Genomic DNA, 57,671 nt, shown 5'->3' with positions numbered 1-57,671 from the left:
GTCATCAAAGTGTGAGGGGCGACGTTCTTTTGGCGTAGCGTAATTCTGATAAATTGATTGGACGCTGCCAAGCGGCCGAGCAATTTATTAAATTAGGCATAGCCATTTGTCGCCCCGAACACGTTTCAGCACCGCAAAAAATAGAACCAGGTATGATTTTAAAACAGAATCAGTTCTGACTCCATTGCGGGCTCTTTGGTTGTGGAACGCTGCCGGCATCGATTTGAACCAATTAAAGACCAAATTGTTTCAAATACGAGCTTTTGTCTAATTGCTAAAGCAATAAGACAAATTTGGCGGCTGACAACCACGCCCTCCATTCCGTCTGGAGTTGAGGTGGTGCACTTTATCTTTATTTGTACTCAAGGCAAGTATAACAGGATAGCTCAAATCGCTTTGAATAGCAGTAACATCTGAATAGTCCATCAAATAAGCTGGCCTGACATTTCTCTGGTTTCATCCAGAAAACTTGTCAAGCACACATATTAGTCTATAGCAATTTTTTCCAAATTAGTGGTACTGAATTCTGTTAGTTTACTCAGGTGGTTGCTGGGCGATTGGCGGCTAACTTTACCGGCACTGCCTTGATATCAATTAAATCTAAAGTGGACTAAACTAACTCAAAACGCAGTGAAGGCCGCCGGGTTGTCAGCCGCCAGATTCTTCTTGCCGCTTTAGCGGTTAGAAGAAGACCTGGATTGGAGACTTTCGTTAGAAAGGCTTCAATCAGTGTCGGCAGCGTTCCACAACCCGCCGGCCGTAACGGAGTTATCCGCTATTCCGCCTAAAACCAATTTGAATCAACTGCCCAGCACCCACCACACCAATTGGGGAAGTCTTGGCCTCTATTCAAACTAAACCCAATAAAAAAGTAGGCCATCAAACTGACCTACTTAAAATGCTATTGGAATTTTTCTTTAAAACGACTGAAGAAACCGCCATTTTGTGGATCGATTTTTTCACCACTAGCTTCAACGAAGTCCTTCAAAGCATTCTTTTGCTTATCACTTAAATGCTTAGGCGTAACCACATTAACTGTAACAGTTTCATCACCATTAGTCTTGCTATGCAAGCGTGGCGCACCTTTGCCCCGTAAGCGGAAGTCTGTGCCTGATTGTGTACCGGCCGGAATCTTCAGCTTAACTGGGCCGTGAACTGTATCTACCTGAATTTCATCGCCTAAAGCTGCTTGTGGGAAACTAATCGAAACAGCAATGGAAATTTCAGCACCATCACGTTGGAATTTACTACTTGGCTTAACTCGGAAAACGATGTACAAATCCCCATAAGGACCACCATTTTCGCCGGCTTCACCTTGGCCTTCTAAGCGCATTTGTTGGCCGTCTTCAATCCCAGCAGGAATCTTAACCTTAACTTCGTGATTTTGCTTTTCTTTACCAGTGCCGTGGCAAGTTGGGCATGGTTGTTCAACAATCTTACCTTTGCCTTGGCAACGATCACAGGCAACTCGAGTCCGAATCCGGCCAAGTGGTGATTGTTGTTCAACTTCCATAAAGCCAGTCCCATGGCACTTAGGACAAGTGATTGGACTGGTGCCAGGCTTAGCGCCACTCCCATTACAAGTATGACATGAAGCTTCACGAGTATAAGTGATTTCCGTATCTTTACCGAAAATCGCTTCCTCAAATTCTAGATCCATCCGATATTGTAAATCGGCACCTTGGCGTGGTGCAGTTGCACTAGCAGCTCGACCACCGCCGCCACCAAAGAACTGACTGAAGATATCGCCGAAATCACCGAAACCGCCACCAAAATCACCGCCGGCTTGGCCGTAACCACCACCAAAGGGATTACCGCCGCCAGCGCCATTCATGCCTGCTGAACCATATTGGTCATAAGCTGAACGTTTTTGCGGATCAGATAAAGTTTCATAAGCTTCATTAATCTTTTTAAATTTCTCTTCGGCACCTGGGGCCTTATTAATATCAGGATGATACTTCTTGGATAATTGTCGATAGGCTTTTTTGATATCCGCTTCTGAAGCATCTTTTTGCAAACCAAGAGTGTCATAGAGATCTTGTTCGTCTGCCATCATTTTCCTCCTTATCGACTGCTGTCGAAAGACTTTACTCACAAAACTATAGCATAAACCAGCAGTTTTGCAAAACTCAACAAAAGAGAGTGTGAGGGGTGCCGTTCTTTTGGCAACCCGAACACGTTTAATTAGCGTGTGAAGACGACCAATCTTTTGCCAACCCCGAACTCATTTCAATAAAAGAGAGATTGGATCTTGGGACCCAATCCCTCTATAACAATCAAAACTATTAAACTAGCTTAGATTATTTCTTGTCTTTATCGACTTCTTCAAAATCGCCATCAACAGTACCGTCATCCTTACCCTTGCCATCATCCTTACCTTGTTCAGGATTTGGACCAGCTTGGCCTTGATCACCTTGTGCTTGTTGAGCTTCTTGAGCTTGTTGATAAAGTTTTACGGTTAAGTCTTGAACGATCTTGCTTAATTCGTCGCGCTTAGTCTTCATATCTTCAGTGTCGTCAGCTTCTTGAGCTTTCTTCAAAGCATCACGAGCATCTTCGGCCTTCTTGATTTCTTCATCAGAAACCTTGCCTTTTAATTCGCCAAGAGTCTTGTCAGTCTGGAATAACAATTGATCAACATCGTTCTTCAAATCAACTGCTTCCTTACGCTTCTTGTCTTCTTCAGCGTTCTCTTCGGCTTCCTTCTTCATCTTGTCGATTTCTTCGTCAGATAAGCCTGATGAACTCTTGATCGTAATCTTTTGTTCCTTACCAGTACCCATATCCTTAGCAGATACGTTTACGATACCGTTCTTATCAATATCGAAAGTTACTTGGATTTGTGGGATGCCCCGAGGAGCAGCAGGAATATCAGTTAATTGGAAACGACCTAAAGTCTTGTCGTCAGCTGCCATTGGCCGTTCACCTTGTAAAACGTGAATGTCAACAGCTGGTTGGTTATCAGCAGCAGTTGAGAAGGTTTGTGACTTCGAAGTTGGAATCGTTGTATTACGATCGATCAACTTAGTGAAGACACCACCCATTGTTTCAATACCTAATGATAATGGTGTGACATCAAGTAAAACGACATCTTTAACATCACCAGTGATGACACCACCTTGAATAGCAGCACCAATCGCAACGGCTTCGTCAGGGTTGATTGAGTGGTCTGGTTCTTTGCCAGTCCATTCCTTAACAGCAGCTTGAACAGCAGGTGTCCGAGTTGAACCACCATTTAAAATAACTTTATCAATGTCAGCATTAGTTAAACCAGCATCACGTAAAGCATTTTCAACTGGGATCCGAGTCTTTTCAACTAAGTCAGCAGTTAATTGATCGAACTTAGCCCGAGTTAAAGTTTCCTCTAAGTGTAATGGGCCATTAGCGCCTGCAGAAATAAATGGTAAGCTGATTTGAGTTTGGCTAACACCAGATAAGTCTTTCTTAGCCTTTTCAGCAGCATCCTTCAAACGTTGCATTGCCATTTTGTCTTGTGACAAATCAATGCCATGAGCTTGCTTGAATTGGGCAACTAACCAATCGATAATCTTGTTATCGAAATCGTCACCACCAAGATGAGTATCACCATTTGTTGATAATACTTGGAAGACACCATCGCCTAATTCCAAGATGGAAACATCAAAAGTACCACCACCAAGGTCATAAACTAAGATCTTTTCATCAGCATCTGATTTGTCCAAACCATAAGCTAAAGCACTAGCAGTTGGTTCGTTGATGATCCGTTGCACATTTAAGCCGGCAATTTTACCAGCATCTTTAGTTGCTTGACGTTGGCTGTCGTTGAAGTATGCAGGAACAGTGATAACAGCATCAGTCACTGTTTCACCTAAGTAGTCCTCAGAGAACTTCTTGATGTATTGTAAAATCATGGCAGAAATTTCTTGTGGTGTATATGACTTGCCAGCAACAGTTACTTTGTAGCCAGCTTCGCCCATGTGACGCTTGATTGAAGAAACTGTATCAGGGTTTGTAATTGCCTGACGTTTAGCAACTTCACCGACTTGGATTTCGCCATCTTTAAAAGCGACAACAGATGGTGTAGTCCGATTACCTTCTGGGTTTTCAATAATTTTTGGCTTGCCACCTTCAAGAACAGCGACAGCAGAGTTTGTAGTACCTAAATCAATCCCAATAACTTTTGACATACTTGTTACCTCACTTTTTAATTTAATTATTTAGCGACGACAACCATTGCTGGTCGAATCGTCCGATCCTTTAAACAATAACCTGTTTGTAAAACTTGATAAATCGTATCAGCTGGATGATCAGCATCAGCTGGTGCTGTTTGCACGGCCTGATGGAACTGCGGATCGAACTGATCACCAACTTTACCAACAGGGGTAATATTGTTCTCAGTTAATGCTTGTTGCAAATGTTCAAGGACCATTTCAACGCCCTTGTGCAATTGCTGGGCAGCTTCATCATCAGCAGGCACGGCTAAGGCGCGTTGTAAATTATCAACAACAGGCAAAATCGCAGTACCTAACTTCTGAGAAGCATACTTTTCATGGCTAGCGCGCTCTTTTTGATGACGAGTGTGCATGTTCTGAATTTCAGCTTCAGCACGAAGATATTTATCTTCAAATTCGTCAGCCTTCGCTTGCGCTGTTGCTAATTGTTTTTCTAATTCAGTTTGACCTTCAGCAACAATTTCATCGAGGTCTTCCTGATTTAATTCTTCAACTTGTTCCTTCGTTGACTCAGTCGCCGATTTGGCTTTCTTGCTATGCTTAGCTTGAGCAGCCTTTTCCGCAAATTTCGCATCTTTTTCAGATGGGAAATCTTCTGGGCGCTGACTTTCTTTCTTCGTCAACAACATCACTCCTTAAAAATTAGTTGTTAGAAGTCATTAACCAACATCCAACATGTTTAACTTAGCTATCATCAGTATGGAAATAACCATAATATTCAAATAACTTTTTAACTAATTCATCACTGAATAGTTGCATCAATCCAATCAACTGCGAATACGGCATGCTCGTTGGTCCTAAAATGGCAATCATCCCATCGCCATGTTGACCAACATGATACTTCGCCGTGATCAACCCATAATCGCTGAGCAATGAATTGTTAAACTCATCCCCTAAACGAACGGAAATTGGGCCGAGAATCCGGTGATCAGTCATTGGCGGCTGCTTAATTTCATCAGTCGACGCTGTCTGATCCAGATCAAGTAATGAAGGCAACACATTCTCTTTATCTAAGAGCTGATAAATTGACTTCAATTGATCTAATTCATCTGGTTGAGCAAAATTCAGTAAGTTCGAACGACCACCAATATAATAATGTTGGGCAGCAGCTCGCTTGAGCACATCGCCAAACAAATCAAGAAAACCAGTTGCTGAGTGCAAATATTGACTAAGCAATCTAGGAATCTCTGTGACTAATTTGGTCTTGACCTGATTAATTGGCAAACCGACTAGCTGATCATTGATAATACGAACTGCCTTTTCCAAGTCGTCCGTATCAAGTTGACCTGTAATTCGATAAACTCGACTCTCAACGGTACCGGCACTGGTAGCAAGAATCGCAATAATCTGATCACTACCTAACGGAATCACTCGGAAACCCGTCAACGTCACTTGCGCATTCTCTGGTCCCAAGGAAATCGCCGTATAATTGGTCAAACTCGACAAGATTGTTGCCGCTTGTTTGACAATTTCGTCAATTTCACGATAGTCGTGATTAAAATTCTGCGCAATCTTATCAAAAACAGGTTGCGGTACGGCTGTCGGCTGAACTAAATTGTCCAAGTAATACCGATAACCGGCTGTTGAGGGTACCCGCCCTGAAGAGGTATGGTTCTTCGTAATCAAACCATCATCTTCAAGCACGGCCATTTCGTTACGAATTGTGGCTGAACTAACATGAATCGGCAATTGGTTCATTAATGTTTTCGAACCCACAGGTTGCCCTGTTTCATTGTAAATCCTGACAATCTCAGCTAAAATCATTGCCTGACGTTTTGTCGGCATCGAAATCACCTCTTTTTAGCACTTGATTGTTATGAGTGCTAACAACACTATAAAATATAACAATCACTGCCTTTAAAGTCAAGGAAACGCACCAATTATTTTCAAAAAAAGCCAAAATCGGACTCCAGACCGAGGTTGGCTCAAACCATGGACGCGTTGCGATTATGCTGACTGAAGTAGGATCATGATCAGTTGAAAAAAGCTAGGAAACTTTAATTCTGCGATAAGGTTGGTCTGACACTGAAACTTGGTGAAGGTATTAAAACGGAATTGCGTCTGACTGTATTCCGGGCTGCTTGGCGTGGAACGCGGCCGACGCTGATTGAAGCCTTTTTTCAAAAGTCTTCAATACAGGTCTTATTGTAAGTGCTAAAGCACTAACAATAATTTGGCGGCTGACGCCAAGATCCCTCCATTCCGTCTGGAGTTGAGGTGGTTCACTTCAGCTTTGTTAGTGGTTAAGGCAATTGTAATGGGATAGATCAACTTGATTCAAATTGTTGCCACAACTGAATAGTAACATCAAAAAAGCCTATCTGGCAGTTTCTGGTTTAATCCAGAAAGCTTGTCAAACAGGCCTAGTAGTTTACTTCAATCTGCTTTTCTAATTAGTGGTGCTGAATTCTGTTAGTTTTATCTGGTGGTTGCTGGGCGATTGGCGTCAGCTGTGAAATTTGTCTTGCTGCTTTAGCAGCTAGTCAAAGCCTCGTATTTGAGATTGTTGCTGAAAGCAATAAGCTCAAATCGACAGCCACAGCGTTCCACAACCCGCCGGCCGCAACGGAGTTGTCCGCCATTCTGCTCAAAACCAACTTTTAAATCATGACAACGCTAGCCTTGCACTCAAAGTAGTCGGCATTAAACCAACATAAACTCTTCAAAAACATCATTGCCAATAAAACGACCATGCGGCGTTAACGTATAAGCGTCGGCGGTTTCTGTAATTAAATCTGCCGCTAACAACTTGGGAATCACGGTTGGATAGACTGCACTAATACTGCGACCAAACCGTTTTTCAAAACGTGATTTGCTAACACCGGCATTCAATCGCAAGCCTAAAAACATTTGCTCTTCGATTTGCTGATCCTCAGTAATGTTTTCCGTATTTAAAACCGGTAATTGATCTTGCTGAAGTGGTTTGAGATATTGTTGAATCGGACCGAAATTCTGATAGCGCGTATTATTCAGGTAGCCGGATGCCCCAGCACCAAAGCCGAAATAATGCTCATTATGCCAATAAACCAAATTGTGTTGTGATTGAAAACCAGGCTTAGCAAAATTACTAATTTCATATTGCTCAACACCATGTTCGGCAAACATATCCATTGCTAGCTGATACATATCTGCTTCCATATCTTGGGATGGCAAATGTAACTTACCCCGCCGCATTAAATTATAGAAAACCGTCCGTTGCTCAAGAATCAGCGAATAAGTTGCATAATGGGGAATATCCAAGGCCAAAGCTTGTGTCAAACTATTTTTAAAATCAACTGTATCCTGGCCTGGTAACCGATAAATTAAATCGATCGACATATTATCAAAGCCTGCTGTCTTGGCATTATAAACTGCTTGTTTAGCTTCAGCTGCAGTATGCGTCCGGCCAATTTTTTGCAACACATCGTCATTAAAGGATTGCACGCCAATGCTCAGTCGATTGACACCAGCTTGGCGTAACAAAGCTAGTTTCTCTTGACCTAACAAATCATTTGGATTCGCTTCAAAAGTAAATTCCTGGCCATGAATGGGCAACAGTTCATTTAACCCAGTCATTAAATAATCTAATTGGGGAACTGTCAAAGCACTGGGCGTACCACCACCAATATAAATCGTTCCAATCTCGGTGTTAGGATACTGGGCTAGCGTTAATTTGATTTCCTTCAATAACGCTGTCAAATATTCTTGAACTGGTTGGCCTTGAATCAGAACCTTATTAAAATTGCAATAATAGCAAAGATGGCTACAAAACGGAATGTGGATATATACGGCCGCTTTTTGAGACTGATTATCTTGGGACATCATTAACTTCTTTCTCCAGCGAATAATTTTGGAAATAATCGCGGGTCGCCTGTTCATCCTGCTTTAACTGAGTAATCAACCCGGCAGCACCAGTAAACTTCACTTCACCACGTAAATAATGATACCAACGAAGATCAACGGTTTGATCATAAATATCTTGGTTGAAATCCAAAATATTCACTTCCACTGTCACTGGCCGATTATCGCCAAAAGTTACATTACGACCAACGGAAGTCATTGCTGGGTACCAACGCCCCTGCACTTGAATGGCCGTGGCATAAATGCCGATCCCCGGCCAACGTTGATTGTCAGTTGAGGCCACATTAGCCGTGGGAAAACCAAGTTCACGGCCGCGTGCTTCACCATGAACCACGGTTCCTTGAGTCTGATAAGGATAGCCTAATAATTCATCAGCCAAGTCAACGTCGCCGTCAGCCAGGGCCGTCCGAATCGCCGTTGACGATATTTTGTGTTGTTGATAAGTTTGTTCAGCTACAGTGACCACCTCAAAACGACCTTGGGCATAGTCAGGCAGAACTGCCATATTCGCTCGTTCAATCGGCCGGCCATAAGTATAATCAAAACCAGCCACCGCCACTTTGACACCTAAGTCAACTAAGAATTGATCAACAAAATCTTGAGGTTGCAACTGACCAACTGCCTGAGTAAAGTCAACCACATAAAGTAAATCCACGCCTAAATCTGCCATAATAGCTGCTTTGCGCGCAACTGACGAAAGATAGGTAAACTCACTGGCCTTAACTTTATTAAAAACAATCCCGGGATACAAATTAAAAGTCATCACGGCCACCGGTAATTGTCGGTCATGACCGATTTTAACAGCCCGTTTAATCACTGCTTGATGACCACGATGGACCCCATCAAAAAAACCTAAAGCCATCACTTTAGCTTCAGTATTAGTTTGGATTAAGTCAAGCGGATATTTTAGTTGAATGACTTGCAAGGCAAGAAACTCCTTCTCTACTAATCATTTTGTAATAACATTGTTTGGGCGCGATATAGCCCTGGCTGTTCCGCACTGGCTTGATAAATAGCTTTAATCTTTTGTTGATAAACTAAAGTCACTTCCGGCGCGTCACTGTTCAGCGCGAGTGAATTCCCATTTTTTACTTTTTCCCACTGTTCACTGGTTAAATCAACTTGAGGTAAATTCGCCAGAACACGCTCCAATGGCCATAAAACTGGTGCCAACTGTTGTGCCGCAGCAGCGTCGGCCACTTGTGCCAAAGTCACGGTTTCTGCCAACGTAATGCCAGCACTTTCTAATCGTGTCAGCGAGGACATCACTGAGGGAATTCCTAAAATCACACCACAATCAGTTGCCAAAGTTCGAACGTAAGTCCCCTTGGAACAATGCACTTCAAAATTGAACCGCGCCACGCCGCTAGTTTCATCAAAAGTTACGGCAGAAGTTCTAGTAAACTGACTCACTTCAATTTGTCGAACGGGACGCTCAACTGTTTCACCAGCTCGCGCATAATCATATAACCGCCGGCCGGCCACTTTAACCGCCGAATACATGGGCGGAATTTGCTTGATCTTGCCAGTGAGTTGCAATAAAGCTTGATCAATTTGCTCATCCGTAGGTGCTTGCGTTAGTTCAACGCGCTTAATTACGTCGCCACTTAAATCCTCAGTCGTGGTGGCAAAACCTAGCGTAATCTCGCCTTGATAAACCTTGCCGCCTGCTAACAAACGATTGACTAATTTAGTCCCTTGACCAATGCAGATTGGCAAAACACCATCCACATCAGGGTCCAAGGTGCCAGTGTGGCCAATGCGCCGTTCATGCAAAATTTTCCGTAATTTATAAACGCAGTCACCGCTAGTCATTCCTCGCGGCTTATATAATGGCATAATCCCGTTCATGCTGTAACTCCCTAAAAATTTAATAATTTCAGTATAGCACAAGTTGTCTAGTAATTAGGCTGTAGCCATAACCATTTTAAGTTGTAGAACATCGATTTGAACCAATTAAAGACCAAAATTTAAAACCGTTAAAACTTGATGAGGGTGTTGAAATAGGATTGAGTCTGACTCCATTCCGGGTTTGCTGGTTGTGGAACGCTGCCGGCATCGATTTGAACCAATTGAAAACCACAATTGTTTCAAATACGAGCCTTTGTCTAACCGCTAAAGCGGCAAGACAAATTTGGCGGCTGACAACCACGCCCTCCATTCCGTCTGGAGTTGAGTTAGTGCACTTCACAGTTTTTAGCGTTTAAGGCAGTGTTAGCGGAATTCAGAAACTCAATTCAATCGGTAGTAATAGTTAAGTAGCACAAAAAATCGGTGTGACAACTCTATTGGAAAATAGAGCTGTCACAATGTTTTTGTAACACCACAATCTGGTTCGGCCAAATAGTGGTGAGCAATTCTGTTAGTTTCATCAGGTGGTGGCGGCGCAATTGGCGTCAGCCATGAAATTATTCTTGCCGCTTTAACGGTTAGAATAAGGCTTGTATCTGAGATTGTTGCGAAGCAATGAGCTCAGATCAATGCCCATGGCGTTCCACGCCCCTCAAATTGCGCCGCCACCACCTCTTCAAATTTGGGAAGGCTTGACGCCAACTTTTCCCTAAGCTAATAAGCTCAGATCGATGTCCAACATGTTCCGCAATCCGCAATGGCGTCAGACTCAATTTTATTTCAACATCTTCTCATTCTTTACGCACAAAAAAAGATTGCCCCACTCTTATCAAGTAAGGACAATCTTTTTATTGATGCACTTATTTTTCACGCTCTTGTTGATGCAGCTGATTAATCAACTGATCAATATGTTCGCCATAACGAACTGATTCATCTTGGACAAAGGTTAGATCAGGAATCTTATAGATTTTGATCCGAGCACCAAGTTCGCGGCGAATCAAACCGCTGGCTTTATCCAACCCTGCCTGCGCCTTTTCGGCATCAGAAGCAGCGTTTGATAAGATACTATAATAAATTTTTGCGTGTTGTAAATCACCAGTTAATTCAACGCCAGTAATGGTTACACCCTCAACTCGCGGATCACGAACCCGTTTGAGTAGAATGTCATTAACCTCACGTTGAATTTCTTGTTCAACACGACCAATTCGATGTTTCATTTTAAGTCCCTCCTGCCTTATTTGGCTGGAACTTCCTTCATGACATAAGCTTCAATTTGATCGTCAACTTTAATATCATTATAGTTTTCGATCATGATCCCACATTCGAAGCCTTGGCCGACTTCTTTGGCATCATCCTTGAAGCGTTTCAAGGAAGCTAACTTACCGTCGTAAATAACGATCCCATTACGGATCAAACGTACGCCGGAGTTACGTTGAATGCTACCATTGTTGACATAGCAACCAGCAATTGTGCCTAACTTAGAAACTTTATAAAGTTCCCGGACAGTTAAATCACCAGTAACTTGTTCTTCGTACTCAGGTTCCAACATACCCTTCATCGCATGTTCGATTTCATCAATCGCACGATAGATAACGTTATGCAAGCGAATATCAACATTTTCAGTTTTAGCTTGTGCTTTTGCTTGTGGTGTTGGTCGAACGTTGAAACCAATGATGATGGCATTACTTGCCGAAGCTAAAGTAACATCACTTTCATTAATGGCACCAACGGCTTGGTGAATGATATTAACACGAACACCAGCAACGTCGATCTTTTGCAAGCTACCAGCTAATGCTTCAGCTGAACCTTGAACATCGGCCTTGATGATCACGTCGATTTCCTTAAGTTCGCCCTCTTTCATTGTTTCAAAGAGGTTATCCAAAGTAACGCGATGTGACTTGCTCCGCTCAACTAATTGAGCCCGCTTAGCCCGTTCCTCACCAGCAGCCCGAGCAGACTTTTCATCTTCAAAGACAGCAAAGTGATCAGCAGCATCTGGCACATCATTCAAACCAGTGATTTCCACTGGTTCAGATGGCAAAGCATCTTTGACCCGACGACCATGATCATTGGTCATTACCCGCACACGGCCAAAGGTATTACCAACGACAATTGGATCACCAGTATGCAAAGTCCCTTGTTGAACCAACAATGAAGCCACTGGTCCTTTACCTTTATCCAAACGAGCTTCCAGAACAGTCCCGACAGCTTTTTGACTTGGATTAGCTTTCAATTCAAGAATGTCAGCTTCAAGTAAAATCATTTCCAATAATTCGTCAATGTTAGTGCCCATCTTCGCGGAAATTTCAACGAAAATCGTGTCGCCACCCCATGACTCAGGAATCAATTCATATTCAGTTAATTGTTCCATCACGTGGTTAGGATTAGCACCTGGCTTATCAATCTTGTTAACAGCGACGATAATTGGGGCATTGGCTGCCTTAGCATGGTTGATAGCTTCGATGGTCTGTGGCATCACACCATCGTCAGCGGCAACAACTAACACAACGATATCTGTGACGTCGGCACCACGCGCCCGCATGTTAGTGAAAGCGGCATGTCCTGGCGTATCCAAGAAAGTAATGACCCGATTCTTGAGCTTAACTTGATAAGCACCAATATGCTGAGTAATCCCACCGGCCTCACCAGCAGTGACATGAGAATGGCGTAAACGGTCAAGCAAGGTTGTTTTACCATGGTCAACGTGACCCATGATGGTGACAACTGGTGGCCGTGATTCCAAATGATCTTGGTTGCTATTCTCTTCGTTGAAGATCTTATCAATATCAGATAAATCTTCTTCAACTTTTTGTTGGGCATTGATGCCGTAATCAGTCGCTAATAATTCAATTGTATCCTTATCAAGCGACTGGTTCTGGTTGATCATCACGCCAAGCATGAATAACTTCTTAACAATTTCAGCTGGTTCACGATGCAATAACTTACCTAAGTCTTGCGCGTTCATGCCGTCAGTATAAACCAAGGTTTCTGGCAATGGCCGATCCTTACGTTGTGGCATGACTTTCTTAACTTGGTGACGTTGTTGTGCCCGTTGTTTCCGCTTATTCTTCTTACGGTTATTCGGATTATAACTGCTACCAGGATTATTGTTATTGCCAAAATTACGATCCTGACGTGAAGGCGCATTATGGGTATAAACCTTTTTCTTCTCTTCACGAGATTGATCGTTCTTAGCAGCCGTCGGTTGTGCTTGTGGTGCTGCAGAAGTTGTTGGCTTAGCTGCAGCTGGACGAGCTACTGGCCGACGATTATTGTTGTTGCTGTTATTATTGTTGTTACGATTGTTAGTACTGCCATTCCCATTTGCAGAATGGTTGCTTTTAGCAGCAGTTGAACGTGGTTGCTTAGCTTGTTCAGCCCGCTTCTTAGCAGCTTCAGCCCGTTCTTCACGTTGGCGTTTGATCCGACGTTGCTCATCATCACGCTCTTGCTTGATTGAAGCTTGCGTTTGGGCAGCTTGTTCCTTATATTGTTGCAAATGACGTAATCCAGCATTAGCTGCTGCTGGCCGTGGTGCGCTAACACCAGTCTGATTACGCCGTTGGTTATTATTGTTATTACGATTACGGTCATTGCGACGATTGTTATCATTGCGGGGGCCGTTGTTATTCGTATTATTGCTATTGTTACTATTAAAACGGTTTTGTGGTCGTCCATTATTGTTATTCACATTCGGACGAGTATTGTTGCCTGTGTTCGGGCGATTACCGTTGTTATTAACGCGGTTTGGTCGACTGTCAGTACTACGATTAGTTGACTGATTTTGACCATTCTCGTGGCGAACATTATTTTGATTTTGTGAATTGCGATTTCCGTTAGGACGTTCAGCCTTTTTAGCATCTTGACTGAATTCCCGGCGAATTGAAGTAATCTTGATCTTCGTCTTGCCATCATCATGTGCTTGATGCGCACTTGGCTTACCAGCAGGTTTCGCTGCTGGCTTAGTTGTTGCTGCTTGAGTTGCTGCCGGTTTAGTAACTGGCTTTGCTACTGGCTTGTCAGCGACTGGCTGCTTAGATGTTGCCACAGGTTTAGACGCAGCTGCAGGCTTCTTAGCAGTGCTGGTAGCAGCACCTGACAAATGACCCTTAACTTGACCAACTTGCTGATCATCTAAAGTCGACATGTGGTTCTTCAATTCGATTCCTAAAGCTTTTGCCTCATTAATCACGGATTTACTTGGAATATTAAGTTCCTTCGCTAATTCATATACGCGTGTTTTCCCCATATTTCACACTCCTCAACTACTGCATCAAACTCACCATACCTTTAGCAAATCCGGCATCAGTCACGCCAATAACTTTGCGCGCTTGGCCGATTGCTTGTGATAATTGCTCTGCAGTGAAAATTTCAATCAAGGGAATCTGATAGAAATTTGCTTTGTTTTTAATTCGTTTATTCGTATTTGTTCCAGTATCACTCGCTAAGAAAATTAGCGCTAATTGTTGCTTCTGTGCTGCGGCTACCACAAACTCTTCACCCAAAACTAATTTTTGCGCCCGACGAGCTAAGCCCAATCGTTGCAAAATTTGTTGTTGTGGATTCATTCCTGTGGTCATCCTTGATCACCAAATAATTCTTGACGAGCCTTCTGATGATCAACGTAAGCATAAAGCTCATCATAAAATTCAGCATTGATACTCTGACCAAAAGTCTTGTCGAGCAGATGTTTGGCCTTTGCTTGTTGAACCGCTTCTGGATCAAGGGAAACGTAAGCACCACGACCTGGTTTTTTACCAGTTGGATCGAGACTAATTTCACCATCACTATTACGGACAACGCGGATCAATTCTTTTTTAGGACGCATTTCATTGGTTAAAATATCACGCCGCATGGGAATTTTACGTTTTTTCATTTGTTTCTCACCCACTATTCTTCAGAATCAGTTGTAGTGGTTGCACCATCATTTTGATTATCAGATGAATCTGCGTCAGTCGGATCATTGGCTGTGTCGTCATCATCACTGACAAACTCAACTTCTGATTCTGGTTTAATATCAATCTTAAACCCAGTTAATTTTGCAGCTAAGCGAGCATTTTGACCACGCTTACCAATTGCTAATGACAATTGATAATCTGGTACAATCACCATGCATTCCCGCTTGTCCTGATCGAATTGAACGGCAATCACTTCAGCCGGATTTAACGCATTAGCAATATAGTCAGATGGATCTTCTTCCCACTTGACGATATCCATGTTTTCGCCGTTTAATTCGTTGACGATTGCCTGAACTCGCTGTCCTTTAGGACCAACGCAAGTGCCGACGGGATCGACGTTAGGATTCATTGAACGAACCGCAACTTTCGAACGGTCACCAGCTTCGCGAGCAATTGATACTAGCTCAACGGTGCCATCATAAACTTCAGGAATTTCCTGTTCAAACAAGCGTTTAACGAGCTCAGGATTAGTCCGTGAAACAAAAACTTGTGGGCCCTTAGTGGTGTTTTCAACTTTGCTGACAAAAACTTTGATTTTGTCATGAACTTGATAATCTTCATTAGGAATTTGGTCTTGCTTACTCATGACTGCTTCAATGTCACCTAAGTCAACATAGATGAACTTATTGTCACGCCGCAAAACAGTTCCTTGAATAATTTCATGTTCATATTGGGTATATTCGTTGAAAATCTTAGAGCGCTCTGCTTCACGTAACCGTTGCATAATGACTTGTTTAGCAGTTTGCGCAGAAATTCGACCAAAATTCTTTGGTGTCACTTCGCGTTTGATATCGTCACCAACTTCATAAGCACGATTGATCTTCAAAGCATCAGTTAAACTGATTTCTAAACGATCATCAGCCACTTCATCAACCACTTTTTTAACGGCATAAACATGGATATTGCCAGACTGTTGATCAAATTCCACATCAACGTTCTGAGCTTGGCCATAATTACGCTTGTAAGCTGAAATCAAAGCTGCTTGAATCGCTTCAATGACAACTTCTTTTTTGATGCCTTTCTCTTTTTCCAGTGCGTCTAACGCACCGAGCATTTCTTCGTTCATAATGCGATGTCTCCTTGTTAAAATTCAATCGCTAATCGTGCTTGTGCAATATTTGTCCGCGGAATAACGACATTTTTAACGCGGCCACGATCACGATACTCCAGTTTCAATTCTTGATCTGATAATTCGCGCAGATGGCCCTCAAAGACCTTCCGCTTGTCAATTGCTTGATAAAGGGAAACATGGATATATTGATTGATAGCATTCTGATAGTCCTGCTCATTCTTCAGTGGCCGCTCCGCACCTGGGGACGACACCTCTAAGAAATAAGCTTGAGGGATAGGATCAGGATCTAAGGAATCAAGTTTTTCACTAAGCGCATCACTAACAGTGACACACTCTTCAATATCAATTCCACCTGGTTTATCAATATAAAGCCGCAAGTACCAGCTTTGACCTTCTTTTTGGTATTCAATATCTACTAATTGAAAATGGTTAGCATTGAGAATCGGCATAACGAGCGACCGAACGGTTTCTATGACTGAACTCAAGACTAAACCTCCTTTCAGGAAATCGGTCAATAAAAAGAGTGAGCATCTCTGCTCACTCGAACCAATTCATGAACTTATTATAGCATAGTTTCTGAAAACTGCCAACTACCAAAGAGTGTGAGGAGTTGCGGGAGCGTGCGTAGGATAACTTCAAATATTTTGATGAGCGGTTTTAACCGATCATTGAAATATTTAAGTTAGCCATAGCATGCTGCAGCTCCGAACACGTTTAGTAGAGTGTGAGGGATGACGCGTAGCATAATTTCAAATATTTACATGAGCTGGTACCAACCAGATCGTGTGAATATTTAAATTAGGCCTAGCCATTTGTCGCTCCGAACACGTTTCAACCTCGCAAGTACAAGTTTAGCAAAGTGGTTTAAACAGAATCCGTTCTGACTCCATTCCGGGCTTGCTGGTTGTGGAACGCTGCCGGCATCGATTTGAACCAATTACAAACCAAATTGTTTCAAATACGAGCCTTATACTAAGCGATAAATCGCTAAGTATAATTTGGCGGCTGACAACCACGCCCTCCATTCCGTCCGGAGTTGAGGTGGTTCACTTTAACTTTGTTAGTGCTTAAGACAATTGTAGTGGGATAGATCAATTCGATTCGGATTGTTGTCAAACTAAATAGTAATACACACAAAAGTCTGTCTGACTGTTTCTGATTTCCAGAAAGCGTGTCAAACAGACCTAATTAGTTTGCTTAAATCTTTTTCTAACTAGTGATGCTCAGTTTTGTTTGCTTCACCAGACGTTTGCTGGTGATTAGCGTCTAACTTCATCAATACTGCCTTGATATCATTCATTTCTGAAGTGGTCTAAACAAACTCAAAACGCAGTGGAGGCTGCCGGGTTGTCAGCCGCCAAATTCTTCTTAGTGGCAGGCCACTTAGAAGAAGACCTGTATTGGAGACTTTCGAAGAAAGGCTTCAATCAGTGTCGACAGCGTTCCACAACCCGCCGGCCGCAACGGAGTTGTCCACTACTTTGCCCAAAACCAGTTTAGTTTCAAATCGACGGCCACGGCGTTCCACGCTCTCTAAATCGCTAGGCCCCTGTCGTTACTGACTAAGGAACGACCAAAATTAAATTGATTAGAACAACGATAATTGATTCTGATCTGGTAAATCGTCAAGCACACCATTCAAAGTCAAATAATCGATCAAGGTCTTCGACACTTTACCACGAGTCGCCAAATCTTCCTTTGACAAGAATGGCCGTTCAGCACGTGCCGCCACAATTTGTTTGGCAACGTTGGCACCTAACCCAGGAATGGCTTTAAATGGTGCCAAAATCGTGTGATCATCAATAATTTGGAAATCATCGGAATCAGACTTCTCAATATCGACCATTTTGATTTCAATCCCACGTTCCAAACATTCATTGGCCAATTCCAAAACGGTTAACAAGTTAGCTTGTTTAACGGCGCGGCCTTTACCCTTTTCATTAATCTCATCAGTCAATTCTTTCATTCGAGCTTTGACGGCTTCTTTACCATGACTCATGGCCACCAAATCATAATCGTCAGCCCGCACACTGAAGTAAGAAGTGTAATAAATGATTGGGAAATAGACTTTGAAATAAGCAATTCGTAAGGCCATTAAAATATAGGCTGTGGCATGGGCCTTCGGGAACATATACTTGATTTTCAAGCAAGAATCAATATACCAATCAGGTACATTCTCATTGGCCCGCAAAGTCTCCTGCCATTCGTCAGGAATTCCGCGCCCCTTACGGACATGTTCCATGATTTGGAAACTTAGCTGCGAATCAACATCCCAATGAATTAAATCCATCATGATGTTATCCCGACAACCAATAACGTCTTTCAGAGTAACCACGCCTTGTTGAATTAATTCTTCGGCGTTGCCTAACCAAACATCGGTCCCATGAGACAAACCAGAAATCTGCAATAATTCCGCGAAAGTACTTGGATGGGTTTCTTCAAGCATGCCCCGAACAAAGGCAGTCCCGAATTCCGGCACGCCTAAGGTACCGGTTTTAGAATTGATTTGTTCTGGCGTGACCCCTAACGCATCAGTGCCCGAGAATAACGACATCACTTGCGGATCATCAGTGGGAATGGTAACCGGATCGACACCGGACAAATCTTGAAGCATCCGGATCATCGTGGGATCATCATGTCCCAGAATATCAAGTTTTAAAATATTATCATGAATCGAATGGAAATCAAAATGGGTCGTTTTCCAAGCGGCATCAGTTTTATTGGCCGGGAATTGAATCGGCGTGAAATCATAAATGTCCATATCATCAGGCACAACAATAATGCCGGCCGGATGTTGGCCTGTCGTCCGTTTAACCCCCGTCGCACCAGAAGCTAAACGATCAAGCTCGGCCCCGCGGAAATGACGGTCGTTGACTTCTTCATAATGTTTCACGTAACCATAAGCCGTTCGATCAGCCACGGTACCAATTGTACCAGCCCGAAAAACAAACTTCTCACCGAACAAAACCTTAGTATAGTTATGGGCGATTGGCTGATAGTCCCCAGAGAAATTCAGATCAATATCCGGAACCTTGTCCCCTTTGAACCCTAAGAAAGTTTCGAAAGGAATATCATGACCGTCTTTAACTAACTCAGCACCACAATTAGGGCAATTCTTGTCAGGTAAGTCAAAACCAGAACCGTATTCGCCCTTAGTGAAGAATTCGCTGTATTGACATTTGGCACAACGATAATGCGGTGGCAAGGGATTAACCTCAGTGATCCCGGTCATAGTAGCGACGAAGCTGGAACCAACTGAACCCCGGGAACCAACTAAATAGCCGTCTTTACGACTCTTAAACACCAATTTTTGCGCAATTAAATAAATAACTGAGAAACCATTACCAATAATCGATTTCAGTTCCTTTTCAACCCGGTCTTTAACCAGCTGTGGTAAAGGATTGCCGTACAGACTATAGGCCTTATTCATTGCCAAGGAGCGAATTTCTTCTTCGGCCCCAGGCATGTGGGGGGTATAAAGTTTGTCTTTCACTGGCGTAATGTTGCCATCAACGGTATCAGCAATTTTATTACTATTGGTGATGACCACTTCTTTAGCCTTATCAGCACCTAAGTAAGCAAAATCTTCAAGCATTTCGGCTGTGGACCGGAAATGGACGTCTGGTAATAATTGACGACTCAACGGATTACTTTTATCAGCACGAATTAAAATTTCCCGATAAATTGCATCGTGAGGATCAAGATAATGCACATCCCCAGTAGCCACCACCGGCTTATTCAGATCTTCGCCCAGCTTGACGATATTTTTAATAATATCTTCCAAAGCGGCGTCATCATTAATTAATTCTTTCTGAATCAAGGGCTGATAAACGGCTTTCGGCATAATCTCCAAATAATCGTAGTAGTTAGCCTTCTGACGCGCTTCTTCGTAACCCTTCTGCATCATGCTAGTGAAAACCTCACCAGAATCACAAGCGGAACCAACAATAATGCCTTCGCGATATTCATTCAGTAACGACTTAGGTACCCGCGCTACTCGGTAGAAATACTTGACCATTGAATCGGAAATGATTTTAAATAAATTCTTTAAGCCAGGCTGCGTTTGGGCAATTAAAATTGCATGATGAGGCCGCGACAAACGATAAGCTGAGCCATCACCGACATGATCGTTTAACTGATTAATATTGGTGGTCCCAAATTTGTCTTCTAATTCTTTCAGCAGCGCATAATACAACAGACCAGTTGCTTCAGCATCGGCATCAGCCCGATGATGATGTTCCAAGACAATGTTGTAGCGTTTCGCTAAAGTATCCAATTTATGATTGGCATTTTCCGGATGGAGCGTTCGCGACATTTCCAAGGTATCAATAATCGGATTATGCACTGAAGAACGACCTAAGCGGCTTAAGGCAGCATTCATGAAGCCAATATCGAAGGTGACATTATGCCCAACAACCACATCATCACCCACAAAATCCATAAATTCTTTAATGGTGGTCGCTTCATCTTCACCGCTCTGGACCATTTCATCAGTAATATTGGTCAAGTTGATTGTGGTTGCTGATAAGGGATGACCCGGATTAATAAACCGATCATACCGTTCCAGCACTTGTCCCTCTTTCATTTTGACGGCACCGATTTCAATCACGGTATCGTAAACAGCTGACAATCCAGTTGTCTCCACATCAAAAACCACATATTCGCCGCCATCGGCAACTTCATCGCGCAAATTGTAAGCAATGTTGTTACCATCATCAACTAAATTGACCTCAACACCATAAAGCATTTTAAGACCTGCTTTTTGGCTGGCTGCATGGGCATCAGGAAATGATTGGGCACCAACATGATCAGTTAGGGCAATCGCAGTTTGGCCCCACGATTTAGCTCGTTTCACAAAATCGCCAATACTGTTGGTGGCGTCCATTTGACTCATATTGGTGTGCAAATGCAGTTCGACCCGCTTTTGTTCGCCTTGGTAAGTTTCTGCAGGCTCAGGATGATGAAATTCTTCCATTTCATTAGCATTTAAAACTAATTCATGGGTAAATTGGTCGTTTTGGACACTACCTTGGGCCCGCACCCAAATACCTTTTTGGAACAACTCAAAAACCGCCGCGTCATCCCCACGTTTACGTGAGAAAACCTTAATCATAATTGAAGACGTATAGTCGGTGATTTCCAAAGTTAACAACGAACGGCCCGAATTAAAAGTCCGAATTTCACTATTAAAGACATAGCCTTGGACATAAACTGATCGTTCCTCTTGATCAATTTGGTCTAAAGTAATCAACGGTGATTTCGGATTTACCCCGCCACCCAGCACTGCTTCTGTTGGTGCATCACCTTGACTTGCTTGCGCCTGTTGTTGCTGTTTCTTTTCGGCAATCACCGTGGCCGCTTTTTTGGCAATTTCTTGGTCGCGTTTGGCGCGTTTGGCTTTTAAATCATCAATTTTTTCTTGCACATTTGAATCATCCAGCTCAATCTTAAAATTCATCGCCGGAAAACCGATTCGTTCAAACGACTCCTGAATTGGTCCTAAGGCCTGTTTCTCAACAAAACTCTTCACAATTTCATTATCCACATTGAGAATTAAGCGTTGATCAACTAATTCGGGCACTTGATTCTGACAAACTTCATTGATCATTGGTGATTTGATACCGGTTTGACTGAGCACATAGACCCAGTAATCATTGATCAATTGTTGGGTGACTTGTGGCTTGGTAACTTTGAGCTGCACTTCCACGGTGGCAATGTCAGTGAAAGTCGTGGTTAATTGCTGTAGGAATTGTTGAAAGACATCATAGGGAAGAATTTGGGCCAACTCCAAAGCAAAGGTCCACCGTTTCGAAGCTTCATGAACCGTCAGTTGTTGTAAGACGCCATTTGCAAAGAAATGTTGCTGTTCCTCAGGCCACTTAATCTGTTCTAAAAGCGTCGCCATTAAATCTGTTTCTGCCAAATGATTTACTCCTTTACTACTAAAAACCCATTTCCAGCTAAAAAAGTGAGTTTGGACGAAAAAACTGGTCCAAACTCAAGAGTTAAAACTATGCTTCTGTTTTTGCCAAGAGGATTTGAATCACGTTCACTAAATCTTCTTTTTTCACTTCAAGTTTCTCACCAGTTGCCCGTAATTGCACTTCAACAATACCATCAGCAGCTTTCTTACCGACAGTAATCCGCAATGGCAAGCCAATCAAGTCGCTATCAGCAAACTTCACACCTGCACGTTCATTACGATCATCAGTCAAATAAGTATAGCCAGCATCACGAAGCACTGTTTCTAGTTCAGCTGTTAAATCAAGTTGTTCTTGCTTCTTGACATTGACCGGAATTAAATGAACATCAAATGGTGCCACACTGCGAGGCCAAATAATCCCATGGTCATCAGAATGTTGTTCAATAATTGCTGAAAGTAACCGCGAAACACCAATCCCGTAACAGCCCATGATCAATGGTTGTTCACGACCATTTTCATCTAGGAAAGTTGCTTGGAACGCCTTAGTATAGCGCGTACCCAACTTAAAGATATGGCCAATTTCGATCCCGCGAGTGAAGTGTAAACGACTCTTGCCATCTAAGGCTAAATCACCTTCACGTACAACTCGTAAATCAGTCACTTGATCAGCAGGCACTTCAAAATCACGACCAGGATTAACATTTAAGAAATGATGTTCAGCTTCGTTGGCACCGGTGACAGCATTCGTTAACTTAGTGACCGTCTCATCAGCTACTAAACGAATTTTATCATTGATTTTAACGGGTCCGACTGAACCAACTGGCGCGTTTAACCATTCCTTCACTTCAGCTTCAGAAGCTAAAGCTAATTCGTCAGCTTGCAAGAAGTTCTTGAGTTTCACATCATTGATTTCATAATCGCCACGGATCAAAGCCAAAACAGGTTCGCCATCAGCCATGAACAGCACACTCTTGATCAATTTCTGTGGTGCAACGCTTAAGAAATTAGCTACATCTTCAATACTACCAACATTTGGCGTGGCAACTTTCGTTAGTTCAGCAGCTTGTTCTTGAACAGGAATGTAGTCATCCTGATTCTTGGCCATTTCCAAGTTAGCAGCATAGGCATTATTGTCGCTATAAGCAATGGTATCTTCACCAATTTCAGCAATTGCGGAGAATTCACGGGAATCGTTACCACCCATGGCCCCAGCATCACCAATAATCATGCGGTAGTTTAAACCGACCCGATCAAAAATCGCCCGATAAGCGGCCTCTTGTTTATTGAAAATATCGTCTAATTGTTCAGCATTAGCCGAGAATGAATAAGCGTCGTACATAATGAATTCACGACCACGTAACAAACCATAACGAGGACGATCTTCATCACGGAACTTCGTCTTCATTTGGTATAAGGTTAAGGGCAATTTCTTGTATGAACGAATTTCATGACGCACTAAATCAGTGACCGTTTCCTCGTGAGTTGGTCCTAAGACGAAATCACGATCATGCCGGTCCTTTAATTTGAATAAGTTTTCGCCATAAGTTGCATAGCGACCACTTTCGCGCCACAAGTCAGCCGGAATGATTTCTGGTAAGGAAACTTCAACGGCTCCAGTTTCATTGATTGTCTCGCGGATGATACCTTCAATTTTTTGTAAAACACGAACTGCTAAAGGTAAATATGAATAAATACCAGCTGAAGTTTGACGAATATAACCAGCACGTAGCATTAATTGATGACTGCGCGCCTCCGCATCAGCAGGATTTTCTTTTAAAGTTGGGATAAACATTTGTGATTGTTTCATACTGAATAATTCCTCCAAATAAGTCAAACTGACCCAAATACTATGTACAGTAGCAGCGTGCCTACTGTGATAAAACTCGATTACTTAATAAAATAACGGACAATATCGTTCCAAGTAACGGCAACCATTAACAGCACTAAAAAGCCAGCGCCAATTAAAGTCACAATTCCTTCCTTGTCAGCTGGAATTGGCTTACGCCGAATGACTTCAATCAAGTTTAATAAGATCTTGCCGCCATCTAAGCCGGGAATCGGCACTAAGTTAACTAAGCCCAAGTTAACTGACAACATAGCTAAGAACCAGACGATATTAGTAAAGCCAGCCCCAACCACTTGAGAAGTACTCTTGAAAATTCCCACTGGGCCAGACAGCTTATTCAAGCTAAAGCCGCCAGTGAAAAATGACCCCAAGACTTTTAAAATTTGACTTCCCATTGACCAAGTAGCGGTAAAACCATACTTCACTTTGCCGATAATTGAATGATCAACTTTCGTCATAATGCCAATCTGACCGTAAGATTTACCGGATTCTTTGACCGCCTTAGGTGTGAGACTGGTCGTTAATTGTCGTTGACCACGCTTGATCGTAACCTTAACTTCTTGCTTGGGCTTTGACTGAATAGCACTGACTAAACTGTTCCAGTCAGGTGTCTTAGTTTGATCAACTTTAATAATTTGATCATTAGGACGAATACCGGCAGTCGCAGCAACGGAATTAGGTTCGATGGCGCCAATTTGATTGCTGGTACTTGGCACCCCACCCTGTAAGAATGCGACCAACATGAAACCTAAGATTGCCAACATAAAGTTGTTAAAAGGACCGGCAAAATTAGTTAAGATCCGTCGACCAACTGTGGCTGATTGAAATTGCACATCACGCGGGGCAATTTGTACTTCAGTCCCATCACGTTCCACAATTAGCGCGTCATGATCCACTTGATAATGACGGGGTTGATCAGGATCAGCATTTTCATTACCAGAAATAGTCAATTGGTCAACTAAATCAGCTTCACCAATTTGTAAAGGAATTCCTGACAAATTGCCGCTACCTTCACTAATATCAATCCGATCCACTAAGCCCTGATCGTTCACTTGAATTGTGCCCATAGTCCCTGGCTCGATGGCCGAGTCATCATCTTCGGCACCAGCCATTCGAACGTAGCCACCAACTGGCAACCAACGAATCGTAAAGGTAGTATGATGGCGCCGCCAACTAACCATTTTCGGGCCAAAGCCAATCGCAAATTCACGAACCAGAATTCCTGATTTGCGCGCCACAAAATAATGACCAAATTCGTGAACTACAACTAATATGCTAAAGATGATTAAAAAAGAAATAACAGTTTTCAAGAAAACACTCCTCAGTCTGTGTAGTTCAACAATTGGTTAGGTGCAATTAAAGTAAGCCGAACCAATGCATCATTGGTAGGACAAACAAAAGACTATCAAAACGATCTAAGATGCCGCCGTGACCTGGTAAAATTTTGCCAGAATCCTTAACGCCATAATACCGCTTATAAGCGGATTCAACCAAGTCACCCATTTGACCAAAGATTGAGAAAATCAAGGTAACTAATAACATTAAGGCATAATTATGATAGCCCACTGGGAAGAAATAGAGATAAATTGCAGCACCAACTAATGCACACAAGGTGCCGGCGATACTGCCTTCCCAAGTCTTATTAGGACTAATTGCGGGCCACAATTTATGCTTACCAATCTTGCGACCGAATGAGTAGGCGCCAATATCAGTGGCCCAAATAACCACCAAAATATAACCTAACAAAGCTAAACCATCAGCAGCGCCACGTACTGCTACTAATGAATGGAAACCATTACCAATATAAACAATTGCTAAGGTGTTAATACCGATATCATCAATATTAGTTCGATTCTTAGTCAACACCGTCACAATCAACAATAACGCAATCGCAATGGCAAAAATATCAAATCGAGTCAAATATTTCGGTAAGTGTTCAAAGGCCCCATCTGGTAAAACTAAGGCAATGATCCCCAAACTTGAAATAAAGAAGTCTGGCGAAATAATGATCCGTTTCCGCATGATGAAAATCTCGGAAAGGCCAATGATTGCCAAAAGGATCGCGGCCACGTCAATCCAAACGCCACCTAGTAAAATAATCGGAATGAAGATAATTAAAGCGACAACCGCCGTAATTACTCGTTGTCTCATGAATATTTCCTGCCTTCTACTTTTTTTCTGTTGTTAAGCCACCGAAACGACGATCGCGGCCTTGAAAAACCGCAATCGCATCGGCTAATTCTTCAGCGCTGAAATCAGGCCAATAAGCATCACTGAAATATAACTCGCTATAGGCTAATTGCCACAGCAAGAAATTCGACAGTCTTAACTCGCCACTGGTCCGAATCAACAAATCTGGATCGGCCAAGGCACCTAAACTTGTCGTCATTAAATGCTGACTAATCGTTTCTTCATTGATTGCATCAGGAGCTAATTCCTGATTAGCCACTTCCCGACCAATTTGTTGGACGGCTGCTGTAATTTCAGCGCGACTACCATAATTAAGCGCAAAATTTAAAATCATGCCATCATTATCGGCAGTATCAGCCATGGCCTGATAAGTTACTTTGCGCGTCTTCTCAGGAAGTTCTTCTAAAAAGCCCATAACGTTAACTTTAACGTTTTCAGCCATTAATTCGGGGATAAAAGTGTTGAAGAAGTCAATCGGTAATTGCATTAAGTAATTCACTTCATCAGTTGGTCGTTTCCAGTTCTCCGTTGAGAAAGCATAAAGTGTTAAGACCTTAACACCCATCCGACTAGCGGCCTTGGTTAAGGTCTTAACATTATCCATTCCGGCTTTATGACCAAAGGCCCGCGGTCGGTGATGCGCCTTGGCCCAACGACCATTGCCATCCATAATAATCGCAATATGTTCTGGAAAATGTCCCTTACTTGTTGTCAAATGATCATCTCCCTGACTTTTTGTGGTCTTAACCTTCAGTAATTTCTTTTGATTTAGTGGCAGCAATTTCATCAATTGCTTTAATTGAAGCATCAGTTACTTTTTGTAATTGATTCTCTAAATCATGTAAGTCATCTTCAGAAATTTCACTATTCTTTTCTTGTTTACGAATGACTTCTAAAGCATCACGGCGAATATTACGCACGGCAATTTTAGCACCTTCAGCATCCTTGCCGACTTCTTTAGCTAATTCTTGACGACGTTCCCCAGTTAGTTGAGGAATCACCAAACGAATCACATCGCCATCATTGGCTGGGTTCAAGCCTAGGTCAGAAGCCAAGATTGCTTTTTCAATATTATCTAATGAAGACTTGTCATAAGGTTTGATCATTAAAACCCGTGGTTCTGGAACATTAATGGCCGCCATTTGGTTCAAAGGCGTTGGTGCGCCATAGTAATCAACACTGATACGATTCAATAAAGAAGCGTTAGCGCGACCAGCCCGAATATTAGCTAGTTCCCGTTTCAGTGCTTCTTCGGATTTCACCATTGTTTCTTTTGCTTTTTCAATTGTCGGATTTGTTGCCATGGTTATTTGCCTCCTTCAATAGTTGTCCCAATGTTTTCGCCTTCAACAACGCGTTTGATGTTACCAGGTTCGTTCATATTGAAGACCACAACCGGAATGTCATTATCCATCGACAAACTGCTTGCCGTTGAATCCATCACATTAAGACCTTTATTAATAATATCTAATTGTGTTAATTGGTCAAACTTAACGGCTTCTGGATCCAATTTAGGATCAGCTGAGTAAACACCATCAACATTGTTCTTCGCCATTAAAATCACATCAGCATCAATTTCGGCAGCCCGTAACGCAGCCGCAGAATCAGTTGAGAAGTAGGGATTACCAGTACCGCCAGCAAAAATAACGACCCGGTTTTTCTCTAAATTACGGATTGCTCGCCGCCGAATGTATGGCTCAGCAACTTGGCGCATTTCAATCGCCGTTTGCACGCGCACTTCCACGCCTAAACTTTCCAAACCATCTTGTAAAGCCAAACCATTCATCACAGTGGCTAACATGCCCATGGAATCAGCTTGAGCGCGATCCATACCCATTTCAGCACCAGTTTCACCACGCCAAATATTACCGCCACCAACGACGATCCCAATTTGAACGCCTAAATCATGAACATCTTTGATTTGCTTTGCAATTGTTTTGATCACTGGTGGATTAATACCGAAACCTTTTTCACCAGCGAGCGCTTCACCACTTAATTTTAATACGATTCGTTTATATTTAACATTTGCCATAATTTTTTAGCCTCCGTAGTCTGCTAAATAACATTCTACCATATGTCATCAAAAATTTTTGAAAAAGTTATGCTGGTTCGACCGATCAAAGACTTAATTAACAAAAAAAGCATCATCGGCGCTGACACACGCCCAATGATGCCAAGAATCTAAATTTTGCGGTTAATGATCAAAGTACTTAATCATAAATTGACTACCAACGCCAAGTTGCGAACGCACCGTCAAATCACCGTGATCTTGTTCAATAATCGTTTTTGCTAAGGCTAACCCAATACCATAATTATTAGTCATGTTGGTTGGCGTCTTGGTTTCATAAAACCGCTCAAATAAATGTTTCAAATCAGCGGCGGCAATGCCACTACCCTGATCAATAATCGCCAACGATTGATAAACTTTGTTCCCTGCATACTGCAATTCAATCGTGGCACCAATTGGTGAATGTTCAATTGAATTCTTCAGAATATTGGCAATCGCTTCAATCTGCCATTTCTCATCCACAAGCACTAATGGTTCAGGACCACTGATTTTGAAATTGATCTCATGCAGATCTGCCAAGACGCTGACTCGCTCAACCGCCTGCGCCACAATCTGGCCCAATTGTCGCGACTGATCATGGAACTCGACCGTGGCCGCATCAAATTTCGATAACTTCAATAAAGCCGCAATCAAAAAATCCAAACTAGTCACTTCACGTTTAATTCGCTGTAAAAAATCAGCCCGCACTGCCAGCGGCATTTCTGGATTATCAAGAATATTGTCGATTAAGATTTCGATTGAAGTAATCGGTGTTTTGATTTGATGGGAAATATCGGCTAAGGACTGCTTCAATTTAAGTTTATCCTGTTGCGAATGATCCGCCGTTTCTCGGAGCAACAACGTCGTCTTATGCAATTGATTTTTCAAAATTGCCAACTCATCTTCATCATAGTCCGCTAACTTAAAGCGATAGTCATGGCGATTAATCGCTGCCACATCGGCGACAATGGCTTGCAAGGCACGATCTTTTTGACGATTATACCGGCAAAAATTAATCAATAATAATATTAACGCTAACCCAACCAAAGCTAAATTCAAGAAGATGAACTGTTGATTAGTTTGTTGCCAACCAAGAATCAAATTATCATGTTGCAAATTAATACCATAGTCACGCAAAGACAAAGTTGCGGTGGACGAGGTTTGATTTAAAATTGTTGCCAAATCATGATTGGAAACTTGCGGATAACGTTGTTTGACCACCGTTAAGACACTGGCAAGTTGTTGATTCATTTGCCGCGTTAATAATTGTTGCTGCCAAAACCAGCTTAAACCCAAGATCAAAATTGTGAGCGCCAAAATTATAGCACTGCGGAATAACATTTTTTTAAATTGCACTCTATGACTCATTTAATTGTTGACTATCGATGCGATAGCCTTGCCCCTTTACTGTGCTAATCAACTGGACGCCAACTTTACTACGAATTCGTTTGAGGTAGACGGTCACCGCATTATCACTAATGTCATTACCAGTCCACTCCCAGACCTTCTCAATAATCTGATTACGCGTGACCACTTGATTACGATGTTGCAGCAACAATTGGAGGATTTTCAATTCCAAACTAGTCAGATTGACCGGCGCATCTGCCACAGTCACCACTAACTTATTTTGGTCAAAGGTGAAAGCCCCAATCTGAATCAGTTGGCGCTCTGGTCGCAAGTATTTACTAACGCGCGCTAACAACTCTCTAGTTGAGAAAGGCTTGGTCATATAATCTTCCGCGCCTAAATTTAGACCGCGAACAATATCATCCTCATCATCTCGAGCTGTTAAAAAAATAGTTGGCAAGTTTTGTGGTTGCAATTGCTGTTGATAAAGATCAAACCCACTGCCATCAGGCAACATCACATCAAGAATCACCAATTGTGGCCGTTGCGTCGTCAAATATTCTCGACTGGCTTGCAAACTCGTACAAACTGCCAGTTGGTATCCTTTTTGTTGAAAGGAATATTGCAGACCTAAAGCAATATTAGGATTATCTTCAACTAATAAAATTGTCATCAGATCCACCTCACTTTATCCCCACATTATACTGATTACGCCAGTAAATTGCAGTAACATTTCGTTCACAATTAATTTAGCCAGCACCTGACCTAAATATTTTCACGGCGGATCGTTTCAATAATATTTTGGCGATTAATTTTATTCAAAGAATAGCGCATGATTAAATAAACTAAGGCAAACACAGCCACAGTCGAAATCAAAATAGCCTTGATTGGTAGTTGAAAACTGACTGGTGTGGCACTATTACCGTTAAATCCGATATAAATCAAGGCGGAACCGACCAGGCCACCAGCAATCCCGATTAAAAGTGATTTCGTACAATAAAATAAAGTTTCTAAATTAATTAATTGATTAAATTCTTTCTTAGTCATGCCAACACTTTTAAGCACGGCAAATTCTCGTTGGCGCAGTTCCATATTAGCGGTGATTGTATTGAAAATATTGGTCACGCCAATCAAGATAATCACTAAAATAAAGCCATACAAAAAGATACTAAACAACAACCGCATTGCGCGCTCTTCTTTCACCTGGGCATCAAAATCTTCAATTGATACCCCGGGAATGATACTTTTGATTTTTGTGCTGGTTGCTGCGTTTTTGGTAGCTTTCAAAACAAGCTGATTAGGCGACCAACTTAGCCCGCTTATTCGCGGATACTTGTCTTGATCCAAGATTAGAACAGTGCCAGAACTGCCCATATAAAGCCAATTAGGCACAGACTTTAAGACACCACCTAATTTAAATTTGACGTGATGCTTTTTACCAGCATGTCTTAAACTAGCAGCAATTTGGTCACCGGCTTGATAATTAAAACTACGCTGGGAATGTCCGGTGCCGGAAGAATCGGACTCATCAAACAATAAACTGCCCGTACTGTTGGCCGGAGTCAATTTCTGTTGCTTGACCAATTCCTGGAAACTAGCATGATCGACGGCAATTAAATCTAAATTTAACTCTTTGGCATCGCCAATACTTTTATTTTTAGTATTAAAATGCTGCCGATTCTGAATCTTTAGCTGATTCATTCTGTCAATGATTGAAATTGCGCGCATTTTTTTGACTGTCGGTAAACTGGCAACATCATTAAGCTGCTCCCGCGAGGTGCCTTGATTGCCAATATCAACAATTAAATTATAATCGTGATTCTGATAGTAGCGGCCAGTAGTGGCAAAAGCGGTGTTAATAAAGGCCGTCATCGCAATAAAAGTCCCAATACTGACAGCAATTGAAGTTACAGTCGTGCGGTATTTTTTGCGACTACGCCGTAAATTCTTATAGGCCATCACACCGCCCATTTTAAAAACACGTTTAACTCGTTTAGGTGTTCGTAACTTTTTGGCCGTCAAAGTGACTGCTTGTCGATTTCGTAATTGGTCGATGGGGCTCACCCGACTTGCTCGACGCGCCGAACTTAACGCTGATAAATAAATCGTCAAAATGCCGAGTACAATTGCAACTACTAAGCCTAACCACGAAAAACTAAAATGAAAACCGCGCGCATCATGAAAAATAATTTGACTCCCCAATGTATTAATCACCTGACCTAAAATGCCGGCCGCAAGCGTGCCTAAAAGCAAACCAGCCGGAATGCCAATGATTCCTAAAAGCAAACTTTCAGCCAGAACTGTCTGCCGGATTTGGCGTTTAGTTGCCCCTACACTAGCTAACATGCCATACATTTTAGTTTTCTCAGTAGTCGCAATAGCAAAGGAATTACGTATACAGAAAATACTGGTCAGCAAAATAATTGCCAATACCACCCCAGAAACCCAGAGAAGGCTTTGGATATTACTATCAGAGAACGCAAAAACTTGCCAGTGCAACAAGCTAGTATTAACGCCATACATATAACGACTCTTCTTTAATTCCTGAACCTGTCGATAAGAAGCTAAGCCAAGAATTTCCGGAATGTCACGGCGATAGTGGCGCGGCTGTTGCAAAATCAAGTAAGCATTGGTTCGATTGACAGCGGCCCTTGCAGTTAAGCCGTAATAATGATAACCGACGGTAGGTTGTTCAATAATTCCAGTAATCTGATAACGCGCCGGTTGGCTTTTAACAACCTGTTCGGCGGGATGGGTGATGCGACCAGTGCCATCTTTATCGCCAGGATCGTCGACGACTTCACCACTAACCGCCTGACCCACTTTAATGTCCAGCCAGTCACCAAGGCGATAATTGGAATCGGCAATTGTTTCTTGACTAACCGCGATTTCGTGATTATTAGCCGCCCATCGACCTTGTAACAAGTGATAGCCAACTTGCTGTGGCTTGGCATCGACGGTGGATAAAATCGCTAAATTAGGCGATTCATCATATTGATCACCATGATGTTTAAATTCGGCCACACCAACATAGCCATAGGTCAAGGGCTTTTTAAAATCTCGATTTTGACTAACTTTCTCCAATTGCCGGTCGGTCAAATTCATTAACTCCAAATGATAATAACCACCGTTTTTAACGGCGCGATCAATCATGGTTTGACGAAAACTAGCGACCATGGTGGCCACCGCCATAATTAAAGCGACTGACAGGGTAATGCCAATAATGGTGCCCCAACTCCGTTTACGATTTAATTGGAAATCTCTTTGGGCCAACTTTTTCAAAATCATTATTTGGCCTCCCGAATGATCCGACCATCCTCAATCTCAATGACCCGATCAGCTTGACGAGCAATTTCCAAATCATGGGTGATCATCACGATGGTTTGTTTATATTCGCGATTGGCCTGCTTCAACAACGCCAAAATTTCCGCACTCGTGGCTGAATCTAAATTGCCAGTTGGTTCGTCAGCCAATAACAATGCTGGTTCGGTAATCAAGGCCCGTCCAATTGACACCCGCTGTTGTTGCCCACCAGATAATTCATTGGGTAAATGTTCGCGACGATTGGTTAGCCCCAGCCTTTTTAACAAAGCAGCCAGTTTTTCAGGATCGGCTTGGCGATTATCTAATTCCAATGGCAAAGTGATATTTTCCGTCACATTTAAGATAGGGATCAAATTGTAGAATTGATAAATCAAGCCTACTTCACGCCGCCGAAAAATCGCCAATTGATCATCACTGAAAGAAAAGATATTTTGACCATCGAGAAAGACAGCGCCCTCAGTTGGCCGGTCCACACCACCGATCAAATGAAGCAGCGTTGATTTGCCACTACCAGAGGCCCCAACAATCGCCACAAACTCACCTTGATCGACCGTAAAAGAAACATCGGCTAAGGCGGTCACCTGTGCACTGCCACTACCATAAACTTTGCTTAACTTGCTAACGCGTAATAATTCCATTTTACCCACTCCTTGACCCAATTACTCCATGCTTAATTTCAGTTTAACAAGTCAAAGTGACAAGTAAGTGACTCCCAGAAAAAGAGTTAAAAAAATACAGTCCGTCCAATAAGGATGACTGTACTTTTCAAGATAAGCTTGCAACTAGTCATTAGCCAGCCACAATTCACCTTTAATAACATTAATTAGTCTTTGATTTGGCTCATAACTTCTTCAGCAAAGTTATCAGCTTGTTTTTCGATACCTTCGCCAACTTCAAAACGAGTGAAGCTAACTAACTTGCCGTTCTTGCTGGCAACATATTTAGCAACTGTTTGGTCAGGATCTTTAACAAATTCTTGGTCAGCCAAGCTGATTTCAGATAAGAATTTGTTTAAGCGGCCTTCAACGATTTTAGCAATAATCTTTTCAGGCTTGCCTTCGTTTTTAGTTTCTTCAGTTAAAACTTCACGTTCGTGATTCAAAACTTCAGCAGGAACGTCTTCACGAGAAACATACTTAGGATTGATAGCAGCAACATGCATTGCTACGTCACGAGCAGTTTCTTCGTCAGCACCTTCGATAACAACCAAAGCAGCAATTTGGCCACCATTGTGTAAGTAAGAACCGAAGTTTTGACTGTTAGTCTTTTCAACTAATTGGAAACGACGTAAGCTGATTTTTTCACCAATAACGGCAGTTAAACCAGTAATCCGTTCAGCAATTGTGCCGTCAGCAATTGGCAATACCAAAGCAGCTTCGTTATCAGCTGGTTTGTTAGCAGCAATTGCATCAGCAATTTCACCAACTAAGGTTGTGAACTTGTCATTGGTTGCAACGAAATCAGTTTCTGAGTTAACTTCGATAATAGCTGCAGTATCACCGCTAACAGCGATTTGTGCTAAACCTTCAGCGGCAACACGATCACTCTTCTTAGCAGCTTTTGCCATACCTTTTTCACGTAAAACATCAATTGCTTTTTCCATGTCACCGTCAGTAGCAACGAGCGCTTTTTTAGCGTCCATCATACCAACACTTGTTTTTTCACGTAATTCTTTAACTTGAGCAGCAGTAATTTTAGCCATGTATAGAACCTCCAAAATTTAAGTTGTGCGGACAACAAACTTTTGGCGTAGGCTAACTTCAATTAATTATTTGAGCGGGGGTAACCGATCGGATAATTAATTAAGTTAGCCATAGCCATTTGTCACCTTGAGCACGATTATATCCAAGCTGCGAAGAACAGCAGTCTTTAAGCTATTCTAAGCATAGATTTTTAAAAACATTATTTTGACAAAGAAAGAGCTTGCACCAAAACCAGGTTTTGATTCAAACTCTTCCGAATGCCAATTAATTCATTGACGGGAAATTATTCAGCGTCGTCAGGAGTTGATTCTTCAACTTGATTTGCAATTTCTTCGATTGATTCGTCGCCAGCTTTAGCTGCTGGTTCTGGTTGTGCTTCGTCAGCGCCTTGGTCTTCACCTTGACGGCCTTCGATAACAGCATCAGCCATTTTAGCAGTGATCAAACGTACGGCACGAATAGCATCATCGTTTGAAGGGATGATAACATCGATATCATCAGGATCAGTGTTAGTATCAACCATTGCAACGATTGGAATGTTCAGCTTTTGAGCTTCTTTAACAGCAATCCGTTCCTTGCGAGGGTCAACGATGAACATCACATCAGGAATCCGAGGCATATCTTCGATACCGCCTAAGAATTTCTCAAGTTTTTCTTGTTCCTTACGTAAGAGGGAAACTTCTTTCTTTGGTAAAAGATCGAAAGTACCGTCTTCGCTCATCTTTTTGATATCTTTCAAATGTTTGATTCGGCTTTGGATGGTATTCCAGTTAGTTAAAGTACCACCTAACCAACGATGGTTAACGTAAAATTGACCAGCGCGAGTTGCTTCTTCAGCGATTGCTTCTTGTGCTTGTTTCTTAGTACCAACAAACAAGAAAACACCACCGTCAGCGGCAACAGCCTTGACAAAGTTATAAGCGTCATCAACCATTTTTACAGTCTTTTGTAAGTCGATAATATAGATACCGTTACGTTCTGTAAAAATGTATGGCTTCATCTTTGGATTCCAACGACGAGTTTGGTGACCAAAGTGAACCCCTGCTTCTAGTAATTGCTTCATTGATAATACTGCCATGATAAAGCCTCCTAATGTTTTATTCCGCCACTTAGCTCGCTTTATTCGCCAACCAGGGCAGCCCGGCAACTAGCGAATAATCACTAAGTGTGTGAATTTGGTGCTACAACACCATTTATGATTATACCGATAAAAGCCTTGACATGCAAGCTAAAATTAGCGATTTATCTGTCGCGACTTAACGCCAAGTCACATGATGTGCCGTTAAAAAAGCTTCTTTTTGGCGCCGCGAGTGTTGTTTGAACTTGGCTTCAAAACTCAAGGCAGCATGCTTGTCATCGAATTCTTGCTGATAAAGTAATTTAACTGGGCGGCGATTCCGAGTATACTTGGCGCCCTTACCAGCATTGTGGGTCGCGACCCGTTTAGCAACGTCATTGGTCGAGCCAGTATAGAAGGTTCCGTCAGCACATTGAACCAAATAACAGTAATAACTCACTTTGTCGATCCTCCAGTAGCCGCTTCACCATGCAAAATCCGTTTCACTTCCGGCGTATATTCATTCTGGTCTGTGTAGGCAACTAACGGTGGTAAAACACGCACACCATTGGGCCGGCCATTCTTAATTGCTTCAAATAAAACCATATTGGCCTCGCGACCAGCTTTAGGATAAACGAAACGAATTCGCTTTGGTGCCAAACGATGTGCTTGACAGGCGAACATAATGTCAGCTAAACGTTCCGGCCGATGTACCATATAAAAATGGCCATTGGTCTTCAATAATTGTTGACTAGTCGCCAGGACCGTGGCTAAATCAGTTTTGATTTCATGACGCGCAATCGCATAATACGGATTCGGATTTTTAATACTTTGCTGATGATCGACGAAATACGGTGGGTTACAACTGACCACATCAGCAAAATCATGACCAAGTTTTTGTGGCGACTCTTTCAAATCCATGGTGGCCACCTGAATTTGGTCGTCCAAGTGATTCAAGCTCACTGAACGGCGGGCCATATCAGCCAACTTCTCCTGAATCTCCACCATTGTGATCGGCCCCTTGGTCTTCTGGCTAAGAAATAAGCCTACCGCCCCATTGCCAGCACACAGATCAATAATCTGATCACGCTGCCGTGCTTGAACAAAATCGGCGAGTAAGACTGCATCTAATGAAAAAGAGAAAACATCATCACTTTGAATGATTTTAACGCCACCATTAATTAATTGATCGATTCGTTCCACTTGCTAAACGCCCCTCAAAATGAAATCTAGTCATCGACAATGACTTTTTTTAACGAAGTTACTGCTAAGAGTTAGTAATTTAATTATACCAAATTCTTTTTTTCTGATATAATTTTTTTAGTATTCGTTGAAACTACAGGAACGAATTTTAGGAACTTTTAGAAACTCAGGTGAAAGCATGTTTTATAAAATTGTTCGTCCAATTGCTCGTTTTCTGGTCTGGCTCCTTAATGGCCACACCAAAGTCGTTAATCGTGAAAATTTAATTGACGGTCCTTATATTCTAGTCGCGCCCCATCGAACTTGGTGGGAACCGATTATTTTCGCAATTGCCGCGCGACCACGTGAATTCAGTTTCATGGCTAAAAAAGAATTATTTCATAATCCAATTCTGCGTTGGATTCTAGTGCATGCCCACGCATTTCCTGTTGACCGTTTCAATCCTGGCCCTTCTGCAATTAAAACACCGGTCCGAATTTTAAAAGAAGGCAAACTGTCACTAATCATGTTTCCGTCAGGGACACGCTACTCAGCCCAACTTAAAGGCGGCGCAGCCTTAATCGCCAAAATGGCCAAAGTACCATTATTACCAGTCGTCTATCAAGGGCCAGTGACTTTTAAAGACTTTCTCAAGCACAAACGGGTAACGGTTGGTTTCGGCGAACCAATTCAAATTCCCGTACGTCAGAAATTAGATGAAGCTGGTCTTGCTGAAATAAACGATGCCATGACCAACGCTTGGCAGCAATTAGATCAACAAATCGATCCCAACTTTAAATACCAACCTGATTTGAAGAAATTGGCGGCGGAAAAAGCTGAGGATAAGATTAAGTAGCAAAGTTTGAAACAGAATTGAATCTGACTCCATTGCGGGCTTGCTGGTTGTGGAACGCGGCCGGCATCGATTTGAACCAATTGAAAACCACAATTGTTTCAAATACGAGCCTTTGTCTAATTGCTAAAGCAATAAGACAAATTTGGCGGCTGACAACCACGCCCTCCATTCCGTCTGGAGTTAAGGTGGTTCACTACATTTTTGTAAATGCTTAAGGCAGCGCGTAGTGGGATTAATCAACTTCATTCAAATTGTTGTCACAACTGAACAGTAATACAAAAAAGCCTATTTGACAGTTTCTGGTTTTATCCAGATAAAAATTGTCAAACAGGCTTATTATTTTATGTCAATTTGATTTTCTAAACAGTGGTGCTGAACTCTATTGGTTTCATCAGGTCGTTACTGGGTGATTGGCATCAAACTCCACTGGTATTGCCTTAATAACAATCAAATCTACAGTGGACTAACCTAGCTCAAAACGCAGTGAAGGCCGCCGGGTTGTCAGCCGCCAAATTATCCTTGGCGCTTTAGCGCTTAGGATAAGGGTTGCATTTGAGATTGTTGCGTAGCAATAAGCTCAAATCAATCCCGGCCGCGTTCCACACTCCGCCGGCCGCAACGGAGTTGTCCACTATTCTGCCCAAAACTAGTTATTGTTGACTCAAATTGCCCAACAACTAGTGAAAGACTTGGCACTACTCTGCCTTACCCTGTTGTAATTGATACAACTGATAATAGCGACCATGTTGAGCCAAGAGTTCCTCGTGAGTACCATGTTCCACAATTTTCCCAGCATCTAGCACAATAATTTGCTCGGCATCCTTAATCGTTGAGAGCCGATGGGCAATCGCAATTGTCGTCCGACCACGACGAATCCGGCGGAGACCTTCTTGAATCAGGCTTTCAGTTTCAGTATCAATGTTAGCTGTCGCCTCATCAAGTACCAGAATCTTCGGATTAGTCACAACTGTTCGCGCAAAGGAAATTAATTGCCGTTGCCCACTTGAAAATTGACTACCACCTTCAATAACTCGCGCATGATAACGATTAGTTAACTGATTAATAAACGTATCTGCCTGAACGAATTCAGCGGCTGCTTCAATTTGTTGATCAGTAATATCTTCGTTAAATAAGCGAATATTAGAAGCCACATCACCATAAAACATAAACGAATCTTGCAAAACAAGGCCCATTTTCTGACGCAGATCTGACATCGGATAATCCTTGATATCACGGCCATCAATCAAGATCTGACCTTCGTAAAATTCATAAAAGCGCATCATGATATTAATAATTGAACTTTTACCTGAACCAGTGTGACCAACAATACCCACGGTTTGTCCTGGCTTGGCAACAAAGGACACATCGTGGAGAATTTCATGTTGCCCATCATAAGCAAAGGAAACGTGACGAAATTCAATTTCACCAGTAGTAATCGTACCACTGGCCTTTGGATTCTGTTGCGGCGTCAAATGGTCATCATCGAGAATTCGGAAAATCCGCTTGCCGGCAACCACACCGTCTTGTAACGCTGACAACGAATCCATCATGTCTGACATTGGATTAAAGAAGTTAGACACATAGGTCGTAAAGGCATAAATCACGCCGGCCTCCACAAACTGATGCTGTGATAATAAGCCAAACTGCCCCAACACCAAGGTCAAGGCCAAGGCATACAAGAGATTGATCAAGGAAGAAAGTAACAATGAGTTTGTCCGAATCATTGCTTTACGGGTTGCTAAGTACTCACCATTGGTTTTTTCAAATTCTTGACTGATCCGCTTTTCTTGGCGGAATTGGCGAATAATCGACATACCTTCAATCGATTCATTTAATTTGATATTTAACTCACTGAGCTTTTCCCGCATTTTCCGGTAAACCCACGAACTGTATTTGGCATAGTACCAAATGGCTAGCATCAGTAACGGCAAAAAGGCTAAAACAATCCAGGAACCACGGGCGTTCAGGGTGTGCATGGCAATAAAGGCTGAAACAATTGCGAAGGTCCCCGTTAAAATTGAAGCGAATACTTGTAAGAAATCCATGATTGTCATCGTATCGTTCGTTACCCGAGAAACAATCGAACCAGCTGGTGTCAAGTCAAAATAACGCATCCCTAAAGTGTGTAATTTACGGAATAATTTCTCCCGCACTGACTCTAATGATTTTTCCGCACCAACTGAATAAGTGTAGTTGCTAGTAAATTGTAAAATGGCCTTTAAAACTGTTCCCATGAAGTATAAGGCCGCAAAACCTAAAATGACCCGAGTTGTGCCGGTTTTCACGGTTAAATACTTATCCATAAAGACTTGTAACAATTTCGGTAGCAAAATGTTGACGATTGCTAAAGCTGCCGAAGTAATAATGGCACTAATGAACAACCACTTAAATGGCAGTGAAAACTTCAGCATTCGCTTGATAATTTGGGTCTGCTCTTTAACTGGAATACTTTGGGACCAAATGGATTGTTGTTGATTATTGTTAGTCTGTTCAGTATTTTTGTTCTGATTATTCGTTTGTTTCTGCGTCATTCGATTCACCTCCCAACTGTGATTCAATTTGTTGCTTACGCCACATTTCAGCGTACCAGCCGTCATTGGCTAGTAATTCTTCATGATTACCACGTTCAACGATTTGACCATCATCGATCACCAGAATTTCATCGGCATTGGCCACACTGCTTAAGCGATGGGCAGCAATAATCGTGGTTTTTTGATCACGATCTTCTTTTAAATCAGTTAAAATTTCTGCTTCTGTTTTCGCATCAACTGCGGACAAGGCGTCATCAAGAATCAGAATTTCTGGCAGTGTCATAATCGCTCGAGCAATCGACAACCGCTGCTTCTGTCCACCGGATAAGGAAACGCCCTTCTCGCCAACCAAAGTATCATATTGTTGCGAGAAGTTCAGAATATCTTCGTGAATCGCACTTTCCTTAGCTGCCTGCTCAACCTCTTCTTGCGGTTTGGTCATCGCTGCAAAACGAATATTATCGCGAATATTTGTTGAAAACAGGAAATTTTCCTGAGGCACATAACCAATGCTGGCTAAAACACTGTCCAAGTTATAATCACGAATATCATGACCACCAATTGTTATTTTGCCTTGATAATGGTCAAACTCACGCAGTAATAATTTAATAATGGTGGTTTTACCAGCGCCAACGCGACCAACTAAGCCCAGCGTCTGACCTTGCTTTAATTCAAAGTGAATCTGCTTCAAAGCAACTCGTGGATCGTCAGGGTACTTGAATTCAGACACTTGATAGTCCAAATCGCCATGTAAACTGTGGGTCCCAGCAACTTTAGGGGTAACCGCCTCGCTGGTTTCATTGAGCAATTCCTGAACTCGGTCATAACTGGCATTGCCACGTTCGATCACGTTAAATAACCGACCAATCGCAAACATTGGCCAAACTAAGGCACCAATATAAGCCACGAAGGAAATCAATTGCCCTAACGTAATCGCCTGCGTTACCACTAAATGGCCCCCATAGGCAATCGTAATCGCATAAGTCAGCCCAATAATCAGCGTCGTAATCGGATCAAATAATGAATCAATTCGATAAACTTTTTTATTAATCGTGATCGTTTTGTCGACAATCTGTTCAAAATCAGCAACGTCTTCGTCTTCCTGACCAAATGTTTTGATGACTTTAACCCCACTGACTGACTCTTGCGTTTTATCATTCAACCGGGAAAAAGCCGCCTGCGATTCACTGAAAGCGCTGTGCAAGTGTTTACCTAAAACGCGGGCCATCACTGCCAGCAACGGCATCGGCAACAAGGCGACTAAAGTCAAGCGCCAGTCAACAAAGATCAGCATTGCCACAATTGTTGTCCCACCAGTTAAAATCGAATCGGCAAAGGTTAAAATGCCGGCACCGGCCACGTTTTGCACCGCATTCAGGTCATTGGTCGCGTGAGCCATTAAGTCACCAGTTCGATGACGCTGAAAGAAAGTCGCGTCCATTTTCAGAAAGTGACTAAATAATTGCGTCCGTAATTCACGTTCTAAGGTCGCCGCGCCGCCCCAAATCATATTGCGCCAGCCAAACCGACTTAAATACTGCACAACCGCCGCTAATAGTAAAAAGCCTAACCAACTAAATAGCAGCGGCAGCGTTAATTGCTTGGCGCCCATCTTATCCGCTAAAATACCAATCACGCGTGGCGGGACTAAGCCGGCCAAATCAGCCATTAACAAAAATATTAAACCCCAAGTGTAACGTTTCTTTTCGGCTTTAAAAAACCAGCCTAATTTCTTAAAAATTCCCATAATCTGTCCTCGTATCCTTAAAAAATGCAACAAAAAAACAGGTGCTAGGCGCACCTGCGATTAAATCGACGTGATATCAAAAAAGGCTACTTTTTCTCTTGCTTAGCTTGTTGTGCCTTCATGGCAGACATCATTTGATGAAGCTTCTTTTCAGAAGGCTTCTGCCCCATTTGCACCATCATTGCCCGCATCATATCAGAATTAACCGGTGGATTGTCTTTGAAATATTTCTTCATGTAAGCCCGAGCGCCAAAGAAACCTGCAACAGCGCCGACTAAAAGTGCCAAAATAATTAAAGTGATTGCTAAACCCATGTTCATCTTAAAAAACTCCTTAATTAAAAAATGCTAATCTTATTTTACCCAGATTCACTAACAATATGCAAGTGGCCAAGCAGAAAAATATCACAAATTTCCCATAAACTTTTCAGTAACCACTAATCATCACGTAAATTCTTATCGCGTTGAACTTTTTTGACTTTATCAGGCGTAACTTCCTTGCCCTCTTGATTATAAATTCGTAAGTCCTCGATTTGCGTCCGAAAACTGTCACGAAAAGCCTGCAAATAGTCTTGGCGCAATTGTTGCCGCTCCTGCTCTTCTTCAGGACTTAATTCGCTAGTTTTCGCCTTAGCAGCTAGTTCATTAATACGAGCAATTAATTTAGGATCAATTTCACTCATGATAACCTCCAAAATAATTTAATCAAACTGTAAAATACACGAACATCCGTTTGATAACTTAGTTTGCTTATGATAATATAGTACTAGAAAACATAGTTATATCATAACGCATTTTAATCAGAATTTAAAATTGATTAGAATGCTTTTTCGAATGCGAAAGCATTGAACGAGATTCTTGTAAAAAATATTGAGGTGTCCCATGACTAAACCTGTAAGTGCGAAACAATTAGATGTATTACGTTTTATCTATGAAACTGTTAATGATTGCGGTTATCCGCCAACTGTTCGAGAAATCGGTGCCGCCGTACAACTGTCTTCAACTTCCACAGTTCACGGTCACCTATCCCGACTTGAGAAAAAGGGCCTGCTACAACGTGATCCCACCAAGCCACGGGCAATTGAAGTGACTGAAGCTGGCCTGGATGCGTTAGGCATTCAAAAGAAAGCAATTCCCTTATTAGGCGTTGTCACTGCCGGTGAACCTATTCTTGCCGTTGAAGATGCCACTGACTACTTCCCGTTGCCACCAGATCTTAATTTAGATGACAACAACTTATTTATGCTAACGATTCGGGGCGAAAGTATGATCAACGCTGGTATTTTTAGCGGTGATCAGGTGATTGTTCGTCAACAACGCGACGCCCAGAATGGCGATATTGTCATTGCCATGACCGAGGAAAACGAAGCCACCTGCAAACGATTCTTTAAAGAAAAAGGTCATATTCGTTTACAGCCAGAGAATGATACTATGCCACCAATTATTCTGCCCAATGTCACTATTCTGGGCAAGGTGATCAGTCTCTATCGCAGCCATATTTAATTTTTTATATTATCTATGTAAAAAGCGTCCACAATTATCCGAATTGGATAGTCGTGGACGCTTTTCTAATGGTTCAGTTTGCAAGCATCAGGATTAGTGACTGTGTCAAATTGAACTACTTCTTTTGTTTCTTCTTTTTAAATCCTAAAGCCCCTGCTAAGGCTAATAGTGCCGACATCAGAACACCTAGAATTGTCGGTTGTTTATCGGATTGATCACTAGTTTGTGGTAATCTTCCCGTTGGCAATGGTGTTTGACTCTGATTAGCAGTGCTTTGATTTGGTGGCATCGTTGCGGCTGAACGATTATTAGAATTATTGGCGTTGTTGTCCGCCGAAACAGCCGTACGTGGCGAATTCACCTGTGATGCAGTGGTCTGGCGATTAATTGTTCCCCGATGATCTGGATTAATGACTGGCTCTGTCTGATGATGACCTGAATCCCGTGGCTTTGTTTTGTGACCAGTGGTATTCGGCTTTGTTGGTGTTTGCGAATGTCCCGTTGTCTTGGGCTTCGTCGGCGTGGTGGTAGGTGCCACGATAGCTAAATCAACTGTCAGACTTTGTCCCGCCATCGTTCTTAACTGAACTGGATATCGACCAACCTTCTGGAAATTAACCTGGCCGAAGTTCATTTGAATCGCTTCGCCGGCAATACCAGCTTCATCAGTAGCTACGGCCTGAAAATCTTCCAATGTTGGCTGTGAACTGCCCAGAACCATCGTGTAATTCTTAGCAGTTAAACTTGCCCGATTAGCCAGTATCTTTAAAGTAACTGTCAGTGTCTGGCCGTTACTAGCGTGTAAAACGACTGGATAACTACCCACTTTATTCGGATCAACCTGACTCAGATCAGCAGTTACTGAAATTGGTGCCCCACTTTCATCGGTGGCTGTTGCCTGAAAATCAGCGGCTGTTGGTAGCGCATTGCCAGTGTACATCGTCAATCCTTGACCGTGAATTTGTTGATGATTCGCTAAAATGATTAGCTGAACTGTTAGTTTCTGGCCATCGCTTGCAGTCAAGACAACTGGGTACGTGCCCGCTTTCTGCATGTTAACCTGACTCAAATCAGCTGTCACTGGAATCGAATGACCACTTTCATCTGTCGCGGTTACGTGGAAATCAGCTACTGTTGGCAATGAATTCCCGGTGTACATTGTTGGTGCCTGGCCGTGGATTCCCTGTTGATTCGTTAAAACTGTCATTTGAACCGTCAGCTTCTGACCATCACTAGCAGTCAAGACAACTGGGTATGTGCCGGCCTTCTGCATATTAACCTGACTCAGATCAGCTGTTACTGGAATTGAATGGCCACTTTCGTCTGTGGCAGTTACATGGAAATCAGCAATTGTTGGCAGTGAATTACTGGTGTACATTGTTGGTGCCTGACCGTGAATTCCTTGTTGATTAGTTAAAACAGTCAACTGAACCGTCAATTTCTGACCATCACTTGCCGTCAAGACAACTGGGTACGTTCCGGCCTTCTGCATGCTGACTTGACTTAAGTCCGCGGTCACTGGAATTGAATGGCCACTTTCGTCTGTGGCAGTTACATGGAAATCAGCAATTGTTGGCAGTGAATTACCGGTGTACATCGTTGGTGCCTGACCGTGAATTCCTTGTTGATTAGTTAAAACAGTCAACTGAACCGTCAATTTCTGACCATCACTTGCCGTCAAGACAACTGGGTACGTTCCGACCTTCTGCATGTTGACTTGACTTAAATCGGCGGTTACTGGAATTGAACGACCACTCTCGTCTGTGGCAGTTACATGGAAATCAGCCACAGTTGGCATTGCATTTCCCGTATAAACTGTTGGTGCTTGGCCGTGAATTCCTTGATCATTGGTCAAAACTGTCATTTGAACTGTCAACTTCTGACCATCACTTGCAGTCAAGACAACTGGATAAGTACCTGCCTTCTGCATATTAACCTGACTCAGATCAGCTGTGGCTGGAATTGAATGGCCACTTTCATCTGTCGCTGCTACGCGAAAATCAGCTACGGTTGGCATTGTATTCCCTGTATACACGGTTGGTGCTTCAGCGTGGATTCGTTGTTGATTAGCTAAGACTGTCATTTGAACTGTGAGTTTCTGACCATCACTTGCAGTTAGGACAACTGGGTACGTTCCGGCCTTCTGCATGTTGACTTGACTTAAGTCCGCGGTTACTGGAATTGAATGGCCGCTCTCGTCTGTTGCTGTAACATGGAAATCAGCTACGGTTGGCAATGAATTACCAGTGTACATTGTTGGTGCTTGGCCATGAATACTTTGATCATTGGTCAAAACAGTCATTTGAACAGTCAATTTCTGACCATCATTTGCCGTTAAGACAACTGGATAAGTACCTGCTTTTTGCATGTTAACCTGACTCAAGTCGGCAGTCACCGCAATCGAATGACCACTTTCATCTGTCGCTGTTGCGTGGAAATCAACTACTGTCGGCATTGTATTCCCTGTATACATTGTTGGTGCTTCAGCATGAATTCCTTGTTGATTAGCTAGAACTGTCATTTGAACTGTGAGTTTCTGGTCATCACTAGAAGTTAGGGCAACCGGATAAGTGCCGGCCTTTTGCATATTAACCTGACTCAAATCTGCTGTCACCGCAATCGAATGACCACTTTCATCTGTCGCGGTCACATGGAAATCGGACACGGTTGGCATTGCATTCCCTGTATAAACGGTTGGTGCTTGGCCGTGAATACCTTGATCATTAGTCAAAACTGTCATTTGAACCGTCAACTTTTGACCATCACCAGCAGTTAAAACAACTGGATAAGTACCAGCCTTCTGCATATTAACCTGACTCAAATCAACTGTCACCGGAATCGAATGACCACTTTCATCTGTCGCGGTTGCATGGAAATCAGTAACAGTTGGCAAAGTATTCCCAGTGTACATTGTGGGTGCCTGTCCATGGATTTCTTGTTGATTAGTTAAGACAGATAATTGAACTGTTAGTTTCTGACCATCGCTAGCAGTTAAAACAACTGGATAAGTACCAGCCTTCTGCATATTAACCTGACTTAAATCAGCTGTTACCGGAATCGAATGGCCACTTTCATCTGTGGCTGTTACATGGAAATCAGCTACGGTTGGTAATGAATTACCGGTGTACATTGTTGGTCCTTCAGCGTGGATTCCCTGTTGATTGGTCAGAACTGTCATTTGAACTGTCAACTTTTGACCATCACTAGCGGTTAAGATAACTGGATAAGTACCAGCCTTCTGCATATTCACTTGACTAAAACCAGCTGTCACTGGAATTGAATGACCACTTTCATCTGTCGCGGTCACATGGAAATCGGACACGGTTGGCATTGCATTCCCTGTATAAACAGTTGGTGCTTGGCCGTGAATCCCTTGATCATTAGTTAAAACTGTCATTTGAACCGTCAACTTTTGACCATCACCAGCAGTTAGAACAACTGGATAGGTGCCGGCCTTTTGCATATTAACCTGACTCAAATCAACTGTCACTGGAACCGAATGACCACTTTCATCTGTCGCTGTTGCATGGAAGCCAGCTACGGTCGGCATTGAATTACCGGTGTACATCGTTGGTCCTTCAGCGTGGATTCCTTGCTGATTAGTCAAAACTGTCATTTGAACTGTTAACTTCTGACCATCACTAGCAGTTAAAACAACTGGATAAGTGCCGGCCTTCTGCATATTAACCTGACTCAAATCAGCTGTCACTGGAATTGAATGACCACTTTCATCTGTCGCGGTTACATGAAAATCAGCTATGGTTGGCATTGCATTTCCTGTGTACATCGTTGGTGCTTCAGCATGGATTCCTTGTTGATTAGTCTGAACTGTCAATTGAACTGTCTGTTTCTGACCGTTACTCGCAGTTAACACAACCGGGTAAGTACCAGCCTTATTTAAATCAACCTGACTGAAATCGGCTGTTACGGAAATCGGCTGACCATTTTCATCAGTGGCAGTTGCTTGGAAATCCGCTACGGTTGGCATGCTATTGCCAGTATAGGTACTGTAATCGCTAGCTTTAAACGTTGCCTGGTTTGCTAGAACAGTTAATGTCACCATTTTCGTTTGGCCATCACTACTGATCAAATTCACCAAATAAGTGCCTGGTTTTTGCAGGTTGGCTTGACTGAGATCAGCTCTAACTGACACTGGCTGACCATTCTCATCAGTGGCGCTACCAGCAAAGCTCATCACGGTTGGTAAGGTTTCGCCAACATACATTTGCGCGTTATGACCACTAATATTTTGTTGATTCGCTAATACTTGCAAATTAACTTCACGCGACTGGCCATCACTAGTCGTCAATAAAACTGGATAATTACCAGCTTGATGAAGATTGACTTTGCTCAAGTCAACTTGAACTGGTAACACCTGACCATTAATTGCTGTGGCACTCGCCGCAAAAGTTGCACTTGTTGGCGTGGCACTAGTGGTATAAATCGTCGCATTCTGACCGTTAATTTTTTGTTGATCGGCTAAAACGTGTAAAGTCACCGTCTTATGCTGGCCATCAGTCGTCGTCAATTGAACTGGATAATCACCAGCAACTCGTAAATTAGCTTGACTGAGATCAACTTGGACTGGCATTGAAGCGCCCAGTTTATTAGTTGCCAAGGCTTTGAACGTGCTCGCAACTGGTTGACTACCATTGGTATATATGGTCGCATCAGTGCCAGTTAAACTTTGATGATTGGCCTGCACCTGCACCGTGACTGTTAGTGATTGACCATCAGTGGTGGTTAAGGTAATTGGATAACTCCCAGGTGTTTGCAAATTCGCCCCGTTGAAATTGAGCTGCACGTTAACTGGCTGACCGGCTTCATTGGTGGCCTGAACGTGGAAATCTCCTACTGTTGGCAACGGATCACCAGCAGTCATGGTCACATTTTCAGCACTTAGATGGCGCTGATTAACTAATACATGGAGTGTGACGACTTTGGTTTGACCATCACTGCTCGTCAAAGTCACTGGATAATTACCAGGAACTTGTAAATTAACACCAGTCAAATCGGCTGTGACACTAGCGGGCTGGCCACTGGCATCAGTCGCTTTGCCCGCGAAATCATTAATGGTCGGTGCGGGATCACCAGCATACATTGTGACATCGTGGCCAGAAATCTGCTGTTGATTGGTCAGAACTTGCAGCGTGACCACTTTAGTCTGCCCATCAGCCGTAGTTAAGGTGACGGGATAATTGCCAGCCAGTGTTAAATTGGCTTGACTTAAATCAACTTGAACTGGTTCTGGCTGACCATTGCGGGTCGTTGCTAGGGCATGGAAGTTAGCTGCTGTTGGCCGAGTGCCATTGGTATACATTTGATAGTTTTGTGCGGTCAGAGTTGCTTGATTCGCCAGTACTTGCAGTTCGACAGTTTTCGTCTCACCATTGCTAGCTGATAATAAAACTGAATAAGTCCCTGGCTGGTTTAAATGCGCCTGACTTAAATCAATCGTGACTGGTATCTTCGTCCCATCCTCAGCAACTGCACTTGCCTGAAAATCAGTACTAGTCGGTTGCGGATCGCCAACATACATTTGATAGTTTTGACCACTGATTGCGGCGTCATTAGCTAAGACATGTAGCATCACAACCTTGGTCTGACCGCCAGTTGTCGTTAAGGTGATTGGATAATTGCCAGGCGTCTTTAGATTTGCCTGACTTAAATCAGCAGTGATCGCCGTGGCCTGGCCGCTTTCATCAGTCGCCGTTGCTTTGAATGCACTGATTGTCGGAGTGGGATCACCAACATAAACCGTGGCATCCTGACCACTAATACTGGCCTGACTAGCAACAACTTGAACTGTAACGACTTGTTTCTGACCATCAGCGGTCGTTAAAGTCACTGGGTAATTACCTGGCATTTTCAGATTCACTTGACTCGTGTCCGCCATCACTGATTCCGCTTGACCTGCTTTATCAGTCGCATGAGCCTGGAAGTCAGCCACAGTTGGCATCGTGCCATTAACATACAGCTGATAGTTTTGCGCCGTTAGTCGCTGTTGATTAGCCAGAACAGTTAATTCAACTTGACGTTGTTGGCCATCAGTTGTAGTCAGCAGCACGGGATAAGTTCCGGGCATGGTCAAATTAGCTTGACTCAAATTCAGACTTGGCGTTAATGCTTGGCCAGATTTACTAGTCGCTTGGGCCTTAAAATCTGCGATTGTCGGTACTGAATCACCAACATACATCGTCACATTTTGTCCAGTTAAACTTTGCTGATTAGCTAGCACTTGTAAGGTAACTTGCTTAGTCTCACCAGTACTGCTTCGTAAAGTTACTGGGTAAGTTCCGGGCACTTGCGCATGAACTTGACTTAAATCTGCGGTCACACTAGTTGCCTGACCAGCTTGATCAGTCGCTGTTGCGGCGAAGGTCTGATAATCGGGAAGTGGATCGCCAGCGTACATGGTGGCGTTCTGGCCAGAAACGCTTTCATGATTTGCTAGAATCGTAAAACTAGCCGGTGTCGTGGTGACTTGATAATTAGGATTGTCACCAGTGGTAATGCTGATTGGATAAACACCTGGTGCCTCTCCTGCAACTCGATTGATGCTGTAATTCAAAGGACTACCATTCTCAACCGGCGTTGCTTCAGTAATTGTGCTAGTCAAGGTTGGATCGGCTTCGCCAGCATACTTACTTAAATTATTAGCGGCAATGGTCACAATGGCTGGCGTAATTGTATAACTATTATTCTTAGAAATAACTTGCCAATCATTATCAGTGCTGTTATGAACTTGCAGGAACCGGCTCAACGCTGCTGGTGTTAAAGTTAATTGGTATTGGCCAACGTTTTGCAACGGCTGTCCTGACGTTGCGACTAAATCACCAGGTTGTAAGGTCCAGAACATATCACCAGTTACCGCATCGGGATCCGATGATGTACTACTTTCCGTTGATAGCACCACTGGAAACTGGTTAATCGTCGGCTGCTGCGTCTGACCATTATAAGGAACTGACATTGACCCGATGATGACAATTGCTTGGGGTGCTTTCATAACTTGTAGTAGTGCATTGCCAATATTACTAGCGGTCCATTCGTAACGATTATTGTCTAAGGCATCTAAATTAGTAACTCCTTGAGGACTTAGCACCACTTGATAAGTGCCAGCGTCAATTCCGGTTACATTATTGGCGAGGGCCAAATCACCATTGGTCAATTGATAATTATCACCATTGGAGAGCGTCAGCTGATAGTTGCCAGGATTTAACGTTGGTGCATCCCCATTGTATGTTCCCTGTTGCGTACCGGCTAAAACATACGTGGCCTGACGTTTAATAATGTTGGCATTGACATCAGCACTATCAGCAGACATTTGCCCATTTCCTAGTGAATATTGTGGTGTTGAATAACTAACTTGATAAGCGCCAAGTTGATTATCACTGCCCACATAAGGCACAGTTTGACCTTGAGGATTGGTGACGGTAACGCCTAATTGTGCCGGGGTTAAAACGGTCCCATTTTGTTCAACCGCACCAGAAGTATTATCATCAGGAATCCACTTCGTTCCCGACATGATCACTGTATTGTAAGCCTTGATGCCATCAGTATCGGCATCAACTTCGTAATCACCACTATAAAGCGGTACCCCGTGATCGTTATATGTCCAAGCAAAACTAAAATCGGCCGTATTTACTGGTACCGTGAAAATACCATTGGCATAAGAAACACCGTTGCTGATTTGACTAACTTGCAAATTCTTCTCTAAATCAGTTTGGCCGTCCAGATTTAATTTGAAAAGATCTCCCAGTGTAACTTGCTTGTTATTGGTGTAAGTGGTGGCATTATTATGGGAACTGGCAATACCAGTTGTGGTCACATTCCCAGCGGTCACATTCGTCAAACGATTATAAGAAAAAGCATCTGGACCGATTTGAAGATTGGGACCACCACTACTAACACTGGCAAGCTGGTTACCTTCAAAACCGCTCATACCAATGCTAATCACCGAGCTAGGAATCGTCAGACTTGGTTCCAATCGATTATAAGCAAACGCACTATTCCCAATCGTCTGTAAGCCATTGTTTAAAGTCAACTGGTCAATTTGATTGCCCATGAAAGCCCCATTACCAATAGTTGTTAATGAATCAGGTAATGTGAGAGTAAATTCCAATTGGTCTTCGGCAAAGGCGCGATCACCAATTGACGTCAACTGGCCATTTTGTACGAAATTAACCGTATTTAACGCGTGACATTGATAGAAACTTTCTTGACCAATACTGGTGACTGTTGCCGGAATTTGAAGGTTCACCAAGCTCGTATCGTTGGCGAAAGCCTGATCACCAATCGAGGTCAATTGGGAACCCAACTCAAAGGTAACCTGATTCAGCGCCGAATCGCCTGAAAAAGTTTGATCAGCGATCGCCCGCAAACTGGCTGGAATTTGAATGGACTGTAAGGCAGTATTATTCATAAAAGCGCCGGCGCCAATGTTATACAAACTATCTGGCAAATTAATCTGTGTTAATTGCTGGCAATTAGCAAAAGCGGACGGGTAGATTTGCTGAATGGTATTTGGTAACGTCACAGTTTGCAAGCCGGTATTAGCAAACGCCGATGCGCCAATCGAGAAAAAGTCAGTTGTCTTAGAAAAGTCAACTGATTGCAAATTAGTATCGTTAGTAAAAACATTCGCATCGATTGACCGCATATTTGCCCCCAAGCGAACCGATTGTAAATTCGCATCGTTAGCAAACGCACCATTTTGAATACCGACGACTTTATAAGGGATGTAGTCTTTAACGACCACATCAGGAATATCAAGAGCAGTGAAATTGGGATCATTACTGCCGGTGATTATCGCTGTTTGGTTACTGTCGTTATAAGTCATCAGTAAATTCTTTTGGGCACTACTGAGATCATTAGTCGCTGGTGCGGCCGAACGGGTCATCTGCGCTGGACTCAATGGCTGACCATTCTGCATTGGTTGTGACTGGGTCGTCATCTGGTTCAAAACTTTATTTTCTTCTTGTTGATTAGTTTGGTTGACTTTCGTATCCTCGGCCTCGGGTGTGGCTGGATTCGTAGCCGCGTGAGCCGTTGCTTCGTGCACACTACCAACACCTGCCGTACCTAAGAGAATTGCTAATAAAACTCGTTCACATTCATAACTAATGAATCGCTTCTTCATTTCGGGTACACCTCCACGTTAAGTATCAATTATTAATAACAAATACTTGATCTTAATGGCATTATAATCAATTCCCGACTGAACCCTATATGAATAAGCAACCTGTTCTAGACAAGAAATTAGGCGAATTTTTCTAACTCGTGGTAATCAATCTAAATAATCAAAGAAACCGAGTTTAAGCGGTAATTTGCTTAAACTCGGTTTCTTTTAAATGTCTGTTTGTTAACTGATTAATCGCGATCTTTACGACGGCGGAAGTCAGCTAAACCGAATAAACTCACGATTGCGGCTAACAGCGTGCCCCATAAAGTAAGCTGATGATCCACCTGCTCCGCCGTTTCCGGTAGCATCTTAGCCTTTGACCTACTAGTACTAGTGGACTTGGCCGCTGTCGGAGAGTTCGCGCCCGTTTTTTTCGGATTGAGCGTCGACGTTTCAGTTGTCTTCGTCGTTGATTTTGTTGTTGGTGGCATTGTTGTGCTTGGTTGAGTTGGCTTCGTCGTCGGCGTAGTCGTCCCTGGCGTGGTAGTTGGCGGGGTCACCACCGCTTTGGCGACAATACTCAACACCACTGTGCGCGTTTGCCCATCACCAGCAGTTAACGTAACTGGATAATGGCCCACCTGTTCGAAATTAACCCGACTGAAATCAGCCTGAATGTTCTCAATAACCATCCCCGTCTTATCCAGCGCATGAGCCTGAAAGTCGCTGACTGTTGGCTGGGGATCGCCAATTGTCATCGTGAAGTTGGCGGCACTCATTTTCTGTTGACTCTTCAGTAGCAGTAAATTCACCGACTTAGTTTGGCCATCGCTAGCCATTAAGTTGACTGGATAAGTACCAGCAGTCTGGAAATCAACCTGCGCAAAATCAGCACTCACAGTTAATGGTTGCCCAGTTTTATCAGTGGCGGTGGCATGAAAGTCAGCCGCGGTTGGCATTGGGTCGCCAACATACATCGTGTAATCATAACCTTGAATCGCCATTTCATTAGTTAACACATGTAACTGCACGGTCATCGTTTGCCCATCACTGGCTGTTAAGCTAACTGGGTAACTACCAGGACGCTCAACATTGGCCTGACTTAAATCCGCGGTAACTGATAATGTATTACCAGCCTCATCTTTAGCACTCGCTTGAAAATCGCCCACTGTTGGCATTAGGTCCCCAGCATAAATCGTATAATCTTGGCCAGTAATACTTTTCTCATTAGCTAACAAATGTAGTAACACTGGCTTCGTCTGACCATCGCTACTCTTTAACGTGACGGAATAACTGCCGGGCTCAGTAAAATTGACTTGACTGAGATCAACCGATACCCCGACTTGATCGCCATTCACATCGGTGGCGCTGGCTTTAAAGTCCGCTGCAGTCGGCGTGCCATCGCCAACATACATGGTGTAATCTGTGCCGGCAATTGATTGAAGAGTGGCTTCGATGGTGAGGGTCGTCGTCGCAGTTTGACCATCACTGGTCGTAAATTTAACGGGATACTCACCAGGAGTTTTCAGGTCCACTTGACTTAAATCCATGGTGATGGCAATTGCTTGGCCAGTTTTATCAGTGGCGGTTGCCTTAAAGTCCGCTAAAGTTGGTGCAGTCTGACCAACGTGCAGCGCGTAAGGTTGCACCTGAAGACTTTGTTGATTGGCAAGCAGATGTAAGTTAACTGTCTTCGTTTGCCCATCACCAGTGTATAAAATAACTGCATACTGACCAGGCTTTTGATAGTCAACGTTGCCTAAATCTGCTGTGACGGTCTCAGTCGCGCCGGCTTTATTGGTCGCACTGGCCTTAAAGTCTGTAATTGTCGGTTCGGGATCACCGACATACATGGTGTAATCTGAGCCCGTGATACTTTGCTGATTTTTCAGAACAGTTAAATGAACTGTTTTATGCTGACCGTCACCAGTTGTTAAAGCAACTGCATAAGTTCCCGGTTGCTGAAAATCAGCTTGGCTCAAGTCCATCGAAATAGTTTCTGGATCGCCAGCAATATTCGTGGCTGTCGCCTTAAAATCAGCCAAGGTCGGCGTGGCATCACCAACGTACATCGTATAATCACTAGCTGAAATGGCCTGTTGATTTTTGATGATCGTAAAAGTGCCCGGTACAGTGGTCACTTGATAATTCGAGTTCTCACCCAGGTCAACTTTAATTGGATAAGTGCCCGGCGTTTCGCCACTAGTTCGACTCAAACTGTAATTCAGTAAGGTGCCCGAAGAAACTGGATTCTGATAAGTGACGACTGCGCTCAACTTCGGATCTGGTTCACCACCATATTTGCTGGCATTATTCGCGGCAATCGTTACCCGTGCTGGAGCAATTGTATAGCTAGCTGTTTGTGCCGCCACGTCTAGGGTCCAATTATAGTTCGCACTGTCATTAGCTGCCATGAAGGTTGTCAAAGCTGTGGCGCTCAGTGAAATCGGATAGGTTCCGGCATTGAGCAGTGGCGTTTCATCAGTCGAAATCAAATCGGTACTAGCAAAGCCGGTGTAGGTACCACCAGTAGACATCATTAACCGATAATCGTCTTTCGTTGGTAACTGATCTTGGCCGGTATAAGGATGATTTTCGCTCCCGGTCAAATAATAAGTGGCCGTGGCCTTATCAATGACTAAAGTACCAGTGCCATTGGTGGCCAAAGTCCAGTTATATAGTGCCGCATCTGCTGATGAGCTTGCCAAATGCGCCACGCCCGCTGCTGATAACTGCACTTGATAAGTACCAGCATTAGTTGCAGTTGTTCCACCGTTGACCAATTCTAAATCGCCAGGTACTAAAGCATAAGTTGAACCATCAGACAAATTCACTGTAAAATGACTGTTCACAAGTGCTTGGGGTTGGCCATTATAAGTTTCAGTTTGCGTGCCAGTTACTGAATAAGTGCCATCACGCTTAATCACCATGACGTTAGCTGTGGCCGCATCGTTGCCATAAGAATAAGTGACCTTGTAGAGACCAGTCTGACGAGTATCGATCGTCTCAACAGACTGACCCTCAGGATTAACAATCGCGACGGTTAATTGTGCCAAAGTTAGCGGCGTCCCATCGGCCAATTGGGCACTATCGAAATTGTCAGCTGGCTGCCAGTCAGTGCCGGCCAACACTTGCGAATCATAAACTTTAATATCAGGATTATTCAGGACCACATGATACTGACCACTGTATAAATCAGTACCTTGATAAGGACTGTCCCATTTAAAACTAAAACTAGTCGTCCCGGTCGGCACCACAAATTGATTATTCTCATAAGTGACACCATTGGTGATCTGACTGATTTGTAATTTATTCTCCAGTTGTGATTGACCATTAACATTAATATCGAATAAGTCGGAAATGGCAACATGGGCCGGATCAGTAAAAATGGTCGTTTCATTTTGGACACCGATGGAACCATTGTTAACAATCTGCTTCGCATTAAAATCAACCACTCGATTGTACATCAGCACATCGGTCCCCATGTTCACCTGATCGCCAAGAATATCAACTTTAGTTAATTGGTTGCCCTTAAAAGCACCACTGCCAATCTCAGTCACACTAGCTGGCACTGACAATGTTTTGGCCAAATTGTTATAAGCAAATGCTTCCGCACCAATCGTTGTTAAATTGGTATTCAGCGTCAGACTGGTCAATTGATTGCCAAGAAAAGTTTCCGTGCCAATTGTTTTAAGATTGGTCGGTAAAACCAAATCGCCAGCTAAACTAGCATATTCAAAAGCATAATCACCAATCGTCGTTAAGGCCGTTGCATTTTTGAAATCAGCACTCACTAAGGCCGTGTCATAAGTGAAAGCTTGTTTACCGATTGTTTGTAAATTAGGGCCGAAAGTCACACTACTCAATGCTTTATTTCCCAGAAAGGCCTGATCACCAATTGTGACCAAACTATCTGGAAATGGAAAAGTAGTCAAACTTTCGTCATAAACAAACGCCCCACTGCCAAGGGTAGTCAGTTGGCTGTTACTTGGAAAACTCACTGTCTGCAGTTGGCTACAACTGGCGAAGGCTTGACTAGGAATCACCTGTAACCCGGCTGGGAAAGCAACGCTGGTTAAGCCTTTGGAATAAATAAAGGCATTGGCACCAAGGCTCGTTAAACTAGCCGGCAACGTCACACTGGTCAATTGATTACTGATTGCAAAAGCTTGATAACCAATGGTCGTCACCGTTTCTGGCAAAGCCAAACTAGTCAAGCCATTTTCCGCAAAAGCATTATCACCAATCGTCGTTAACACCTGATTATTTGAAAAATCAACTGAGGTCAACTGCGGACAATAACCAAAAGCGCCAGTGGCAATCTCCTGAACATTGGCGCCAATCACCACATTGGTCAAAGAACTATGACCAATAAAAGCATTCGCACCGATTTCGGTCACCTGATAAGTCGCTCCCTGATAAGTAACAGTATCCGGAATCACAATCGTGCTCAAATCAACGCCGGTATTAAAACCGGTTAGCGTTGCAGTCTGAGTACTGGCCGAATATGACCAAGTAAAATCCTCCTGAGCCGTTGGTATCGCAACTCGCACTAACGGCGTGGCTAAGCGCTGAACACGACTATTTTGTTGTGTTAACTTCGTCAGACCAGCAATCCCCCCAGAATTGCCGACTGGTTGTAGGTCCTTAGTCAGGACTGAACTCAACGCTTGCTGATCAGTTAATGCCGTGATCGGCGCTACTTCAGCAGCAGCCACTTGATGCCTAGTCACATGAGAAGTGCCAATTGCCGTCGTCCCCAAAATGACGGTCAATAAAATTCGCTCACAGTCGAATGAGCCAAGTTTAAAATATCTCAAAGTAGTTCCCCCTCTAATCAATCGATTTAATCTGATAATTGTATTATACGAATTTTGTTAAATCACTTAAAACCAATCTGCCTTCACATCTAGACAAGAAAAGGCGCAGCCGGCTGCTGCAAGTAGATAAAGCAACGACAATCAAGCATTCGTCATCTTGTCACTGCTCACTTCCCGGTTTTTCAAAATAATGATCAGTCAATTAAGGCAGTAATAAAAAATACACTTGTGGCTTTTCACATCATCACAAATGTATTTTACTTTTGCTAAATGATTTTTATCTGCTCGGAAACGGAATGGCGTCTGACTCTGTTTCGGTCTGCTTGGCGTGGAACGCGGCTGGCAGTGATTTGAGCTGATTGCTTCAGGGCAAAATGGGCATTAAGTCTTCCCTAATCGAAAAAGGTGGTGGCGGCGCAATTTGAGAGGCGTGGAACGCCATGGGCATTGATTTAAGCTTTTGTTGCACAAAATCTTAAATACAAGCCTTATTCTAACCGCTAAAGCGGCAAGAATAATTTCATGGCTGACGCCAATTGCGCC

At 43.0% G+C, this 57,671-nt stretch carries 40 protein-coding genes and 1 pseudogene; 2 read left to right on the top strand and 39 right to left on the bottom strand.

Translation table 11 applies throughout. From position 1 onward, the window contains the following. Positions 1 to 158: 158 nt before the first annotated feature. From EKM82_RS11115 to EKM82_RS00045, 32 genes and pseudogenes are all read right to left on the bottom strand, one after another. Positions 159 to 320 (bottom strand): hypothetical protein, encoded by a 162-nt coding sequence (locus EKM82_RS11115; RefSeq protein WP_164508011.1) that lies wholly within the window; start codon positions 318 to 320, stop codon positions 159 to 161. A 581-nt stretch (positions 321 to 901) separates the two neighbouring features. Then, the gene (gene dnaJ / locus EKM82_RS00180) at positions 902 to 2,053 is read right to left on the bottom strand and encodes a molecular chaperone DnaJ (RefSeq protein WP_125766314.1); all 1,152 of its coding nucleotides are present in this window, start codon (positions 2,051 to 2,053) and stop codon (positions 902 to 904) included. Positions 2,054 to 2,300: 247 nt separating this feature from the next. Beyond that, entirely contained in the window at positions 2,301 to 4,166 is a 1,866-nt protein-coding gene (dnaK, locus tag EKM82_RS00175; protein WP_125766313.1) for a molecular chaperone DnaK, read from the bottom strand. A gap of 26 nt (positions 4,167 to 4,192) precedes the next feature. Continuing rightward, positions 4,193 to 4,840, bottom strand: coding sequence for a nucleotide exchange factor GrpE (grpE, locus tag EKM82_RS00170; protein ID WP_125766312.1), 648 nt, complete (start codon positions 4,838 to 4,840; stop codon positions 4,193 to 4,195). 55 nt (positions 4,841 to 4,895) lie between these two features. Beyond that, positions 4,896 to 5,996, bottom strand: a complete 1,101-nt coding sequence (gene hrcA / locus EKM82_RS00165; protein ID WP_125766311.1) for a heat-inducible transcriptional repressor HrcA — start codon at positions 5,994 to 5,996, stop codon at positions 4,896 to 4,898. Between the two features lie 858 nt (positions 5,997 to 6,854). After that, positions 6,855 to 8,015, bottom strand: a complete 1,161-nt coding sequence (gene hemW / locus EKM82_RS00160) for a radical SAM family heme chaperone HemW (protein ID WP_125766310.1) — start codon at positions 8,013 to 8,015, stop codon at positions 6,855 to 6,857. After that, on the bottom strand, positions 7,999 to 8,976 hold the full coding sequence (gene ribF / locus EKM82_RS00155; RefSeq protein ID WP_125766309.1) for a riboflavin biosynthesis protein RibF: 978 nt from the start codon (positions 8,974 to 8,976) through the stop codon (positions 7,999 to 8,001). The genes hemW and ribF overlap by 17 nt, the downstream gene beginning before the upstream one ends. 20 nt (positions 8,977 to 8,996) lie before the next feature. Further along, a complete protein-coding gene (gene truB / locus EKM82_RS00150) occupies positions 8,997 to 9,902 on the bottom strand; it encodes a tRNA pseudouridine(55) synthase TruB (protein ID WP_125766308.1) in 906 nt (301 codons plus the stop codon). 76 nt (positions 9,903 to 9,978) lie between these two features. Next, on the bottom strand, positions 9,979 to 10,212 hold the full coding sequence (locus EKM82_RS11110) for a hypothetical protein (protein WP_164508010.1): 234 nt from the start codon (positions 10,210 to 10,212) through the stop codon (positions 9,979 to 9,981). Between the two features lie 550 nt (positions 10,213 to 10,762). Next, positions 10,763 to 11,119 carry a 30S ribosome-binding factor RbfA gene (gene rbfA, locus EKM82_RS00145; RefSeq protein ID WP_125766307.1) on the bottom strand — a complete coding sequence of 119 codons (357 nt, stop codon included), beginning with the start codon at positions 11,117 to 11,119 and terminating at the stop codon, positions 10,763 to 10,765. Between the two features lie 17 nt (positions 11,120 to 11,136). Then, a complete protein-coding gene (gene infB, locus EKM82_RS00140; protein ID WP_449826292.1) occupies positions 11,137 to 13,950 on the bottom strand; it encodes a translation initiation factor IF-2 in 2,814 nt (937 codons plus the stop codon). A 63-nt stretch (positions 13,951 to 14,013) separates the two neighbouring features. Further along, a pseudogene (locus EKM82_RS11990) lies at positions 14,014 to 14,151 on the bottom strand (translation initiation factor IF-2 N-terminal domain-containing protein); the annotation flags it as partial. A gap of 16 nt (positions 14,152 to 14,167) precedes the next feature. Continuing rightward, entirely contained in the window at positions 14,168 to 14,470 is a 303-nt protein-coding gene (locus tag EKM82_RS00135) for a YlxQ-related RNA-binding protein (RefSeq protein WP_125766305.1), read from the bottom strand. A gap of 8 nt (positions 14,471 to 14,478) precedes the next feature. Then, entirely contained in the window at positions 14,479 to 14,778 is a 300-nt protein-coding gene (gene rnpM, locus EKM82_RS00130; RefSeq protein ID WP_125766304.1) for an RNase P modulator RnpM, read from the bottom strand. Positions 14,779 to 14,792: 14 nt separating this feature from the next. After that, positions 14,793 to 15,926 (bottom strand): transcription termination factor NusA, encoded by a 1,134-nt coding sequence (gene nusA / locus EKM82_RS00125; RefSeq protein WP_125766303.1) that lies wholly within the window; start codon positions 15,924 to 15,926, stop codon positions 14,793 to 14,795. A 17-nt stretch (positions 15,927 to 15,943) separates the two neighbouring features. Beyond that, a complete protein-coding gene (gene rimP / locus EKM82_RS00120; RefSeq protein ID WP_125766302.1) occupies positions 15,944 to 16,417 on the bottom strand; it encodes a ribosome maturation factor RimP in 474 nt (157 codons plus the stop codon). Between the two features lie 366 nt (positions 16,418 to 16,783). Beyond that, a complete protein-coding gene (locus EKM82_RS11105) occupies positions 16,784 to 16,957 on the bottom strand; it encodes a hypothetical protein (RefSeq protein WP_164508009.1) in 174 nt (57 codons plus the stop codon). 563 nt (positions 16,958 to 17,520) lie between these two features. Continuing rightward, complete coding sequence (locus EKM82_RS00115) at positions 17,521 to 21,837, bottom strand: PolC-type DNA polymerase III (protein ID WP_125766655.1); 4,317 nt, start codon at positions 21,835 to 21,837, stop codon at positions 17,521 to 17,523. 106 nt (positions 21,838 to 21,943) lie between these two features. After that, positions 21,944 to 23,662 (bottom strand): proline--tRNA ligase, encoded by a 1,719-nt coding sequence (locus tag EKM82_RS00110; protein WP_125766301.1) that lies wholly within the window; start codon positions 23,660 to 23,662, stop codon positions 21,944 to 21,946. An 80-nt stretch (positions 23,663 to 23,742) separates the two neighbouring features. Continuing rightward, positions 23,743 to 25,011 carry an RIP metalloprotease RseP gene (gene rseP, locus EKM82_RS00105; protein ID WP_125766300.1) on the bottom strand — a complete coding sequence of 423 codons (1,269 nt, stop codon included), beginning with the start codon at positions 25,009 to 25,011 and terminating at the stop codon, positions 23,743 to 23,745. A gap of 46 nt (positions 25,012 to 25,057) precedes the next feature. Further along, positions 25,058 to 25,852, bottom strand: a complete 795-nt coding sequence (locus EKM82_RS00100; protein ID WP_125766299.1) for a phosphatidate cytidylyltransferase — start codon at positions 25,850 to 25,852, stop codon at positions 25,058 to 25,060. 16 nt (positions 25,853 to 25,868) lie between these two features. Further along, positions 25,869 to 26,678 carry an isoprenyl transferase gene (locus tag EKM82_RS00095; RefSeq protein ID WP_125766654.1) on the bottom strand — a complete coding sequence of 270 codons (810 nt, stop codon included), beginning with the start codon at positions 26,676 to 26,678 and terminating at the stop codon, positions 25,869 to 25,871. Beyond that, positions 26,635 to 27,195, bottom strand: a complete 561-nt coding sequence (gene frr, locus EKM82_RS00090) for a ribosome recycling factor (RefSeq protein ID WP_125766298.1) — start codon at positions 27,193 to 27,195, stop codon at positions 26,635 to 26,637. The genes EKM82_RS00095 and frr overlap by 44 nt, the downstream gene beginning before the upstream one ends. A 2-nt stretch (positions 27,196 to 27,197) precedes the next feature. Beyond that, positions 27,198 to 27,923 (bottom strand): UMP kinase, encoded by a 726-nt coding sequence (pyrH, locus tag EKM82_RS00085; RefSeq protein ID WP_125766297.1) that lies wholly within the window; start codon positions 27,921 to 27,923, stop codon positions 27,198 to 27,200. Between the two features lie 162 nt (positions 27,924 to 28,085). Then, entirely contained in the window at positions 28,086 to 29,294 is a 1,209-nt protein-coding gene (locus EKM82_RS00080) for a sensor histidine kinase (RefSeq protein ID WP_164508008.1), read from the bottom strand. 1 nt (position 29,295) lies between these two features. After that, entirely contained in the window at positions 29,296 to 29,958 is a 663-nt protein-coding gene (locus tag EKM82_RS00075; protein ID WP_125766295.1) for a response regulator transcription factor, read from the bottom strand. A 92-nt stretch (positions 29,959 to 30,050) separates the two neighbouring features. Then, complete coding sequence (locus EKM82_RS00070; protein WP_125766294.1) at positions 30,051 to 32,573, bottom strand: ABC transporter permease; 2,523 nt, start codon at positions 32,571 to 32,573, stop codon at positions 30,051 to 30,053. Next, positions 32,573 to 33,247: an ABC transporter ATP-binding protein gene (locus EKM82_RS00065; protein WP_125766293.1), complete on the bottom strand. Its 675-nt coding sequence runs from the start codon at positions 33,245 to 33,247 to the stop codon at positions 32,573 to 32,575. Before EKM82_RS00065 ends, EKM82_RS00070 begins: the two co-directional genes overlap by 1 nt. A 185-nt stretch (positions 33,248 to 33,432) precedes the next feature. Next, a complete protein-coding gene (tsf, locus tag EKM82_RS00060) occupies positions 33,433 to 34,311 on the bottom strand; it encodes a translation elongation factor Ts (RefSeq protein ID WP_125766292.1) in 879 nt (292 codons plus the stop codon). 284 nt (positions 34,312 to 34,595) lie between these two features. Then, entirely contained in the window at positions 34,596 to 35,390 is a 795-nt protein-coding gene (gene rpsB, locus EKM82_RS00055) for a 30S ribosomal protein S2 (RefSeq protein WP_125648708.1), read from the bottom strand. 178 nt (positions 35,391 to 35,568) lie between these two features. Beyond that, entirely contained in the window at positions 35,569 to 35,838 is a 270-nt protein-coding gene (locus tag EKM82_RS00050) for a GIY-YIG nuclease family protein (RefSeq protein WP_125766291.1), read from the bottom strand. Then, positions 35,826 to 36,572 (bottom strand): tRNA1(Val) (adenine(37)-N6)-methyltransferase, encoded by a 747-nt coding sequence (locus EKM82_RS00045; protein WP_125766290.1) that lies wholly within the window; start codon positions 36,570 to 36,572, stop codon positions 35,826 to 35,828. The genes EKM82_RS00050 and EKM82_RS00045 overlap by 13 nt, the downstream gene beginning before the upstream one ends. Before the next feature lie 178 nt (positions 36,573 to 36,750). Here EKM82_RS00045 and EKM82_RS00040 point away from each other — a divergent pair, with 178 nt between their 5' ends. Beyond that, positions 36,751 to 37,407 (top strand): lysophospholipid acyltransferase family protein, encoded by a 657-nt coding sequence (locus EKM82_RS00040; protein WP_125766289.1) that lies wholly within the window; start codon positions 36,751 to 36,753, stop codon positions 37,405 to 37,407. Here the strand turns inward: EKM82_RS00040 and EKM82_RS11100 are convergent. The 5 genes from EKM82_RS11100 to EKM82_RS00020 all read right to left on the bottom strand — a co-directional run bounded on the left by EKM82_RS11100 (position 37,400) and on the right by EKM82_RS00020 (position 42,367). Beyond that, positions 37,400 to 37,576, bottom strand: a complete 177-nt coding sequence (locus EKM82_RS11100; RefSeq protein WP_164508007.1) for a hypothetical protein — start codon at positions 37,574 to 37,576, stop codon at positions 37,400 to 37,402. The genes EKM82_RS00040 and EKM82_RS11100 overlap by 8 nt on opposite strands. 526 nt (positions 37,577 to 38,102) lie before the next feature. Further along, the gene (locus EKM82_RS00035; RefSeq protein WP_125766288.1) at positions 38,103 to 39,938 is read right to left on the bottom strand and encodes an ABC transporter ATP-binding protein; all 1,836 of its coding nucleotides are present in this window, start codon (positions 39,936 to 39,938) and stop codon (positions 38,103 to 38,105) included. Then, positions 39,916 to 41,685 carry an ABC transporter ATP-binding protein gene (locus EKM82_RS00030; RefSeq protein WP_125766287.1) on the bottom strand — a complete coding sequence of 590 codons (1,770 nt, stop codon included), beginning with the start codon at positions 41,683 to 41,685 and terminating at the stop codon, positions 39,916 to 39,918. Before EKM82_RS00030 ends, EKM82_RS00035 begins: the two co-directional genes overlap by 23 nt. A gap of 86 nt (positions 41,686 to 41,771) precedes the next feature. Further along, the gene (locus tag EKM82_RS00025) at positions 41,772 to 42,005 is read right to left on the bottom strand and encodes a YneF family protein (RefSeq protein ID WP_125766286.1); all 234 of its coding nucleotides are present in this window, start codon (positions 42,003 to 42,005) and stop codon (positions 41,772 to 41,774) included. Between the two features lie 116 nt (positions 42,006 to 42,121). After that, on the bottom strand, positions 42,122 to 42,367 hold the full coding sequence (locus EKM82_RS00020; protein WP_125766285.1) for a DUF896 domain-containing protein: 246 nt from the start codon (positions 42,365 to 42,367) through the stop codon (positions 42,122 to 42,124). 199 nt (positions 42,368 to 42,566) lie between these two features. On the opposite strand from EKM82_RS00020, the gene lexA reads away from it, so the two are divergent. Continuing rightward, positions 42,567 to 43,187 carry a transcriptional repressor LexA gene (lexA, locus tag EKM82_RS00015; protein WP_125766284.1) on the top strand — a complete coding sequence of 207 codons (621 nt, stop codon included), beginning with the start codon at positions 42,567 to 42,569 and terminating at the stop codon, positions 43,185 to 43,187. A gap of 115 nt (positions 43,188 to 43,302) precedes the next feature. Here lexA and EKM82_RS00010 read toward each other — a convergent pair whose 3' ends face one another. Together EKM82_RS00010 and EKM82_RS00005 are read right to left on the bottom strand one after the other, a co-directional pair. Beyond that, a complete protein-coding gene (locus tag EKM82_RS00010; protein WP_125766283.1) occupies positions 43,303 to 52,326 on the bottom strand; it encodes a leucine-rich repeat protein in 9,024 nt (3,007 codons plus the stop codon). A 230-nt stretch (positions 52,327 to 52,556) separates the two neighbouring features. Then, the gene (locus EKM82_RS00005) at positions 52,557 to 57,128 is read right to left on the bottom strand and encodes a leucine-rich repeat protein (RefSeq protein ID WP_125766282.1); all 4,572 of its coding nucleotides are present in this window, start codon (positions 57,126 to 57,128) and stop codon (positions 52,557 to 52,559) included. Between the last annotated feature and the right edge of the window lie 543 nt (positions 57,129 to 57,671).

Origin of the sequence: Lapidilactobacillus wuchangensis, from assembly GCF_003946645.1 — a bacterium.
Classification (GTDB): Bacteria; Bacillota; Bacilli; order Lactobacillales; family Lactobacillaceae; genus Lapidilactobacillus; species Lapidilactobacillus wuchangensis.
The sequence above is the reverse complement of the archived record's forward strand: the minus strand, read 5'-3'. Positions and strand labels throughout refer to the sequence as shown.

Bases quoted from the DNA above. Each gene is read 5' to 3' on its own strand.
- EKM82_RS11115 (WP_164508011.1), bottom strand. From the start codon at position 320: ATGGAGGGCGTGGTTGTCAGCCGCCAAATTTGTCTTATTGCTTTAGCA.
- dnaJ (WP_125766314.1), bottom strand. From the start codon at position 2,053: ATGGCAGACGAACAAGATCTCTATGACACTCTTGGTTTGCAAAAAGAT.
- dnaK (WP_125766313.1), bottom strand. From the start codon at position 4,166: ATGTCAAAAGTTATTGGGATTGATTTAGGTACTACAAACTCTGCTGTC.
- grpE (WP_125766312.1), bottom strand. From the start codon at position 4,840: ATGTTGTTGACGAAGAAAGAAAGTCAGCGCCCAGAAGATTTCCCATCT.
- hrcA (WP_125766311.1), bottom strand. From the start codon at position 5,996: ATGCCGACAAAACGTCAGGCAATGATTTTAGCTGAGATTGTCAGGATT.
- hemW (WP_125766310.1), bottom strand. From the start codon at position 8,015: ATGATGTCCCAAGATAATCAGTCTCAAAAAGCGGCCGTATATATCCAC.
- truB (WP_125766308.1), bottom strand. From the start codon at position 9,902: ATGAACGGGATTATGCCATTATATAAGCCGCGAGGAATGACTAGCGGT.
- EKM82_RS11110 (WP_164508010.1), bottom strand. From the start codon at position 10,212: ATGGAGGGCGTGGTTGTCAGCCGCCAAATTTGTCTTGCCGCTTTAGCG.
- rbfA (WP_125766307.1), bottom strand. From the start codon at position 11,119: ATGAAACATCGAATTGGTCGTGTTGAACAAGAAATTCAACGTGAGGTT.
- EKM82_RS00135 (WP_125766305.1), bottom strand. From the start codon at position 14,470: ATGAATCCACAACAACAAATTTTGCAACGATTGGGCTTAGCTCGTCGG.
- rnpM (WP_125766304.1), bottom strand. From the start codon at position 14,778: ATGAAAAAACGTAAAATTCCCATGCGGCGTGATATTTTAACCAATGAA.
- nusA (WP_125766303.1), bottom strand. From the start codon at position 15,926: ATGAACGAAGAAATGCTCGGTGCGTTAGACGCACTGGAAAAAGAGAAA.
- EKM82_RS11105 (WP_164508009.1), bottom strand. From the start codon at position 16,957: ATGGAGGGCGTGGTTGTCAGCCGCCAAATTATACTTAGCGATTTATCG.
- EKM82_RS00115 (WP_125766655.1), bottom strand. From the start codon at position 21,837: ATGGCGACGCTTTTAGAACAGATTAAGTGGCCTGAGGAACAGCAACAT.
- EKM82_RS00110 (WP_125766301.1), bottom strand. From the start codon at position 23,662: ATGAAACAATCACAAATGTTTATCCCAACTTTAAAAGAAAATCCTGCT.
- EKM82_RS00100 (WP_125766299.1), bottom strand. From the start codon at position 25,852: ATGAGACAACGAGTAATTACGGCGGTTGTCGCTTTAATTATCTTCATT.
- EKM82_RS00095 (WP_125766654.1), bottom strand. From the start codon at position 26,678: ATGAAATTGCTGCCACTAAATCAAAAGAAATTACTGAAGGTTAAGACC.
- frr (WP_125766298.1), bottom strand. From the start codon at position 27,195: ATGGCAACAAATCCGACAATTGAAAAAGCAAAAGAAACAATGGTGAAA.
- pyrH (WP_125766297.1), bottom strand. From the start codon at position 27,923: ATGGCAAATGTTAAATATAAACGAATCGTATTAAAATTAAGTGGTGAA.
- EKM82_RS00075 (WP_125766295.1), bottom strand. From the start codon at position 29,958: ATGACAATTTTATTAGTTGAAGATAATCCTAATATTGCTTTAGGTCTG.
- EKM82_RS00070 (WP_125766294.1), bottom strand. From the start codon at position 32,573: ATGATTTTGAAAAAGTTGGCCCAAAGAGATTTCCAATTAAATCGTAAA.
- EKM82_RS00065 (WP_125766293.1), bottom strand. From the start codon at position 33,247: ATGGAATTATTACGCGTTAGCAAGTTAAGCAAAGTTTATGGTAGTGGC.
- tsf (WP_125766292.1), bottom strand. From the start codon at position 34,311: ATGGCTAAAATTACTGCTGCTCAAGTTAAAGAATTACGTGAAAAAACA.
- rpsB (WP_125648708.1), bottom strand. From the start codon at position 35,390: ATGGCAGTATTATCAATGAAGCAATTACTAGAAGCAGGGGTTCACTTT.
- EKM82_RS00040 (WP_125766289.1), top strand. From the start codon at position 36,751: ATGTTTTATAAAATTGTTCGTCCAATTGCTCGTTTTCTGGTCTGGCTC.
- EKM82_RS11100 (WP_164508007.1), bottom strand. From the start codon at position 37,576: ATGGAGGGCGTGGTTGTCAGCCGCCAAATTTGTCTTATTGCTTTAGCA.
- EKM82_RS00035 (WP_125766288.1), bottom strand. From the start codon at position 39,938: ATGACGCAGAAACAAACGAATAATCAGAACAAAAATACTGAACAGACT.
- EKM82_RS00030 (WP_125766287.1), bottom strand. From the start codon at position 41,685: ATGGGAATTTTTAAGAAATTAGGCTGGTTTTTTAAAGCCGAAAAGAAA.
- EKM82_RS00025 (WP_125766286.1), bottom strand. From the start codon at position 42,005: ATGAACATGGGTTTAGCAATCACTTTAATTATTTTGGCACTTTTAGTC.
- EKM82_RS00020 (WP_125766285.1), bottom strand. From the start codon at position 42,367: ATGAGTGAAATTGATCCTAAATTAATTGCTCGTATTAATGAACTAGCT.
- lexA (WP_125766284.1), top strand. From the start codon at position 42,567: ATGACTAAACCTGTAAGTGCGAAACAATTAGATGTATTACGTTTTATC.
- EKM82_RS00010 (WP_125766283.1), bottom strand. From the start codon at position 52,326: ATGAAGAAGCGATTCATTAGTTATGAATGTGAACGAGTTTTATTAGCA.